This window comes from Pedobacter yonginensis (genome assembly GCF_003173595.1).
In the GTDB taxonomy this organism is placed as follows: domain Bacteria; phylum Bacteroidota; class Bacteroidia; order Sphingobacteriales; family Sphingobacteriaceae; genus Pedobacter; species Pedobacter yonginense.
This window is the reverse complement of the sequence record NZ_QGNZ01000001.1, coordinates 57,672-115,342: the sequence shown is the minus strand read 5'-3', so window position 1 is coordinate 115,342 and position 57,671 is coordinate 57,672. Positions and strand designations below refer to the sequence as shown.

The following is a 57,671-nucleotide window of genomic DNA, read 5'->3' as shown; positions in this document are numbered from 1 at the left end:
ATTTATTGTTCCAAATCTTTTATGGTTTAAAAAAATTTATAATTTTGAGTTTACAAAACGCTCAAATGAACTATAATCCGGGGTTACACATTTTATCAGAGTTCACTTCTGATTGTAACGAACAACTTTCTTCTTTTAATGATTGCAAGACACTCTTCAACAATTTAATCATTGATAATGGTTTGGAAAAAGTTGGTGAGGTTTATCATAATTTTGCTGGTGGTGGCTTTACAGCCGTAATTTGTTTAACTGAATCACATTTATCAATCCATACCTGGCCCGAATTTAAATTAGCCACATTTGACGTTTTCTTATCAAACTACCAAAAAGACAATAGTGAAAAAGTAAAACAGATATATGAGGCTGTTTTACATTTTTTTGAGGGTAAGGAAATTAAGAAAACTGAGATTGTTCGTTAATGGAAGAACCAATCAAATCATTTTCATCACAATCAGAGACTATTGATTGTGCTGTATGCAAACAAACCATAACACTTCTTGATCCATCAAAAAGCGAATATGTGGTATGTGGTTCGTGCTTTTCTTATCTCCACATTATTGCAAACAACTATTCTCGTTTAAACAGGCAGCTTGTTAAACCAGAACAAAAGCCTGTATTAAAGATTGGTAGTACCGCTACTTTTCATAATGTTAACTTTAAATTAATTGCTTATCTTGAAAAAAAGGAGGCGGGATCAGATTATTGTTGGCGGGAATACATTTTAACGAGTAAAGATAGAGGCTACATTACTTTATCAGAATTTGACGGCCATTGGAACTTGATTGGCGGCAAAGACTTCCTAATAGACTATGAAGAGCCCACAGTGCAAGCACCATCTGTTTATTATAAGAACATAGAATACAGGCTCTTTAACAAATATACCCCAATTGTTACGGCTATGGTGGGGGAAGTTGACTGGGATGTTGTGAATGAAAAAATTAAAGCACAAGAATACATAGCACCTCCATTTATGGTTGTTGCCGAAACATCTGCAAATTACAGAAATAAAGATTACTATATAGGCGAATATCTTGAGCCAAAGGCCATTGCAGATGCATTTGGGATTGATGAGATTATTTTAACAGAAAGGATTGGAATTGGTGCTAATCAGCCATCTATTGCATACGACAGATTCAAATCAGCTTTGCAAATAACCGCGATTGCAATCGTTCTTGTTTTAATCATCCACCTTTTAATCGGGCTAGTAAAACCTGAGAAGGAACTTTTAAATAACGATTTCCTAATCAGCCACGATGAAAGACAGGATGTTAATGATTACAAGTCATTTATTACGCCTTCCTTTACTATAGACGACGAATCGTCTAATGTGGCTTTTGAAATCGCGACGACAGTAGATAATAATTGGCTGGAAACAACCATCGTTTTAGTTAACGAAAAGGATAACAGAACTTGGGAAGTGAGCAAAAGCATCGAATATTATCATGGCTATGAAGGTGGTGAGGGTTGGAGCGAAGGATCAACAAGAGAATCACTTCTTTTATCAGATATTCCCAAAGGAACATACCATTTAAATGTTTACCCATCCTCTGGCGATATCAATAGCAATAATCTATACATAAAAGCCACAGCCAACGTAACAATGTGGCGTAATACATTGATTACCATCTTACTACTATGCCTTTACCCAGCAGTTTGTTGGTACATGATGAGAAATTTCGAAAAGCGAAGATGGGATAACAGTGACTACTCACCATTTGTAAATGAAGATTAAATGAATATAAAACTGATTAAATATTACGCATTAGCCATTTGTATACTTATTGCCTTTTATAGTTATAGCGGTTTAAAAGGCCTGGCATTTTATAAAGATGATGTAGAAAAAAACACGGAGTTTACAGGAAACAAAAGTAACTCTGGCCACATAAATAGATTTTATCACAAATAAAAAAAGCATATGAGTTTAAATGAACTAATTAACATTAAGTACATCATTGCATCCTTGGTATATTCCACCTTAGGAATTGCGGTACTGTTTCTGGCTTTCTGGATTATAGAAAAAATTACCCCCGAAAACCTTTGGAAACAAATTTTAGAAAAGCAAAACATGGCCCTAGCTGTGGTTTTTGCTGCATTTATTATCGCTATAGCTATTATTATTAGCTCTGCCATACACAGTTAGCATGAATAGAAAGCTTCCAGCACTTTTATTAATTTCTGTATTTGTTGTTGCAACTTGTGGTTTAATTTACGAGCTAATTGCGGGCACACTGGCCAGTTATTTATTGGGTGATTCGGTTACCCAATTTTCAACCATAATTGGCGTGTACCTTTTTTCGATGGGTATAGGCTCTTGGATTTCCAAATATTTTGAAAAAAATATACTTTCATGGTTCATACAGATTGAAATATTAGTGGGTTTGGTGGGAGGCTTCAGCGCAACGATTTTGTTTTTGGTTTTTGAAAGCATTGCCTCCTTTCGGATGGTACTTTACGGATTTGTAAGTCTTACGGGAATTTTGGTCGGCTTAGAAATCCCTCTATTAATGCGAATCCTGAAAGACCGGTATGAATTTAAAGATTTGGTTTCAAAGGTTTTTACTTTCGATTACATCGGTGCATTGCTCGCCTCACTAATCTTCCCCCTATTGTTGATTCCACGTTTAGGCTTAGTTAAAACAGCATTTATGTTTGGCATGCTCAATGTTGTTGTAGCCTTAATTGTTTGTCTCAGTTTCAAAAAAGAGATTAAAGCTTCTAAATACTTACAAAGCGCTTCAATTTTGAGCTTAATGGCCTTGTTAATTGGCTTTGTTAATGCCGATTTAATAACAAGTCTTTCAGAGCGTCAAACCTATAGTGATACCATTATTTACTCAAAAAGCACGCCCTATCAGCGCATAATTTTAACAAAGAGAAACAGGGTTTTAAGACTTTTTTTAAATGGTAACTTGCAATTTAGTTCCGACGATGAATATCGATATCACGAGGCATTAATACATCCAGGACTCCAGGCTTTACCGTTTGCAAAGCATGTTTTAGTAATGGGTGGCGGCGATGGTTTAGCTGTAAGAGAAATTCTTAAATACCCTAATGTAAACGCTGTAACCTTGGTAGATTTAGATAAGGGAATGACAAGCCTTTTTAAATCTAACAAGATGCTTTTAGATATTAACAAAAACTCACTTTTATCGCCAAAAGTAAAAGTTATAAATGCTGATGCCTTTAGTTGGATTAAGGCACAGCATACAAAGTTCGATTTTATTGTAATTGATTTCCCAGACCCATCAAATTACGCAGTGGGAAAATTATACACAAATTCATTCTACAAATTGGTTAAAAACATTCTTGCACCGAAGGGATTGATGGTGGTTCAATCAACCTCACCTTATGTTGCACCGAAATCTTTTTGGACAGTTAATAAAACATTAGAAAGTGTTGGATTAAAAACGATTCCCTATCATAATTACGTGCCATCTTTCGGAGAGTGGGGTTATATCTTAGCTACTGAGCCCGATAACCCATATAAAAAACCTCAACAGTACCTGCCAGGGTTAAAATTTGTATCAAGGGAGAGCGTAAACTTAATGCTTTTCTTTCCGAAGGATATGAGTAAAGTAGAAACACAGATTAACAAATTAAACAATCAAATTTTGGTTAAATACTTTGAGGATGAGTGGGCAAACGTTTTATAAAGGCAGTTTAACCACCTATCTAAAAAGACGTTCTTTTTTATTAAGAGTCGGGTTAATTACAGGGGGAATTATCATAAATGGCTGTTTAAGGAAAATTAAATCCAAGTATGACATTACAGGAAACTTATCAGGCCCTAACTCAAAAGTTGGCCATCTTTTAAGGGATAAAAGCAACTTGCCAGATCCAACTGTTGTTAGGCAAGTGAAAACCTTAATTATTGGAAGTGGCATTTCAGGGCTATCAGCAGCAAGGTGGCTTCAAAAAAGTGGAGAAGAAGATTTCGAAATAATTGAATTGGAAAAACACCCAGGTGGAAATTCACATTTCGGGACGAACCAAGTTTCTTCCTATCCATTAGGCGCTCATTATATTACAGTTGCTAACAACGAGGATGAATTGTTAATCGATTTTCTGAAAGAAACTAATGTAATTACGCATTTCGAAAATGAAATACCCTATTACAACGACTATTTTTTAACTTTTGATCCAGAAGAGAGATTACTTATAAATGGGGAGTGGCAAGATGGCTTAATACCAGATTTTGGCCTGCCGGATAAAGACAAGCAACAAATTAAAGATTTTTTAGCATTGGCAACCAAGCTAAAAAACACAAAAGGCAGCGATGGAAAGTTTGTATTTAATATCCCAATCAGTTCATCTTCTACTGACCAACATTACAGGGATTTAGACAAAATAACATTTAAAAAGTATCTACAAGAACAGGGATATACTTCAAAATACTTGCTTTGGTATTTAAACTATGCGTGTAAGGATGATTATGGCCAACAATTGGATAAAATATCTGCATGGGCCGGATTGCATTATTTTTCATCTAGGAGAGGAACAGCTGTTAATGCAGAGCAGAATGCTGTTTTAACTTGGCCCGAAGGAAACGGTTGGCTAATGAAGCAACTCGCCCAAAAGCTTAGCAAACACATTAAAACATCTACGGTTTGTTGCGAAATAAATTACGCTACAAATGGAAACATCGTAGCAACAGTTTTTAACGCTTTATCTAACATTACTGAAAAAATTGAAGCCAAAAGCATAATTCTAGCATCGCCTCAATTCGTAAATAATCGCTTAATAAAAAATTTGCATAGACCAATAGATTATTCTCCATTCAATTACTCGCCATGGTTAATTGCAAATATTACCCTTAATCGATTACCACAATCAAAAGGGAGGGGCCTTTGCTGGGATAACGTAGCCTATGATACTCCATCGGTTGGCTATGTAAATTCAGCGCAACAACATCTGGAAATGTCTGATGATAAAAAGGTACTTACTTACTATCTACCGTTGTGCGATTTTGAACCAGCAGTAGCAAGGCTAGCCGCATATTCTAGAAATTATGAGCAATGGCTTGACATTGTAATTCCCGAATTGGAAATTATACATCCTGGCATCACCCAATCAATCGAAAAAATAGATTTTTGGGTATGGGGTCATGGTATGATTGCGCCAGGAAAAGACTTCATTTGGAGTGAAAATCTAGAAAAGGCAAGAACTTCACTTGAAGACAAAGTTTTTTTCGCACACAGCGATTTAAGCGGCATTTCTATTTTCGAGGAGGCTTTCCATCAAGGTATAAACGCAGCGAAACAGGTTCTAAATGCAAATGGTTAAAGAAAGACAGCCTTGGTTAAATTCTGCGTTAAGTGATGTTATTTTCATCCTATTGCCTCCGTTTTTGTCCCTCTTCATCGTATTTGTTTTCCCTGATAAATTTCAAAACTCAAAGGATTTTCCACTAGCCTATTGGGTAATTTTGATTGTTTTTATAGATGTTGTCCATGTTTATAGTACCTTATACAGAACGTATTTCAATAGTGAGAATCTAAAAAAGCAAAAGTCATTGCTGATCTTCACTCCAATAATATGCTACACAGTTGGGGTAATCATTTATCAATTTAATGGGTTGTGGTTTTGGCGTGTATTGGCATATTTAGCAGTTTACCACTTCATAAGGCAGCAATATGGATTTATGCGCCTGTATTCCCGAGCAGAACGACAGTCCTGGCTATTCGCCACGATAGATAAAATAGCTATTTATACGGCAACGGTTTATCCTTTGATTTACTGGCATCTTAGTGGCATCAGAAATTTTAATTGGTTTATCGATGGTGATTTCGTAAGCTATGAAAATGAAAGCCTGCTTAAAGTGTCAGTTTATGTATATGTTTCAATAATCCTTATCTACGTATTAAAGGAATTGAAGTTAATAATGATGGAGAAAAGATTTAATATCCCTAGAAACCTGGTTATCGTGGGGACATTTCTGTCTTGGTATTTTGGCATCGTTTACTTCAATGGAGATATGGCCTTTACAACATTAAACGTAGTCTCTCACGGGATTCCATATATGGCCCTAATTTGGTTTTTCGAAAAAAAGAAGCTTAAAAACAATACACTAAAATCCAAATTCGCCAAAATATGCTTTGGCAATCTAGGCCTGTTTTATTTCATTATTATTCTCATCGCTTTTGCCTATTTAGAAGAAGGGCTTTGGGACGGTTTTATCTGGAAAGAGCATCCAACAGTTTTTAAGCCATTTTCAGCATTACCAAGATTAACGGCAGAAGAATTATTATCCATAGTTGTTCCACTCCTAGCATTGCCTCAAGCTACCCATTACGTTCTTGATGGTTTGATCTGGAAAGCAAAAAACCAATTTTAAAAACTATTTATTTAATCGCATCGTAAATTATATCAAACCCAATTGATGTTATGAAAACGATTTGCGCCATTCTGTTTGTGTTATTAAGCTACTTGCCTGTGGAAAAAAATGCGCCCATATCCCATTTAGATTTAAAAAAGTACGCCGGAACATGGTATTCGTTATATTCCATTCCAACTATTTTTGACAAAGGAAGCAGAGAAACCACAACAAAATATACTTTAAACAAAGATGGCTTTTATGATGTACTCACCACCTATAAAAAGCCGGGCGACGAGAAAGTTTATTCTAGAAGCTCGAAAATGTTCCCGTCAGAAGAAGGAAACAACGGAGAATTACAAGCTCAATTCATTTGGCCGATAAAGATTGATTATTGGATCATTGAACTTGCCGATGACTATTCGTACGTGGTAGTGGGCCATCCAGACCATAAATTCCTTTTCATCATGAGTCGTAGCCATAGCCTTCCGAAGAAAACGCACGATGAAATTGTGGCGAGATGCAAAGCCAAAGGTTACGAAGTAAGCAAACTTACTTCGCAATTTAAAGGCTAGCTTATGATGTAATTTTCTGTCCGCGTTTTGTGCTGAAAAGCATAAATAAAACACCAACTAGGAGCACAATCCAACCCCATTGAAAGTGAACAACTTTACCGATTAGTTTATTTGCAAAACCATATTTCGTATAATTATGGGCTGTAAAGTAAACGGCAACCACGGCTAAAACATACCAAATAGCCATCACAAAACTCATAAACCTAAACGCACCAACTTTTCTGATAAATAGAAAAAGCACGCCTATGGCGATGAGTGCATAGGTAATCAAAAACAAGCGAGCATCAGATTGATACAAATTCCAGTTGCCTTTTATCGGAACTTTAAGCATGGGGCAAAACCCTGCTATTACGCACAAAAGAACACCCAACCAGGCATAAAATTTATTTAGAACTAACATTTGATTTTACGGATTTAGATTTTACAAAACAGGATTAGAAAGGCAAATGAAACCTATTGCCCTTCAATAATCCCCATTTTATCAGCAAAGTGGGCACAATAATCGCGAAGATCTTCTACAATTAATTTCTCGTTGGTTGCCTTCAAAAAAGTATCGCCCATGGTTTGTAGCGTTTCGTAGAAGAAACGTTTCATTTCATCAACTGGCATATCCTTCGTCCAAAGATCCAAACGCATAGAGTTTTTGTAGTTATGATCCCATAAGGCCAAAATCATGGCTTTAACAGGTACTTTGTCTGTGTTACCTGCATCTGTACTTTCCCAAAGTAAGTTTTCTGGGTTATTTTGATCGTCAAGCTCAACGGTGATTGTAATTTTTTCTTTTCTCATTGTAAAATAGATTTCGCAGATATGGGTGGTTATCTACCCCTTTTAAGGTTGCAAAGATGCTTAATTTTAAAATTAAATCAACTTTGAGTTAGGCAACTTTTTGTAATATTAGCATCAAGATTGCAGCAATTAAAATAAATACAAGCTCAACAACCCATATTCGCTTTAAATTTTTAAAACTGAAGCGGAAAATTAAATCGGTTATAAAGGTTACCACAATCAGGCAAACTAGGATAAGTTTGTAAAATGCCCCCATATCAAAGGGTTTACCAGCAGGTTTTGTTTGGAAGATACTTACCGCTAAAAATGCAAAGGCAATCGAGGTGATGATATTTAAGGGGGTAATCCTGAATTTCATTATTTTTTCTTATCGAATTTCTTACCTTTCTTAAATCGCTTTATTTCTTTTCCGGCTTTAGCCTTCGCTTTTTCCCGCTCCTTTTTCTCTATCGAGGCCGCATGTTTTTTCTCGTGGAAAGCCCCTTTAAAATCGGGATCTTCTTTACGTTTCTGCAAATCAATCTCTTTGGCAATATATTGGCGTTCTTCGTAAGGCGTTTCATCAATAAAAACACCTTCTGGTATTTCCACAACGGGAATATACTGTCGAATTAACTTTTCAATTTTACGGATGTAGTATTTTTCGGCATCGGTAGCGAAGGTAATTGCATCACCTTTAGAAAAAGCCCGGCCTGTTCTACCAATCCTGTGCACATAATCTTCAATGATAATCGGTACATCGAAATTAATGACGTGGCTAACATCACTAACATCTATGCCCCTACTAGCCACATCTGTAGCAACCAGAACTCTAATACTACCCTCTTTAAAACTATTAATAGAGTTTATTCGAGTGTTTTGACCTTTATTTGCGTGTATAACCCTAACGTTTTCAGCACCATATCTTCTTTCAATAAAACTATAGATATTATCCGAAACGGTTTTGGTTTTACAAAAGATAATTAAACGATTAAAGGTTTCATCGTTCTTCAGTAAATGTTGAAGCAGATTGATTTTCGTTTTAAAATTTGGCACATAATACAATGCCTGTGTAACATTTGCTGCTGGGGTAGCCTGCGCAGAGGCTTCAATTACCAATGGATTATTTAGAAAATCTCCAGCTATCTTTTGCACCAAATCGCTCATGGTAGCAGAAAAAAGCAGATTTTGACGTTTACGAGGCACCACTTCCAAAATTCTATGGATGGAACCAATAAAGCCCATATCCATCATTTTATCGGCCTCATCTAAAACCAAAAATTTAAGGCTTTGTGTATTAATATCCCCTGCCAAATATAAATCAAGGAATCTGCCAGGTGTTGCAATCAAAATATCAATGCCTTTGGAAATCTGCTCTTTTTGGGTTTTAGGACCAATTCCGCCAAAAATTACCAGTGATCGTAAATCGGTATAGGTAGAGAATAGTTTAACCTGTTCTGCAATTTGCATGGCCAGTTCTCGCGTTGGAGATAGAATTAATGCTCTTGGGTTATCGCCCTGTGCGTATTTTAATTGCATTAAAATTGGCAATACAAAGGCGGCAGTTTTACCTGTTCCGGTTTCTGCGATTCCAAAAATATCCTGCCCAGAAAGTACAGGCGCAATTGCCTTTTCCTGAATTGGAGTGGCTACAGTATAACCTGCATCGGCAACTGCATTTAATATTTGCCTATTTAACTTAAATTCTTCAAACGATTTTGCCATAGCGCACAAAGATAGTGATTAAGGTTGAAGGTTTGCAGATGTAGGTAGAGGCTTAACTGCAATTGTACAATCCATCACACCCAACAATTATATTAAACCCACGCAAACAAAATTCCCTTAAAACTCAACTCTTGGCAATCAATATACATTCTCATTACCTATTACTCAATATTTAATACTCGCTACTTCATACTTGATACTTAATACTTCATACTTAATACCTAATACTTGATACCTAATACTTGATACTTCATACCTGATACTTAATACCTAATACTTAACACCTGATACCTAATACTCAATACTCCATACCTGCTACTCCATACCTCCAACTTTCTACTCAATACTTCCATCCCAATACCTCCTACTCCACACTAATTTACTACCTTTGAAACCATGAACACATATCTGATAAAAGGGGCTACAATCGTTAATGAAGGGCAAAAAACGGTTGCTGATGTTTTAATTAAAGATGGTTTGATTTTTAAAATTGGCCAAAATCTATCTGCTCCCGAAGCTCAAGAAATTAATGGTGATGGACAATACCTTTTACCTGGAATGATTGATGATCAAGTTCATTTTCGCGAACCTGGATTAACCGATAAAGGTGATATTTTTACCGAAAGTATGGCTGCTGTGGTAGGCGGTATTACCTCTTTTATGGAAATGCCCAATACCGTTCCAAATACCTTAACGCAGAAACTATTGGCAGATAAATATGCCATTGCTGCAGAAACATCTTTAGCCAATTATTCTTTTTACATGGGTGCCAGCAACGATAATTTGGAGGAAGTGTTGAAAACAGACTCCAGAAATGTTTGCGGAATAAAGGTTTTTATGGGATCATCCACTGGTAACATGTTGGTTGACAATGAAAAAACACTGGAAAATATTTTTAGCAAGGCACCAATATTGGTCGCCACGCATTGCGAAGATGAACAAACCATCAGGGAGAACTTAGCGAAATTTAAAGCAAACTATGGCGACGATTTGACGATAGATATGCACCCCTTAATTAGAAGTGCTGAAGCCTGTTACAAATCATCATCTTTAGCTGTTGAATTAGCCAAACAATATCAAACTCGCCTGCACATTTTACACATCTCAACAGCCAGAGAAATTGCCTTATTCGACAATACCCTTCCATTAAAAGATAAAAAAATTACGGCTGAAGCCTGTGTGCATCATTTGTGGTTTAACGATCAAGATTATGCAACGAAAGGAAATTTCATTAAGTGGAATCCAGCGGTAAAAACCGAAGAAGATCAAAATGGGATATTGCAAGCCGTATTGGATAATCACATTGATGTAATAGCTACCGATCATGCACCGCACACTTTAGCAGAAAAGCAACAGTCTTATAGCAAAGCTCCATCTGGTGGCCCCTTAGTACAGCATGCCTTACCTGCCTTGTTAGAAATGCATTTGCAGGGAAAGATATCCTTAGAAAAAATCGTCGAGAAAACTGCCCATAACGTGGCAACTTGTTTTAACGTTGAAAAAAGAGGATTTATTCGTGAAGGATATTGGGCAGACTTGGTTTTAGTGAATTTAAACGATCCCTTTAAAGTAACCAAGCTTAATGTTTTTTATAAATGTGGTTGGTCGCCCTTTGAAGGTGATACTTTTCAATCGAGCATTACGCACACATTTGTTTCAGGGAATCTAGCTTATCAAAATGGCAAATTCACAACAGATCAGATTGGCAAGCGACTTACTTTTGCAAGATAGATTTGTTATATTTGTTATTTAAGTATTAGCAGTATGGAAACTTTAATCGCTCATCCAAAAAACAAAGAACAAGCCACCGCTTTAAAAGCTGTGATGAAGGTCTTAGAAATTGATTTCGAAACGGAAGAAAGCCAGTATAATCCGGATTTTGTAGACGCTGTTTTGCAATCAAAAGAAGATATCAAAAATGGCAAGGGCGTAAAAATTGCTGTTGATGATTTATGGAAATAATATTTTCACCAAAAGCAGTTGAGCATTTAAGTTATTGGAAAAAATCAGGCAACAAACCCATTCAGAAAAAAATCGAACAATTGATTAAAGCAATTCAAGAAAATCCATTTGAAGGGATTGGGAAACCAGAACAGCTAAAGCATGAACTTACTGGGTATTGGTCAAGAAGAATAAATGAAGAACATAGAATTATTTACGATGTGGTAGATGATGTTTTAAATATTTATTCTCTAAGAGGTCACTATAACTAATTGATGATAACCCGTACACCTTTAAGTAAATCTATTATTTTAGCTGGTGTATCCATTCTAATTTTTCTATTTGGCTTATCTCCAAGCCTCGTTCAAAAATACTATTCATCTAGCGTGTATCCGCTTGTTTCTGCCAGCTTGAGGTGGGTTTCATCTATCTTTCCTTTTGCAATCGGCGATGTAATTTATGTGCTACTCGTCTCCTTCGTACTTTATAATATTTTCAGATTTTTTCAAAAACTTAAACGAAAACAACTACAAAAATCAGATAGAATTACCCTTCCGCTTCAAATTTTAAATTTCTTTTTAATTCTGAACATCATTTTCAAATTGTTTTGGGGTTTAAATTATCGCCGGCCGAGCGTAAGTGAAGAACTTGGAATTGGAAATAAAAAATATAATACTAAAGAATTGGCGATGTTGGCTAATTACTTTGTAAAAAAGACAAATGATCTTAAAGCACAAGTGATTAGGGCAGGTAAAACACCAATTTATACCATTCAGGAGCTGGAATCTTTGTCAGCATCAGCATACCAGATTAAAGAAAATCAAAATCTAGTATTCAAGTATGCAAACCCTTGCGTTAAACCTGTATTAAACAGTTGGTTAATAAGTAAAGTAGGTATTGAGGGCTACTATGCACCATTAAGTGGTGAGGCCAATATCAACATGAACTTACCCGACTTTGTTCGTCCGTATGTTACCTGCCACGAAATTGCCCACCAACTGGGAATAGCTTATGAAGATGAAGCAAATCTTTTAGGCTACTTAACCGCAAGCAACAGTCTCAATATTTATTATCGTTATTCTGCCAATTACGAAATGCTGAGGTATATTTTATTCGAAATCAGAATGAAATCGCCCGATGATTACAAACCCCTTCACGATAAATTATTACCAGAAGTTTTGGCCGATTTCAAAATCGAGAAAGAATTTTGGCGTAAATACAACGGGGATATGTTTGGATATATGGATGCTGCTTTCGATCGCTTTTTAAAATTGAACAACCAGAAAAAAGGAACAGACAGCTACCAGGATATTGTAATTTGGCTTTGGAATATTCACGAAAACGAAATAATTTCTAAAAGTTGAAGAAATAAAAATCGGAACATTGAAAGAATTTAGCCATGGATGGCTTCTTTATTGCCATAACGCTGTATCAGTTCGCTTTCAAAATCTAACCACTCTTTCCAACGTTTCTCTACATCAACATCAACGGTATATTTTCTGGCAAAGTTTAAAAAAGTGGTATAATGACCAGCTTCAGAAACCATTAATTCGTGGTAAAACTTGGCCAACTCTTTATCTTGAATATTTTGTGATAATACCCTAAAACGCTCGCAGCTTCGGGCTTCAATCATAGCTGCAAATAAAAGTCGGTCAATAAAAGATTGATTTCTACTTCCGTCTTTCTTACTAAACTTAACCAATTGCCCAACATAATCATCCTTACGCTCTCTAGTTAAGGTATATCCCCTTTGTTTAATAATGTTTATAACCATTTGAAAATGTTGCATTTCTTCAATGGCGATTGCAGTTAATTCTTCCACCAAATCTTGGTGTTCAGAATTTTGAGTAATCAAAGTTATGGCGTTTGTTGCGGCCTTTTGTTCGCACCAAGCATGATCAGACAAAATCTCTTCTAAATTAGATTCGGCAATATTTGCCCAGCGCGGGTCTGTCAACAATTTTAATCCTAGCATTGGTTTGGTAATTAAATCGCAAAATTAAGAATTTCTTGCAGATAGAGATAGATTAAAAATCAATAGCCTTCTACAATTAAAAAAGGGATTTATTTTATTGTTCAAGCAGATTAAAGCGTTGCCAACAATCAAAATCACTTTTATAAGCCCAAAAACAAAAAAAGCGCTTATTTTGCAGAGAAGTGAAAAAGGATTCAAAAAAATTATTGGTTATTGGATTGGTTTGGCCAGAACCGACCTCCTCCGCTGCAGGCACCAGAATGATTCAACTAATTGATTTATTTTTGGACAGAGGATATGAAATTACTTTTGCCACAGCCGCATCAAAAAGCGATTTTAGCTACGATTTTTCCAACACAGTCGTAACAGAGCAAGAAATTAAACTCAATGATGAAAGCTTTGATTCATTTTTAAGCACGCTCCATCCATCCATCGTATTGTTCGATCGATTTATGATTGAAGAACAATATGGTTGGCGAGTGAAAAATGAATGCCCGGAAGCGCTTTTAATTTTAGATACGGAAGACTTACATTTTCTACGCCAAGCAAGACAGAAAAGCAAGAAGCAACAAAAATCTATAGAACTATTCTCAGACACGGCAAAAAGAGAGCTTGCATCTATTCTTCGTTGTGATTTATCGCTTATCATTTCGGAAGAAGAAATGAAAATTTTGACCGAACAATTTAAAATAGATGCTTCCTTGATTTATTATTTGCCTTTTTTAGAATCGGCAATTACCACAGAAACTACTCAAAATTGGGTTTCTTTTGAAGATCGAGCAGGCTTAGCATTTATTGGAAACTTTATCCACGAACCAAATTGGGACACCGTTCAATTGCTTAAATCGACAGTTTGGCCTGCCTTGCGTACAAAACTTCCCAACGTAAGCTTAAACATTTATGGTGCCTATGTATCGCCAAAAGTATTGCAGCTAGCCAATGAAAGGGAAAACTTCAACATAAAAGGCCGTGCTAAAGATGCTAGAGAAACGCTCTCAAAACACAAAATTTTGATTGCCCCAATACAATTCGGAGCGGGACTTAAAGGAAAGTTTATTGATGCCATACACGTTGGAACCCCTTCTGCAACAACATCCATGGGCGCTGAAGCCATGAGAGGCGACTTAAACTGGAATGGGATTATTGAAGATGATTTAGATCGATTTGTTGATGGTACGGTAAAATTATATCAGGATAAAGCATTATGGCAAAAAGCGCAACAAAACGGCATCAAAATCCTGAATGAGCGCTATTCCAAAGAAAAATTTGCGCAACCATTTATCAACCATGTTGAAAGTATAGATTTATCTGTGCACAGACAAAACAATTTTTTCGGTCAAATTTTAAATCACCACACTACACAAAGCACCAAATACTTCTCTTTATGGATTCAAGAAAAAAATAAAAAATAATTTCATTATAGCGCTCATTCTTAGCTCAAAGCATAAAAAAAGGGAGACGCTGAAAAAATCAAGTCTCCCTTTTGGTTGTGCTTATTTCATCTAAAAGCTGAAAGCCAACTTTGTAAAAAGTTTACGCCCGTTAAAGCCCATTTGTACAGCATCCCATGCCCCACCGGTTTCACCGTCGTAAGCGGAAAGCTTAGCTCCCGGAACATATCCATAATCTGGATGGATGTTGAAAACATTATCTGCACCAAAGAATACAGTTAATCTTTTTGAAATTTTATAAGAACCGTAAATATCGGTAACCATTTTACCAGAGTAATTAAATTGTTCCAAAACGGTTGTTGTGGAGTTATCTAATTCAACCAATGGCGGGTAGGTATTTGCGTAGCCGTAACCCAAAATCGAAATCTTACCATAATACAAGAAATGCGTTCCAACCATCCAATTTCCAAAACCATAATCTAAGTTTAAGCCCAATTTAACAGGGGGTGCGGAAGCTTTGATGTACGCTTGTTCTCTATCGCTGAAGAATGATTGCTGATTTTCATAAGAACCATCTAAAGCACTTGGAATATTAATTTTATTAATATTTAAATGATTAAAATTTCCTGTAAACAATACCTTGATGCTTTTATTATCAAATCTTTTCGTGTAATCTACAACCAAGTCTAAACCATAGTTTGTGGTGGTTACCGCGTTTGCAAAAAATTGTGCCTGAGATACATTTAACTGATTCAGAATCGGATTTAGTGCTGGAATATTGTCATCAAATTGACCAGAAAGCACTACCCGATCTTTAATTTTTATGCGGTAACCATCTAAGGTTATGGTAACTTCTGGCGCTGGTTTCCAAGACAAACCTAAACTTGCATTAAGAGATCTCTCCTGTTTTAATTCTGGAATTCCGGCTGCCTTTGTAATCGGACTATAATTTGGCGCAATTTTAACTTCGAATACATTCCCCCCTTGTACATTGGTGAATGTGTTGCTAAAATTAATTTGCTGCAAAGATGGGGCACGGAAACCTGTGCTAATCGATCCACGTACATTAAAATTACTCGTTAACTTATATCGTGTAGCAAATTTGTAATTGCTTGTAAATCCAAAATCATTATAATTTTCTGCTCTAATCGCTACGCCTAATAACCACCTATCGGTAGCATCAAGTTCGGCATCTGCATAAGCCGCAACGTTTGATCTGCTCGCATTAACCTCATCACTAGGCTGATAGCCTGGAAAACCTTGTGCACCAGTCGCTTTATTTAAATCGTAATTGGCGTAAGAATCTTTTTCACCGGCATAAATTTTATAATTTTCGTATCGGTGCTCTAAACCAAAAGCCAAGTTTAATCCCGATGCAACATCAGGAATCGCCTTGCTTAAATTGAAGTTAACTGTGTTTTGTAGAAAAGAAAAACCACCATCATCAAAATGTGTTTTGCCCGCACCAAGCGAAGCATTAAAAGTTTGATCGCCATAAAAATGAAAATTGTTACGACCGAGTGTATTGCTTAAATCCCAATTCCAATCCTTGCCCCAAACACCCCTTACACCTGCTGCAAAAGATAAATCCTGAATTTTGGTTTGAATAATTGGATCATAATAAGTTTCTCCATCAATGGTAGATTGTAGTATCGGGTTACCTGCAACTCCATTAGGGAAACGCTCTGGTCTTTCTGACAGGTTTCGTGTGTAGGCATAAGCATCAGAAGCCTTAATGTTTCCGCCACCAAATGAGTAAATCACCGTTTTTGTGTTGGCAATTGGAAGTTCCATATTATACATTAAACCACCAGAAGTTACAGATCCATCACCTGTAGATCTTCTTACCGTATTAATCGGCAAACCATCTTTTGTACTTAAATCTGTGTTTAGGTTTTGTCTGAACGTTTTCCCATTGGCAAAGAAGTTGCCCGAAAAGTTAATGAAACCATTATTTTTCCCTAAAGCAAGGCCATAATTTGTGCCCAAAGAAAATGCGTTCCCATCAATCGCTCCACCATGGCGATACTGCCCAAGTTCTTTTGCATAATAAGTGTTATTTCTTGGGTCATAATAACCTGAATAGCCAGTATTTACGCTTAAAACACCCACATCTTTTTTTAGGATTAGGTTGATAACGCCTGCAATTGCGTCCGAACCATATTGAGCCGATGCACCATCGCGCAAAATCTCAACCCGATCTATGGATGATTCTGGGATTGCATTTAAATCGGTTCCCGAATTGCCTCGGCCTCTTGTTCCAAAAACCGCAACAAAAGCCGTTTGATGCCTACGTTTTCCATTTACCAATACCAATGTTTGATCAGGTCCTAAACCTCTCAGCGTGGCTAAATCAATCTGATCTGCACCATCCGACCCACTTTGCTTATTAAAATTAAAAGAAGGAGAAGCTGAATTTAAAATAGAAGTTAAATCCATCTTCGCGGTAGGTAAGTTAACCGAATTGATTTTAATTACATCAACTGGAACTGGTGTTAAAATAGACGAACGACCTTTACCACGCGTTCCAACCACCACAAAGTCTCCTAAATTTTGCGTGTTTTCAGCTAAGGTTATCGTCATCGGACTTGTTGTTACCGCCACTTCCGTTTTTTCGTAACCAATTGCACTAACGATTAAAATTGCTTTTTCCGCTACAGAGATTTTAAAATCTCCATTTTGATCTGAAAGTGTGGCTTTATTGCTATTTTTTTCTTTAATTGATGCAGCAATAATTGCCTCTCCATTGGAATTAGCAACTTTACCTTTTATGCTAATTTGAGCAAAAAGGGCTACTGGGCTAAGGAAAATACCCAATAAAATGTAGAGTAATCTTTTATTCATATATAATTTTGTAAGTTTAATAAGCAATATAAGTAAAATTTAGAGCTTAAAGTTGTACAAAAGGAAATTCCAGAGGTTTTCGAACCAGAAAAAAAGAGAAAAACGTTAAAAAAACTGTTTTCATTGATAAATTAAAAATTCAACTAAAAAATAAGTTAAAATTTTAATGTATTTTGAAAAAAGCCCATCATTTTTTAATTCTTTAACAAAAATTCAATTGTTATCCTTTTTAGCCTAAAAAAACATTTGTCTATCGATATTTTCTTGCTAACAAACGAATGACATAACCTTTACTAAAAAAGCATATTTTTGCTCCTATGGCAAAAATATCGATCAATCTGGCCACAGGTTCATTACAAAAAGAAGAAATTATTGTTGGGATAGATTTAGGGACTACTAATAGTCTGGTCGCTTTCATCAACCCAGAGAAAAACCCTCAAGTTATTAATGATGCCGGAAAAGGCATTTTGGTGCCTTCTGTGGTTTATTTTAATCAACAGAGTGATGCAATTGTTGGAAATGAGGCCAAAGAATTCTTGACCACAGATCCTGCAAATACCATTTTTTCCGTAAAACGATTATTAGGTCGATCGTACAAAGACGTTGCCGAGCATAAAGAAATTTTTTCATACAAAATAATTGATGACGATACTGACTCACTGGTGAAAATCCAAGCCGGGAATCGCTTTTACACACCAATCGAACTTTCTGCCGAAATTTTAAAAGAACTAAAAGCAAGAGCAGAACATGCGTTGAAAACACCTGTTAACCGGGCGGTGATTACGGTACCTGCTTATTTTAACGATAGTCAACGACAGGCAACACGAGATGCCGGAAAACTTGCGGGCTTAGATGTAATGCGCATTGTAAACGAGCCAACCGCAGCCAGTTTGGCCTATGGCATCGGCTTAGACCCTACGCAACAAAAAACCATTGCCGTTTACGATTTAGGAGGTGGAACTTTCGATGTATCGATACTTCAAATTCAAAATGGAATTTTCGAAGTTTTAGCTACAAATGGCAATACCTATTTGGGTGGAGATGATTTCGACCGTGCAATTCTTAATTATTGGATAGAAAAGAACAGCTTAAGCTTTACAATGGTGGCTGAAGATAATATTTTGATGCAAACCTTACGCCTGAAGGCAGAATCGGCAAAAAAAGCTTTATCGACGCAAAACTTGTTTAATGAACAAGTTGGAGAAATTTGGTGCACCATTGATAAACAAACCTTCGAACAACTCATTTCAGAAAAAGTACAGGAAACCATAACAGCCTGTAAAAATGCTTTAGTGGATGCTGGTTTAACCGTAAAAGATATTGATGAAGTGATACTTGTTGGCGGATCTACCCGCACGCCTTTTGTAAAACAAGCTGTAGAAAATTTCTTTGGTAAAATGCCTCAGGATAATATCAATCCCGATGAAGTGGTAGCGCTCGGTGCAGCCATCCAAGCCGATGTTTTGGCTGGAAATCGTTCTGATATTTTGCTGTTGGATGTTACCCCACTTTCTCTTGGCATTGAAACTATGGGCGGACTTATGGATGTGATTATTGCCAGAAATAGTAAAGTACCTACCAAAGCTGGCCGACAATATACCACCTCTCTTGATGGTCAGATTAACATGAAAATTTCTGTTTATCAAGGCGAACGTGATTTAGTGAAAGAGAACCGTAAACTTGCTGAATTTGATTTAAAAGGAATTCCGGCGATGCCAGCGGGCTTGCCAAAGGTAGATATTAACTTCCTACTAAATGCCGATGGCATTTTAACGGTTCAAGCCATAGAACTTCGTTCTGGCGTGAAACAAGAAATCGAAATCACCCCAAGCTATGGCTTGAGTGACGATACCGTTGAAAAAATGCTCATTGATAGCATCACTCATGCTAAAAGCGATGTAGAACAACGCATGCTAATCGAAGCACGCAGTGAAGGTGAACAATTACTGTACACCGCCGAACGTTTCATCGAAAAACATGCTGAACACCTAACCGAAGTAGAAATTTCGGAAACTAAGGTTCATATTGAAGGCTTAAAAACGGCACTAGCCGCTCAAGAAAAAGATACAATTTTGAAGAAAGCTGACGATCTGAATGAATTTACACGACCATTTGCTGAGCGTGTTATGGATGCAGCTATTTCTACCGCCATGAAAGGTAAGAAGATAGATTGATGCTATGTAGAGGACATGTAACTATGGCCAAATATGAAGGGTATTAGGGTGTGACCTTACAAAATATTGCTAAAGATTTCTCTTATTAATGGCTAACATAATCAACATTCATCAGTCGGATTTGCTCCGCCTTTTCTTACCATACATCAAAATTTCCTCAGCACTAAGCGATTAACTTTATCAAAAAAATTTAACACTATGGAATTAGGGATCGGCATGTTTGGAGATTTGCAAATCAGTGCAAATGGTGAAGTTCAACCTGCTCAACAAAGACTTCAAGAAATTATTGAAGAAATTAAGCTGATGGATGAAGTTGGCTTAGATTTTTATGGGATTGGCGAACATCATCGACCAGACTATGCAGTTTCTGCCCCAGAAATCATTCTAGCAGCCGCCTCAACTGTAACCAAAAACATCAAGTTAAGCAGCGCCGTTTCTGTATTAAGTTCGTCTGACCCGGTAAAATTATATCAAAGCTTTGCTACAATAGATTTGTTATCAAATGGACGAGCAGAACTGATTGCTGGGCGTGGAAGCTTTATTGAATCGTTCCCGCTTTTTGGCTTTAACCTCCAAGATTATGACGAGCTCTACGAAGAAAAGTTAGCCTTACTTTTGAAAATAAATAATAGCCCCAAAATTAGTTGGAAAGGTAAATTCAGACCAGAGCTTGTCAATCAAGAAATCCTGCCACGTGCAGTTAATAATCATTTAAAAATTTGGGTTGCAATTGGTGGAACACCAGAATCTGTAGAACGTGCTGGGCGACTTGGGCTCCCGGTAATGTTTGCCATCATCGGGGGGCAACCCCTGCAGTTTAAGCCACTCTTTGATTATTACAAGGATGTGTACCAAGCTTATGGGCATGATATGAATAAGTTTGAGGTGGGCGTGCATATGCATTCATTATTTGGCGAAAACAGCCAAGAAATTGCAGATTATTACTATCCATTGTATTCTGCACAAATGAACAGAGTTGGTCGCTCAAGAGGCTGGCCACCCTATCAGCTTAACCAATTTGAAGCTGGAAGAGGTAAAAATGGCGCCTTAATAATTGGTGATTCTAATGAATCCATCGACAAAATTCTAGCAATGGAGGATATGTTTGGGCTAACCCGTTTTTCTGCTCACATGGACGTTGGTGGCCCATCACATTCAGCCATGATGAAATCAATAGAAATATTTGGAACTCAAATTGCACCAAAAGTTAGAGCGGCTTTAAGCAGATAAATTATCATAAATGTCTCTGCGTCTTACAAAACATTGTCCAGCACCTAGCTATTATTTTTTTTAAGGATCTGTAAAATAGAATACACGTAACAGCCTAAACAAATCGCAAATACACTTTCCAGCAAGGCGAAAATGGTCAGCATCGAGGTGAGAATTAAGGAAACCGTATTCAGACTTAACATAAAGGTGGCTACAATGAGCAGACAAAAAACAAAGCCCATAGTTGCAGCAAACTTTTTGGGTGCTAAATCTGTCATTTTCGGCTTTAAATTTAAGGCCTTAGATACCTGTATTGCAACAAACTTCAATGGACTAAATTTCCCAGTGGTAAAAGCTCTAAGAGCGAAATCAAATGTGAGCAACACGATTGGAAAATAACTATCAAAAAAGATAGAAAAAATTGCAGTCAAGGCAACCATAAAAGCAATGATTCTTACAACATGCTCATTTACACGTTCGGCCGATACTGGGCAAGATATTTCCATAAAAATTAATTTAGCGTGAATTTAGAAAAACTCAAATAGTTATTGTCTAACAATTTTATAATTTTACATCCAAAAATCAATCAAACAAACTAAATCAAACTCAAGATGAAGAGAATTTTCCAACCTTCAGTAACCAACGAGGTTATTGAAAGAATTAACAAACTAAGCTCCACCACCCCTCCGCTTTGGGGAAAAATGAGTGTAGCTCAAATGCTGGCACATTGCAACGTTACCTACGAAATGGTTTATGATGATATTCATCCGAAGCCAAATGCATTGTTGAAGTTTATTCTAAAAAGCTTTGTTAAAAGCAAAGTTGTGGGCGAACAACCTTTTCCAAAAAATAGCAAAACTGCTCCGCAATTTATTATTACCGATGAAAAAGAATTTGAGAAAGAAAAAACGCGCTTAATTAATCACCTAACCCAAACACAACAATTGGGCGAAAGTTATTTTGATGGAAAAGAATCACATTCTTTTGGAAAACTGACTGCAAACGAATGGAACAATATGTTTTATAAGCATTTAGACCACCATTTAACCCAATTTGGCGTATAAAACGTATAGCACACGCTTTGGAACTGGGCATTGCTAGCCCTCATAAAATACTCAATACCAGCCCTCAATGAAACGATTAACGATATTAATGGCGTTAATCATCCCTTTATTTCTCTGCACTTCTTGGGGCTTCTTTGCCCATCAACACATCAATAAACTGGCAATTTTTACTTTGCCGAATGGCATGATTGGCTTTTATAAAAAGAACATCAAGTACATTACCGAACATGCCGTTGACCCAGATAAACGAAGATATGCAGATACACTTGAGGCACCACGGCACTACCTTGATGTAGAAAATTACGAAAAGGATATAGACAGTATCCCGGAGCGGTGGAATGATGCCCTGAATAAGTATTCGCAAAAGAAATTGAATGAGAATGGTATTGTGCCTTGGCAAATTCAAAGAACTTACTTCAATTTGGTAAAAGCTTTTAAAACAAGGGATTCCATCAAGATATTGAAGTATTCGGCAGATTTGGGACACTATATTGGCGATGCTCATGTTCCTTTGCACACCACAGCTAATCATAATGGGCAATTAACCAATCAGGTTGGCATCCATGCTTTTTGGGAAAGTCGCTTGCCAGAATTATTTCATACCAATTATAGTTTTTTGGTAGGCAAAGCGATTTATATCGAAAATCCGCTGAAAGAGGCTTGGAAAATACTCAAACACACCCATTCCTTAGTAGATACCGTACTAACTTTTGAGGCAAAGTTAAGTGGCTCATTCCCTTCAGATGAAAAGTATAGTTTTTCTGAACGGAACAATACTGTGCTTAAGCAATATTCCTTAGCATACTCCAAGGCCTACCATGATGCGCTTAATAAGATGGTTGAAAGGCAAATGCGTTCGGCAATTTTAGAAATTGGTTCTTACTGGTATTCTGCATGGGTTGATGCCGGACAGCCCACACTTAAAAACTTAATTAAAACTGATCTTCAACCAGATGAACAGGATGACGAAAGTGATTTAAATCAAAAACTAGAAAAAGGAAGGCTTATTGGCAGGGAAATTTAGGTTTATTTTGAATCCTCACCCTCTATCATCTCTTCAATCTTTTTGGGCTTCATTCTGCTTTTTATAGCTGCCCAAACCGCTGGCACAAAGGTAACAACGGCAATGAAGATGATTACCAATTCAAAATTGTTTTTGATAACTGGAATCTGACCCAACAAAAAGCCGCCCATCAACAAGGCAAAAATCCAAGTCACACCACCAATGATGTTGTAATAAGTAAAACGTCCGAATGGCATTTTAGCTATACCCGCCACAAATGGAGCGATAGTTCTGAAAATTGGAAGAAAACGACTTAGCATAATCGCTTTTCCACCGTGTTTCTCAAAAAATTCGTGCGATTGATGGTAGTATTTTAACTTCAAAATTTTATTATTCTCTTTAAAAACACCAGCGCCTAACACACTGCCCAGTTTGTAATTAACCGTATTACCTAAAATTGCAGCAACCATCAAGATAATTAGCATAAACCAAATATTTAAACCGGTTTCATGCTCACCAGCAATTAATGCACCCATCGCAAACAATAAAGAATCGCCGGGAAGAAATGGAGTAACCACAAAACCAGTCTCTGCAAAAATAATTAAGAATAAAATGAGGTAAGTCCAGGTTTGATATTCATTAACAATTTCTGCTAAATGAACGTCTATATGAAGAATAAAATCTAAAAGCTGTTGTAGTAATTCCAATGTGTATGATTTTGGGCAAAAATAGGAATATGAAAATGATTAATAGACTAATTGAAGATATTAATGTTAATTTTAATTATTAGCGATAAGTCGTTCCAGCAACTTGCCATCTCTATTACCATCAAGTACGATGGTAACCACCTTATTAACCGAAAAACTATTGGCTCTTAGAGTGTCAACCACATTAGCCGAATCGACTAAATTAACATAAATCTTATTTTTGCCACCAAACCTTACAGGGATATAATCTGTCATTTCACCATAATCTAAGGTTTTGTTGAAAGTATTTAAACTATCTCTAATCACCACTTTTGATCCCAAGGTGTACCCCAGGTTGATGATAAACAATCGTGTTCTGTTTGGATCTAGGCTTAAATCATCTTCGTGGATAAGTAACAGAGAATCAGCCGGATTACTTTTGTTCTTCGTATAAAAAACAGTGTAATTCTTGCCAATTTTCACCAGTTGACTTAAGGCTCCGTTTAATGTTGAGTTGGTATTAAAATCTTTGACAGCAAATTTATACGTCTGCCCATCGGGCAAAAAGGTGTTTACCGGAACCACTACGTAAGCCGAACTCGATCCATAAGACACACCTGCGCCATATTTTATACTATCTAAATAGAAATCTTTAGATAAGCCTGTACTCACATAATTAGCGAAAATAATTTTAGCATCCCCAGCAATGTTGCTGTTATTTTTGATACAGGAACTCAATAGTAACGATCCAAAGAAAACAAATAAGATTATGGGTAATAAAAATTTTGAATGCTTCATATAGAAATTGCTATACCATTAAAACGTAAAGATAGCAGAAGGATTTTAGTTTAGAATAATTAATTATCTACCACGATGTGATTTTCTAAAGTCGCGGCAGTAACTCCACTGAACCAAATGGTATAAATTTTACCCGCTTCCAAGAGGGTTCCATCAATGGTTTTAATACTTCCAGAACCTACAACGTTAAATCTCAAATTCATTCCAGCATCTACATTAAAATAATTCGACGCCTCTTTGTATTGTAAACCGTTAACAAACTGTGTTCCGCCTTGAACGGTTACATTAATACCCGTTGCAAAATTAGGCGTTAAATTAATGAGTTTAATTTTTGCTTTTCCTGTTTCTGTGTTGCTTAAATTATCCTCATAACTTACCACCTCCCGATTTCCGTTTCTATCGCTAACCAAAAATGTGGTGTATGTGATGGATGGGGTAAAGTTTATCAGCGCTTGCGTGGAAACGTTATTTGTTCCCTTAAATGAAACGTTTCTAGATCCAGAGCTGACTTTTAAATAATCGCTACTTTCTCCAAAAGACAGAGCCGCTGCTGTTACTTTCACACCATCAAAATAAACTTCCTGATTGAATTCAGTTTGAACAGCATTGATCATTTTAACTTTCGATGCTCCATTTACAACGACATCAGGATCATGCTTTTTGCACGAAACCAAAGTGAAAGAGCAGATGATCAATAAAAACAGCGTGTTGAAAGCGATTGAGAGATTAGTAAAGATTTTCATAGGAAGTTGTATTTGGCAGTTTACAAAAAAAGCTTGGTCAAAAACCAAGCCATTTCCTATGTTTTTAATGAAAATATACAGATTAATAACTGTTATTTAACATCACTGGCATTACCAACATTAACACATCTTCGTTTTCATCATTGGTTTGAGGGATTAAAAGCCCTGCTCTATTTGGAGTAGATAATTCTAGGGTCACTTCATCGCCACTCAAATTAGTCAGCATTTCTATCAAAAATCTTGCATTAAAGCCAATTTCAAGGTCTTCACCATCGTACTGACAGCTTAAACGCTCATGAGCTTCATTTGCAAAATCTAAATCTTCTGATGAAATATTCAATTCACTTCCGTTTATCTTTAATCGTACCTGATGGGTGGTTTTATTTGCGAAAATGACAACACGACGTAAGGTATTTAAAAACAATCCTCTATCGATAACCAACTTATTTGGATTGTTGGTTGGAATTACTGCCTCATAATCTGGATAGCGTTCGTCTATTAAACGGCACACCAAGTTGATGTTCTCAAATTTGAAGAAAGCGCTTGTTGCATTGTAATCTACTGAAACATTGATATCTGTTGATGGCAAAGCTGCTTTTAAAAGTGTTAATGCTTTTTTAGGCAGGATGAAAGATGTTGCCTTATCTGCTTTGCTATCCATACGGCGGTAACGCACCAATTTGTGTGCATCTGTTGCTACAAAAGTGATGTGCTGAGGGGATAACTGGCAGTAAACGCCTGTCATAGCAGGGCGTAGCTCATCGTTGCTTACTGCAAATATTGTTTTTGTAATGGCTTCGGTTAATACTGAAGCAGGTAGATTTACCGATGAGGCATTTTCTACCACTGGAATTTTAGGAAAATCGTCTCCATTTTCTCCACTCAATTTATATTTACCATCACCAGCACTAATTTCTATTGCAAATGTAGCATCATCAATATTAAAGGCAATTGGTTGATCTGGTAAAGTTTTTAAAGTATCTAATAAGATTTTGGATGGAACAGCTACTTTACCCTCTTCTTTTGATTCTACAGCCAAGGAGGTGGTCATGCTGGTTTGTAAATCGGTAGCAGAAATAGTTAAGTTACCTTCTTTAATCTCGAATAAAAAGTTTTCAAGTATAGGCAAAACTGTGCTGCTGCTAGATGCACCATTAACAGTTTGTAGGTGTTTTAATAAAGTTGATGTGGATACAATAAATCTCATGATATCAATTAGTCTTCTTCAAAAATAGAAAAATTATTTAGCGTACTTGTACTTGCGGTAATAATGTTGAAAAATTGCGAAGAATATTAACAATAGCATAGGCGCTACAATATTTACGAATTGCCATTTTGTTTTCTCGATCTTCAACTTTGCCTTATCCAGCAATCTTATTTTAACTTCCTTATTGCGCAGGTCGATGAGGTTATCTTCATCGGTAAAGTAATCTACAATGTTCAATAATAGCGCTTTATTTCCATAAGTGCGTTGTGTAAAACGGTCGAACCCTAAAGGAAAGGGCGAACCATCTTTTTCGGCAATTTGGTTTTTAAATAAATCTCCATCGCCAATAACAATCATTTTTGTGGGTTTGCTGCTTGAAGCCAGTGTAAAAGGCTCCTTTATTCCAGCAGGCAACGGTCGCCCTTGAAATACAGATGGGAAACTTCCCTCTAGCATCAATCCAACATTTTGTGGCGGATTTTGAAAGGTTTTTGGATCGGGTTCTTCAGCAACCATTTGTAAGGTAAACAGTTTTGGTACATTAAATACTTTATTGAAGGCTGAAGTGGTTAAGATGTAAGATTTTTTTACATTTTTAACTCCAATGGTATCAACCGTGCTTGGGAATTCTGATTTTATGTCATCCAGTTTTTTTACCACGCTGTGTACAGTATCTGGCAATAAAATTGGATAATAAAGCCATGGCACCAATTGCATCTGGCTTTGGCCAGCCACACGGCCTGTTGAGACTGGAATATCAACACAATTTCGATCGGCGATTACATTGTAATTTATACGGGCGCCATACATAAAGAGCATGTCATCCAAATTTAAATTATTGTTGGATACCATTTGCCCATTTCTACCCTTTAGGCTATCCAACTCTGCATGCACTTGATCGATCGTCCATACCACTCGCCCACCATTCATAACAAAGTAGTTAATTTTATACTTTTCGGTTTCAGTGAAAGGTTTTTTGGGTTTGGCTATAATGAGCAGTTTAATCTTATCTAAACCATCCTTCTCTATGGTATTCAAATCCACGCGACCAACTTCGTAACTGCTAGAAAGGATAAATCGAGCATCATAAAGCTGTAAATCAGATAATTCCCCATTCGATTCTGTAAAACCAATCCTCGGATTTTCGCCACTGATAATTTTTTTCAAGCTGGAGGTAAATGTATATTCGAGGTTTTCGATAGACCGATTAAAATTGTCTTCGTAACCTGCTCCAGCCTCTAAATTTTGAAATAACTTTATAGGAAGTTGTTTGCCACCACTTTCCATCATGGCCATTGGAAACACCAATTTTTGCGTTAAGCCTGATTCGGTTTTCACGCTGATGTTTGTGGCTTCAATACCTTGCTGATACAGATTATTAATGACGGTGTCTTGATCGGCCTGATTTAAGCCTGCAATTGGATCAACGAAAACCACTTTGATTTCAGCTTTTGAATAGGCCCTATAATCAGCCAGCAAATCTTTAACCGCAGCTTGTAAACGTTTAAATGCAGGTGGTAATTGTCCGTCTAAAAATACCGTTATGATAATTGGTTTGTCGTTCCTTTGCAGGATGGTTTTCGTTTTATCGCTTAAAGAAAAACGCTTATCTGCTGTAAAATCAAAACGGTGGTAAAAAAATTGTCCGGCTAAATTCAAAGCGATTAACACGGCCAAAACCAATGTCAAATTAATCCATTTGGGCTGCTTTTTCATCATTTCTTCCCCCCCATGATTAACCTGGTACACCATAAAAAAACAGCAGAGAAGGTGATGAAATACAAGAGGTCTCTGGTATCTAACACGCCTCTGCTTATCGAAATGTAATGTTCGTTAATTCCGAAGGCAACAACTAAAGTTTCTATTTTTTGAAGCGCAATTAACTGACTTGTAAAATCGAAGCCTAAAAATGCAAAGGCACATAAGCCTGCTGAAACGACGAAGGCAATTACCTGATTTTTGGTGAGTGCAGACGCAAATATTCCTATAGATGTAAAGGCCGAACCTAAAAGAAATAGCCCTAAGTATGAGCCAATTACCGCTCCAGAATCGACATTCCCCTCTGGAAAACCCAATTTAGAAATGGAGTACCAATAAACCAGTGTTGGCATAAGCGCAAATAACACTAAAACCAAACTTGCTAAATACTTAGCTGCGATGATTTGCCAAAGCGTTATGGGCTTGGTTACCAATAATTCGTAGGTACCCTCTCTCCTTTCTTCAGCAAATGAACGCATGGTAATGGCCGGAATCAGAAACATAAAAAGATAAGGCACTAAGCTAAAAAAACCACTCAATTCTGCGTAGCCATACTCAAGCAGTGAGGTATCTGGAAAAAACCAAAGCAATAGGCTCGAAACCAATAAAAATATCCCAATGGTGATGTAAGCAACCATCGAACTTAAGAAACTAAATAATTCGCGTTTAAAAACTGCGTACATATGCTATTAAAACTCCGAAGTTAAATAAATATTCCATCAAACATCGTCAAAATCTAAGTTCGGTTTCTATTCATTTATAAACCGAAAAGATAGGCAAATCGAATACCTACAAAACCTTTACTGCTTGTGCGGTTTAAAATAATTTGGTTATCATTCTTCCCCATCCAAGATTCATACCTAATTCCCAAATCCAATTTATTTTTTCCTCCTATACGAAATATATTTCCAATTCCAGGCGACCAAATAAAAAGCGCCTTTTGCCCCTCGTTTAAGGGTAAGCCTGCCCCAATTTGTCCTTCTGCATAAAAACCTTCCCCTAATTGATATTTCAAACCTGCCTTCGCTGGTAAATAAGTAAGGTCTTTAATATTTATAATTTGATTACGCTTGCCAAAGAAATTCATAATGCCACCATTTAAGGTTATGGCAAAGCTTTGCGAAATGGGTAAATTGGCTTTTAATGAGGCGCCTAAGCCGATACCACTTAACGAAGTAAAATTTCCAGAAGGCAAACCTATTTCAGCCCCGACACCAATCGAGCTATTATTTTGAGCTTGGACTTTTATGGAAACTGAAAAAATAAACAGCACTAAAACAAACTTGATCTGATTCATATTTCTAAGCGGTGAGTTTTCTGAAAATATCTTCTAACGAACTGTTTTGGTGTGTATTTTTTATTCCTTCCAAAGTATCATTCGCCACAATTTTTCCTTTGCTAATAATGATGATGTCATCGCAAATGGCTTCAACCTCTTGCATAATGTGCGTCGAAATTACCACTGTTTTATTTTTTCCAAGTTCTTTAATCAACGCTCGAATATCAACCAATTGATTGGGATCTAAGCCCGATGTAGGCTCATCCAAAATTAAAACATCAGGATTGTGAATAATAGCCTGTGCCAAACCTACCCGTTGGCGATAGCCTTTAGAAAGCATTCCGATTTTTTTATGCTGCTCTGGCGTTAGGCCCACCTGTTTAATTACCTCTTCTACTCTGGCCGATAGATTGGATAATTGATACGCATCACCAACAAAATTCAAAAACTCCTTCACATACATATCTAAATAAAGCGGTGTATTTTCTGGTAGGTAGCCAATATGCTTTTTAGCCTCAATAGCCTGGGTTGAGATAATTCTTCCACAAATCTCCGCTTCGCCCAAAGTAGGATCTAGGTAGCCTGTTAACATGCGCATTGTGGTGGATTTCCCCGCACCATTCGGACCTAAAAAACCTAATATACGACCAGGTTTGGCTTCAAAACTGATTGCATCTACCGCCTTTTGTTTGTCGTAATGTTTAGAAAGATTTTTAACTGAAATACTCATGTTTTGGATTTATTGATGAACTGGCTGGAGCAAAACTATTTAATTAACGAATTCAGAACTCAGCTTCTTATTATATCGAAATTTATTCAATTGCTCGGAAGCTTGTGGTAAATTATCGCTCGATAAAATATCTGCCCCGTTATTGACCAAATGATAATAAACCAACTTGGCTGGCTTCGTTAAAGCACTTTTATCGATGTTGCCCATTGTACCTAAAATGGTTGTAATCCCTTTATTATGAAGATATTGATAAAATTCCTTCTCCGATGCACTAACGCCTACAAAAGCCACAATTCTATTGTTCGGAATGCCAAGGGCATTTAATCTTTTCAAATCTGATTTTTGTTGAACGGAGGCCGAAATCATCAACTCGGGCGCCAATTGGTGGACTTCTCTAGCTTGATTTGCATTATAAGTGATGATGATGGAATTACTTTCTACTTTGTATTGCCTAACTTTTTGAATCACTTTGGCATAAGAAACCCCTCTTTTAAGATCGATAGTCAGAAGGACTTTGCCCTTACTCCAGCTTAAAACGCTGTCTAACGTAGGGATTTTATAATCCGTTACCTTACCATCATTATCTTTTAAATTAAAAGTCGTTAATTCTTCATAAGTGTAATTGCCTATCGCACCCTTACCTGTAGAAGTTCTATCGAGTTTATCATCATGCATAATAACCAGTACAGAATCTTTGCTATAAGCAATATCAAATTCGATAATTAGGGGATTATAGGTGGTGGCATTATTAAAAGTTTCAATACAATTTTCGGGAAAACCTGGCATTGGGCCACCACGATGGGCACTAATTAATGGAAAACGATTTTCGGCAGACCATTTTAAGAATTGGTATAAATCGGCAGTTTTGTTAAACTTAATATAGTGATGAACTTTTTCTTCGGGCTTGCATGATGCAAAAATGGCCAACAAACCCAGAAAAAGAAATTGATAAAATTTCATGATTCAAAAATAGAAAAAAATAGAACACATCAGCTTCAAAATGCAATTCGAAGCCATAGGCACTAAACCTTCATCGACGCCATTTTAAACAATTATCGCATATGATACTTTAAATTCCACATTCCTGAACATCACAGCCTAAACCTTTTACCTTATTTATTATCTTTGCCAGCATTATGGCTCAAAAGAATAACGACGAACAATTTAAAAATGTAATCTCACACGCTAAAGAATATGGTTTTGTATTCCAAAGCAGCGAAATATATGATGGCTTAAGTGCCGTTTACGATTATGGCCAACTGGGTGCCGAATTGAAGAATAACATTAAAACCTACTGGTGGAAAGCCATGGTGCAGATGCATGAAAATATTGTGGGCATTGATTCTGCAATTTTTATGCACCCGAAAGTTTGGAAAGCCAGCGGACACGTGGATGGTTTTAATGACCCGATGATTGACAATAAGGATTCGAAGAAACGTTATCGCGCTGATCAATTACTGGAAAATAAAATTGATGAATTATATTCTGAGTTGGCAAACTTTAGTGCAGAGAATAAAGCCAAATTTGAAGAATTTCAACAAGAAATATTGGGGCTTAGTGATGAAGGGCAAGCAAGCTGGATTCCAAGTTTTAAAGATGAAACGGGAATTTTGGATAGCGAAAAATATCCATTTGTTGATGAAGCAAGTTGGAGATTTGTTAAAAAAGGCTTAACCCTTGAGGTGGAAATGAACCTTGCACTCAAATCAGAAAACTTAGCACAGTTAAAAGATTTAATTGTTGACTATAAAGTTATTTGCCCGATTTCTAAAACCTCAAACTGGACGGACGTACGTCAGTTTAACTTGATGTTTAGTACGCAATTCGGTGCAATGGCAGAGGGTAGCGATGAAGTTTATCTGCGCCCTGAAACGGCACAAGGTATTTTCGTAAACTTTTTGAACGTACAAAAATCGGGAAGAATGAAAATTCCTTTCGGTATTGCGCAAATTGGTAAAGCCTTTAGAAATGAGGTAATTGCCCGCCAATTCATTATGCGGATGCGCGAGTTCGAACAAATGGAAATGCAATTTTTTGTTCGCCCAGGTGAAGACAAGAAATGGTTTGAATATTGGAAAGAAGCACGTTTAAAATGGCATAAGGCTTTGGGCACTTCGCCAGAAAAATACCGCTATCATGACCATGTGAAATTGGCGCACTATGCCAATGCAGCAACCGATATTGAATTTGAATTCCCTTTCGGCTTCAAAGAGGTAGAAGGCATTCACAGCAGAACAGATTTCGATTTAACGCAACATCAAGAATTTTCTGGCAAGAAAATGCAATATTTTGATAACGATTTAAACGAAGAAGGTAAACCTTACGGAAACTATGTGCCTTACGTTATTGAAACATCAATTGGTTTAGACCGTATGTTTTTGTTAACGATGATTAACGCCTTTGAAGAGCAAGATTTAAGTACCGAAGATAAACAAGACAGTCGTACTTTGCTACGTTTGCACCCTGCTTTGGCTCCATACAAAGTGGCTATTTTCCCATTGACCAAAAAAGATGGTTTACCAGAAAAAGCACGCGAAATTATGGACACCCTAAAATTCGATTTCAACTGTATTTACGAAGAAAAAGATGCAATTGGAAAACGTTATCGCCGTCAAGATGCGGTAGGTACGCCTTTCTGTATCACCATCGACCACCAAAGTTTAGAAGACAACACGGTTACCATTCGCCACCGCGACAGCATGGAACAAGAACGTGTAGCCATTGCTGATTTAGCCGATATTGTGGGTAAGGCTGTAAGCTGGAAAACACTTTTGGCTTAAAGCTTGGTAATCCATCTGGTTTTTGTAAAATTAAGCCACGAGTAAGATACTCGTGGTTTTTTTTATGGAATAGACTGTTACATTTCATCTAAATTAATATGAAGAACTTAGCAAAACTAACTATCCTTTTCCTTTCCCTTAATTTAATAACCGCAAATGCTCAAGTTCTCGAAAAAACGGTGCACCGACTTGAATTTCAAGACAGCTATGCTAAACCATACGAGTATTTGAAAAATAAATACGATTTTACCATTGCCTTTTATGTTGAGGGAGGATGGAATATTGGAAATGTTACAACCATTGAAGTGCTGGCTTTAAAAAATAAAACTTGGAAAAAAATAATACTGCAAGTTCCAGATGATCGTAGTAATCCATCTACCAAGCCAAAAATCAAAATTGCATCTTTCGAAAGCAAAAAGGCGCTAAAGTTGATGGATGATTTAACCGCCATCGATTTTTGGTCAATTCAAAACGATTCATTAAACATAAGAGAAATCAAACCAAAAATTCAATCGGAGGATTTTTTAAATAAGGATTCAGTTGTAATCGTTGCCCATCGAATTCGCAGGTTTCAAGTTGTAGATGCAAGCACCTATTATTTTGCAATAACCCGGAATGATGGACTAAAGATCTATACATGCCAAGCGCCAGACCTGTACTTAAAAACGTTCCCTGAAATTAAAACCACTGCTACATTTATCAAAGCAAAGGAACTTTTTGAGCGTGCTGTTGAGTAAGTTTTAGTCAATAACGATAAAAAATGAAATAATTTAATAGTCAAAATAACTCAATTGGATTAAGCAAATTTGAGAATAGATGCTTTGAGTTTTATATTTGTTCAAACCTCAAAATCATCAAGATGAACATTCCTCAGAAATTCTTTGCCCGCAGGCACGAAATAGCAGCAGATTATTTAAAAGAGCTGGATAAGCATTTAGATGATGTAATTTCTGGTCGTGCCACGGAAATGTTCGAGGTTAGAGATTTTGCAGATTTAATTCATGTTCACCCAACCCATTTAAGCAATACCATTAAGGCGGCAACTGGCCATTCGCCATGTTTCTTTTTTGAAGAACGGTTGATGGAAATTTCAAAATCGATGTTGAAAAAAGGGAATATGCCCATCTCCGAAATTGCACGAACATTAACTTACGATCCATCTAATTTCACCAAATTCTTTAAACACTTTGCGGGTCAAACCCCTAAGCAATACCGAGAGGCTTATTTTGAGGCCTTGGCACAACAAACGGAACCAATCACCACATAAAACTTAACTACTCACCATTTTTACTTAAGCCATCACCATTTTTCAACCCATTTTCGCAGTACTTTTGTTTAATCAATTAAAAGAAAATGGAAACACAAAATAAAATTGCCCTAATTACTGGCGGAAGCCGAGGACTAGGAAAAAATGCGGCACTAAAAATTGCCTCAAAAGGGATTGATGTCATCATTACTTATCAATCGAAAAAAGAAGATGCAGCGCAAACGGTTCAGGAAATTACAAAAATGGGTGTAAAAGCTGCTGCACTTCAACTCAATGTTGCCGACACCAAAAGTTTCGACCATTTTTTTAGCGAAGTTAAAGCAACTTTGGAGTCAGTTTTTAATGCAGAGAAATTTGATTTTTTAATCAATAACGCTGGAATTGGGGTTCACGCTTCATTTGCAGAAACAACTGAAGAACAATTCGACACTTTAGTAAATACCCATTTAAAAGGAGCTTTTTTCCTGACTCAAAAAGCATTGGCCTTGCTTAACGATGGCGGTGGCATTATTAACGTTTCTTCTGGACTCGCTCGCTTTGCTTTGCCAGGTTACGCAGCTTATGCATCCATGAAAGGCGCTATGGAAACTTTAACCAAATATCAGGCTAAAGAATTGGGATCAAGAGGAATCAAATCGAACATTGTTGCCCCGGGCGCCATTGAAACCGATTTCGGTGGTGGAGCCGTTAGAGATAATGCTCAGCTAAATGCCGTGATTGCTTCTCAAACTGCATTAGGACGCGTGGGTTTGCCAGATGACATTGGTGGCGTTGTTGCCTTTTTATGTACGGAAGATGCAAGATGGATTAATGCTCAGCGCATTGAAGCATCTGGCGGAATGTTCATCTAAAATTTCAATTCATATTGAGCTTGTCGGGATGCAATTGAGTTCTCGACAAGCTCAAATATTCATGTCAATTTACATACCACTTGTGTTGATCAACTCTCGAAATTTCTGCTTGGCCAATTTGGTTTAAATATCGCTTTGCGCTTACTAAGGTTTTGCTTTCACGTTCATCAAAATTAATTGCATCTGGTTTTAAGCTATTAATTCTCACCATCCCTGCTGCCTGTATAAATGTGCCATCGCCCATATAAATGGCGGTATGTGTTACCCTTCCACCCTTTACACCACGGAGTTTAGCTGCTGCAAAAAATAATAAATCGCCCGGCTTCAAGTTTTTTAAACATTTCGAGATGCTGATGGAATCATTTTCCAACACCTCTACATCTTCCCCAACTAAAGCTTGTTGAGAAGCGTCTCTCGGGATTACAATTCCATTTAAAAAATAACTGGTTTTGGTAAAGCCACTGCAATCTACCCCTTTAACAGATGTTCCACCCCATAAATAGGGTACTCCAATTAAGGTTTTTGCCGTTTTCAAAACCAATTCAGCATCTGGATTCGGAGTTTTCAGCCAATCTGCAAATCGTTTAGCTTCGTTTTTTTTAACAAATCCTACGCGTTTATCTGGAAAAACAACTTTATAAAAACGCCGATCAGCACCAATTACCTCCAAAATATTTCCTTTCACCAAATCAGAAACCCGCTCCGAATTTACGTGAGTTGTGCTAAGCGCATGGCCAAAATCTTCGGTAAAAATAATTCTATTTGCCTCTTTCCAATCTTCCCAAGCTTTTCTACTCATTAGGCTTACAGCGGTTGCATCCGTCCAAGATAGATAGTTGTCAGGCGTCCGAACCAAATAAAAGCCACCCTGTTTCTTTAACACCTGCACGGGCGTACCCAAAAGCATTTGCGTCATCATTTCTGCCGAATTTTGAGGCATAGACCTGTTGTTGCAAACCGATAAATTAGCCAAACCATACTCCATTCCATTCAAGGATTTATCTGGTAAAGAAGCACTTACCTTTAGTCCCCTCACATTTTTCGCTTTTTCATTCCACTGGCTCAAAACCAATTCGGATGTGCTTTCGGCTAAAACAGTATCGCCTTTAAATTGAATATTAAAATATATAGCCCGTTTATCTGGCGCATATATGGTTTGTATCTGTTTTGAGATTTGCTTAAATGCGGTGGTGTCAATCTGCGCCTGTAGAGCAAAAGAAATTAGTAAAATATTAAATAAAACGCCTAGCTTTTTCATTACTTAAAATTAGGCTGAAATTAGCACATATACCCTTTAATCGGGTTTTAATGATGTAACTAATTGCTTACTATACATTTTCACAATAAAGGTGAGTGGTGAAAGACCAAAGCAGAAGCACCAAAACTTCTGTTTCTTTTGTTTCTTTATGGTTCCTTTCGAATCTTTAGTCTTTCACCTTTCTCCTTTGGTCTTTACCCCATTTAGTCTTGTTCCTTAAGATTTTTGAAATATTTCGTTAAAGGATAAGTTTAAACTAGCCTACTAAAAATAAATACTTTCAATTGGCGTTATCCAAGAAACACACGTATGTATCGCTTTATTTTAACAGGCATCTTTATTTTATTTTTTGCCTCAATTTCTAAATCGCAGCAATGGACGGATGCCGAAATTAGAAAGGCAAACACCGCTGGCGCCGTGAGTTATTTAAGCGAGGAAGAAAAAGGGGTAATTCTTTACATGAATTTAATCCGTTTAGACGGGCAAAAATTTTATTACACCTTTTTAGAAGATTACATCAACCAATACAACGCCAACGTAAAGCAATACCGAAATTACGACGAACTCAAAATTACCCGCACAAATTCATATTACACCTCACTACTTAAACACTTACAGGGCGTTAAAAATTTACCCTTATTTTTTCCTGACGACAAACTAACTGCCTTAAGTAAAGGCCACGCTGTTGATTTGAATAGAAATAATTTAGCAAGTCATGAAAGTAGCAACGGAGATCAATTTTCCAAAAGATTATCTAAATACTTCCCCAACAAATCGATGAGCGAAAATATTGATTTTGGTTACTCCAAAAGCCTTGATATTGTTTGCCACTTGTTGTTAGATTGCGGCGTACCATCACTTGGCCATCGGTTTAACATTATCGATCAAAAAAATAAACTCAACACGGTGGGCGTCAGCATTCAACCCCACCCCTCTTATAATTACTGCACAGTAATCGATTTCGTTTCGCAACCCATATTTCATACAAATAATCGGTAACAAAAAGCAAGTTTGGCGTTGAGCCAAAAAATCAAGTCTCAATTTTATTCTAAAAACCTACCTTTGTGCCAAACAACATCATTTAACATATGCGCCAAGCGATTTTAGCATTTATAGATTTCTTTTATCCACCTTTCAAAAAGTTTATTTCGCAACACAATTTCAGATACTTAGCCACGGGGGGAAGCGCTGCCGCCTTGGGCATTATTGTTTATACTTTGGCTTATAAATACATCTTTCTACAAAGCGAAACCGAAATTTTGGGCATGACGATTAAAAGAAATACGGCTGCTTTAATTGCTGACTTTGCAATTGCCATTCCATACAGTTTTTTGCTCAACAGATATGTAATTTTTACGCATAGTCAGGTAAAAGGTAGGGTTCAGCTTCTTCGTTTTTTAAATTTAAACTTTATCAATATATTACTAACAACCATTTTACTTAAGTTCTTCTCCGAAATTCTAAATATTTATCCTACTGTATCACGCGTAATTGTAACCGTTTTAATTGCAGGTTTCAGTTATTTATACCAACATTATTTCACCTTCAGCGTAAAAAAATTGGGTGATAAAAAGAAAGATAAAAAGCATTAATCTTCACCTCCCAAAATCTCAGCCCGTCAGCCACACATTCATAATTCGCTAATTCCCTCATTCACTAATTCTGCCATTCACTAATTCTCTAATTCTCCCATTCACTAATTCGCTCATTCTCTAATTATCTCATTCTCTAATTTTTCCAGGAAATGACCGTTCAGTAGTTCTGCCATACCTGCTGTCCCGCTGTGCGCTAAAGCCTCGCTGAAAAAGCTCGGGCTATCGCTCCCATCGGGTTTATGTACACAGGTAGCTGCATGAAACGCTTACGTGATATTTAATTTATTTACAAACCTCATTTCATTAGCCGTGGGTCAATCATTCACTAATTCCCTCATTCCCTCATTCCCTCATTCTCTCATTCCCTCATTCACTAATTCCCTCACTCTCTCATTCGCTAATTATCTCATTCTCTAATTTGCTAATTAGCTAATTCCCTAATTTATCCACGTGGTTTCTTGCTTAGGTAAAAGCAACCAACTAACTTAGCCCTTAACTAACTTTCTATAATACCTATGAGCGATTTTAACCATTTTAATAATGCGCAGGTAGCAAAATTGCCCAAACATTTGAAGCAATTTATTGTAGCTCAGAATTACGAAAAATATACACCTATTGATCAGGCCGTATGGCGATACGTGATGCGCCAAAACTATAGTTACCTTAAAAACGTAGCCTACTATCCCTATATAAAAGGCTTGCAGAGAGCAGGATTGAGCATTGAGTACATTCCAGATTTGCAAACCATGAACGATAATTTAGGCAAAATTGGTTGGGGTGCAGTAACGGTTGATGGATTTATTCCGCCCGCAGCTTTTATGGAATACCAAGCCTATCGGGTTTTGGTTATTGCTGCCGATATTAGGCAAATTAACCATATAGAATATACCCCTGCCCCAGATATTATCCACGAAAGTGCAGGGCATGCACCAATCATTGCTGATACTGATTACAATAATTACCTCAGCTATTTTGGTTCTATTGGGGCCAAAGCTATGTTTTCGGCCAAAGATTTTGAATTATACGAAGCCATAAGAAAACTTTCCATACTAAAAGAAGCAGCTGATGCCGATGTTAGAGAAATTGCAAAAGCCGAAAAGGAATTAAGATATATTAATGCCAATATGGGCGAACCATCAGAAATGGCACTATTGGGTCGGTTACATTGGTGGACGGTTGAGTATGGCCTAATTGGAAGCTTAGAAGAACCAAAAATTTATGGCGCAGGCTTGCTGTCATCCATTGGAGAAAGTGCTACCTGCATGCAAAGCACGGTTAAAAAACTGTGGTACAACATAGATACGGTAAACTACTCTTACGACATTACAAAGCCACAGCCGCAGCTTTTTGTCACCGAAACTTTTCAAAATCTGATTGATGTGCTGGAAGCATTTGCCGATACAATGGCCTTCAGAAAAGGGGGAACGGAAAGTGTTATGAAAGCTATTGCCTGTAAAAATGTGGCAACGGCCGTTTATAGCTCCGGCTTACAGGTTAGTGGCGTTTTTACCGACATTGGTATTGATGCGCAAGATGAGGTTACATTTATTAAAACCACTGGTCCTTCTGCCCTAGCCTTCGGCGGAAAAGAACTTCTGGGACATGGAAAAAATTATCATGCTGATGGGTTTTCATCGCCTGTGGGCAAATTAAAAAATGCCACAAAAGCCTTGGAGGATTTTACCAATGAGGATTTAAAATCTGCTGGATGTGAGGTGGGTAAGCGAACAGAATTACTCTTTGAAAGTGGAATTAAAGTTGTTGGAACAATAATGAGTGTTTTAAACAATAGCAGTAAACTGATTATGATTTCTTTCTCTGACTGTAGCGTAACAGAGGCCAACGGCAATATTTTATTCAAGCCCGAATGGGGAACTTATGATATGGCTGTTGGCGAAAAGATTGTTTCTGTTTTTAATGGTGCTGCCGATAAAGATGCCTATGAGGAGATTACCTTAATCAGCAACGAGAAAACACATCACATTGCTTATGACGAAAAAACCTTAAGACTTCACAACCTATATAAATTAGTTAGATCCATTCGCGAAAAGGGAGAAGGAATGGATAAACTCCCAGAAATTTTTGCAGCACTTAAAACCAGCTATCGGAACGACTGGCTTTGCGCTTTGGAAATTTTAGAACTTGTATTTCATAAAAAGCAGTACCATCAGCTGGAGAAAGAAATTTTAATTTACCTTGAAATCAAAGCAGGGAAAGAACCAGATCATACCAAGTTGATTAACGATGGCTTGTATGTAATTAAAAATCCGGTTAGCCAGCTAATTACGGAAGATTAAAGTAATTACTAACTTTGGCTTATAATTAAGGTCAACTCAAAAGCCAATACATAATTTTTTTAAAGAAGCTAATCTGAAATTTGGGGTATAAATGGATAAACGTACACCATACCTCTTCCATAAAAATAAAATAGATGAATATTGTAATTACCGGTGCAAGCAGTGGAATTGGTTTCGAAACTGCGTTAGAATTTAGTTTACAAAACGCCAATAAAATAGTGGCAATTGCCCGTTCTGCTGATAAACTTCGTAAACTTTTAGAAATTGCTAAAGGAATCAATCCAGATTGTACGCTCCTACCGGTAGAATTCGATATTGTAAATGATGATTACGCTGCCTTAATCCCTTTTTTACAAGAGCGCTTGGGTACAATAGACATCTTAATCAATAATGCAGGCGCATTAATTAATAAGCCTTTTTTAGAAACTACCGAACAGGATTTGGCTGAAATGTTGCAAAGCAATGTGATCGCGCATTTCCGAATGATTAAAAATACATTGCCCTTAATGAAAGCAGGTACACACATTGTTAACATCGGCAGCATGGGTGGTTTTCAAGGTAGTGTTAAATTCCCGGGTTTAGCGGCTTATTCATCAAGTAAGGCTGCTTTGCATACCTTAACCGAATGTTTGGCTTTCGAATTGGCAGATCAAGGCATTAAAGTAAATTGTTTGGCTTTAGGCTCAGCCCAAACTGAAATGTTAGAAACTGCCTTTCCAGGTTATCAAAGTCCGATTATGGCTTTTGAGATGGGCAAATACGTTGCCGATTTTGCAAAAACAGGCAGTAAATTCTTTAACGGCAAAATCTTGCCCGTTGCAGTAACTACGCCATAATTCTTTAAAAATCATAAAACACTGATTGTCTTAGGTGGTTCAAAATTACGACACTCGAAAAGTATTTTGAATTGTTTCGTGAAGACACGAATCAAGGCATCAGCTTTTATGCCCTTATATGTCTTAGGTGGTTCAAAATTACGAGATTGGAAAAGCATTTTCTATTGTTTCGTGAAGACACGAACCAAGGAATAATAGAGTGGGTCAAAATTACGACAATGAAAAAGTATTTTCTATTGTTTCGTGAAGACACGAACCAAGGAATAATAGAGTGGTTCAAAATTACGACAATGAAAAAGTATTTTATATTGTTTTGGGAAACCCCGTACCAAGGCATAATTTGGGGGTAAAAACCAAATTCTGTTCGTTAAAATGACTTTCATAAACCATACAGCTTCACTTCAGACTAAGCTGCGACCCAACATTTAAAACAGTTTAATTTTTTTTTCTATCTTTGGCGCTCCAGTATGAAGAAAGCATTAATCCTATTTTCGTTTTTGATTTTGTTCGCAAGCACCGGAAAAGCACAAACTGTTCTTCCTGCACAATACCAAGAACTGGTAAAAAAACTGACGGCCAACTTGCCTAAATCAGCAAATTTAAATCAAAAAGAGTCATCTACAAATTCTACAAGCCTGATTGATTTTGCTAAAAGCATGTTGGGTATTCCCTATCGCTATGCAACAAGCAATCCAAAAATTGGTTTCGATTGTTCTGGTTTTGTAAGTTACGTATTTAGTAATTTTGGATTTAAAGTTCCGCGTTCTTCGGTAGAGTTTAGCGCTACGGGTAAAGTAACCAGTTTAGAAAACGCAAAGGTTGGTGATGTTTTGATTTTTACGGGAAGCAACCCTCGGGTGAGGCGAATTGGCCATGTGGGCATTGTATATTCTATTGACAGTGAAGGCATTAAGTTTATCCATTCTACCTCAGGCAAGGCGCATGGCGTAACCATAACCGAATTTAATGAGTATTACAAAAGTCGGTTTATGAAAATTGTAACGATACTTTAATCGTTATTTTTTATATTTCCACATTCTGGTTTTACCTTCTGCAAGCCAATCTATCGAGGTTTCCAATCGTTTTAATCTGGTTGCTTCTGTTTTAGCTTCCTCTAGCCAAAAAACATATTCCTTTTTATTAGAAAGGCTAAAATTTTGAAAGGTAGCCATCGCTTCAGGATCTTCCATTAAGGCTTTTAAAAAATATTCTGGAACAACAAATTCTTTCGCTTCCTTAATTTTATTTTTAGGGGGTAGCTTAATTCCCTTTTCATTTAATTCAATAGCTTGCTGAATGTAGGCGATTAATATTTCATCTTCAGGAAGATCTTTGAAAGATTTGATCTTCCCTAACCAACCCATTCCATCCCGGCGTTCCTTAAAAATTTTAAATTCGTCTTCCATCAGCGAAGCTTTCCAAAAACCAAAAGCACAATGATTTTTGAATGCCGCCATGTGGCAAACCGTTCCTTCAAAATCGAAAAAGGGCATACTCCATTTAATTTTCTCTTCAATTCTGGCATCAGCCAAATGAACTAAACGCCGCAAATGTTCTAAAATTGGGATTGCAAATTCCGCTGAATTGGCAATGTATTGATCTACTCCAACATTGGTGTGCATAAAACAGATTTAAATACAACTAATTTAAAGCAAAACAATCTTTAAAGCAAGTTCAATATTTCCTTCTTTAAGCAGTTGTTTGGCCAATTCGTGTAGTTCTCTTTCTCTATTTGTGGCATCGCCAATGGTTGCATCTAAAATTTCTTTAACTTCTGGGAGGCGGCTAACCAAGTCGATATCTTCTTCATTGGGTAAAAACTCAACATTGCCCAGCATACCTAAATCGTTGCCAGTTAACACTTTCGAAAGGCGAACGCTTTTTGGTAGTGCATCTACACCGATACCCAATTTGGCCAAAGGCTTGGCCACTTTAAAGAGATTGCTTTCTGTTACCCTACAATACCAATCGCCGCCTAAACGGGCAACCAAATCTAGCTTTTTCTGATCTATTTTGCCATCTTGATCCAGTACATCTTCATTAATGTGAATCAGTTTGATTTCTGCCAAAATGAGGTTTCCTGCACCATGATTTTCTCCCAAAGCAATCACATCATTAACCACACATTCAAACTGAACTGGTGCTTCAGCTACTCTGGGTGGGCCCACCATATCAGATTTTACCATGGTAAACCCTGCCTTTTCAAATTCATTTATGCCTTTCGGATATTCAGTGCTGGCTAAACTCATCTGTTGCACCATATCGTAGTTCACAATATTGATCACACATTCTTTAACCTGCAAAACGTTCTCTAAGGTATGTTTTGTTGTATTATCTCGCACCCGCCTTGCCGGAGAAAAAATGCAAATTGGCGGTTTTGTGCTGAACATATTAAAAAAACTGAAAGGGCTTAAATTGATATTTCCATCAGCATCAATTGTAGAAGCGAAGCAGATTGGTCTTGGTGCAATGGCATATTGCAAATAATCTTGTAGTTGGATGGGAGATAAATCCTCAGTTTTTAGTGTCATCTAGATGGGCGGTTAAAAGTTGAAAGGGTTTAAAAGTTGGAATGTTTAGATGTTTAAAAGCTGGAATGTTTTGGGTGATCAATTCACGTATGTAACGAATTATTGTTTCATGTTACTCATGATCAAACGCCTTTCTTTAGAGCCCTCTTTTTCTTTTCAAATTCTTTTAAGTAATCTATAAAGCGCTTTGTTTTGGAAGAAAATTCAATACATTTCGAATAGAGGAAATTATAATCATCAACAGAAAGTTTTCGAGCTTCATGCAAAATGATTATTTTGTTTCTAAACTCTCCAGATGAGCCCTTTGCATAAGTCAAAAATCTTATAAAATCAGGGTTGTTATTGTATTCAAAACCTTCTGCTACATTATCGGACATTGACATGGCGGCTCTACGGAACTGATCTTTCAAACCAAAATCAGATTTCATTGGCTCTAAATCCGAAATTCTATAAGCCGCTAAACCCAGCTGTTTCGCAAGTTGCCATATCTCTAAATCTTCAAATTTCTCGATTTTTGCCATTGGTTATTGAGCGAGTTCGATTTAACCTTCCAACTTTTAAACTTTACAACCTATTAATCACTTCTTCAAGGCAAGAATAGAAAAATCTGTGTCTGCTTTTCTGATTGTATTGCTTAATGCGCCCAAGCCAGTAATTTCCATCTCTACAACATCGCCAGGCTGTAGCCACTGCACCTTATAATCTGGATTATTTAGTAATCCTGTACCATTTAACTCCAAGAAACAGCCCGTACCAACTGTACCCGAGCCGATTACATCACCAGGCAAGATATCTACACCATAGGCACATCGCTCAATAATTTCGGCAAAAGTCCAATCCATGTCTGCAACATTACCTTTAGAAACTTCTATTCCATTAACCCGACAAGTCATTTTTAAATCGTAGGCGTTCCCTGTATGGCCTTCCTTAGCAGGAACTTTATATTGTTCCAATTCATCTGGTGTAACCAACCATGGCCCAATAACCGTTGAGAAATCTTTACCTTTTGCTGGACCTAAATTCAATAACATTTCTTCCATTTGCAGGGTGCGGGCGCTCATGTCATTCATAATCGTAAAACCAGCAATGTAGGCATCGGCTTCTGAAGCTTTGATGTTGCGCCCTTTCTTCCCGATTACCACCGCTATCTCCAATTCAAAGTCGAGTTTTTCGAAATGATCTGGCATACATTCAATCTCTCCTGGGCCTTGAATGGCGTTGTGGTTGGTAAAATAAAAAATCGGATATTGGTCAAATTCAGGGATCATATCTACCTTCCTGTTTCGACGGGCAGCAGCAACGTGTTGTCTAAATGCATAACCATCTCTACAGCTTGTTGGATGTGGAACAGGTGCTAAAATCTCATAGAAAATCTCTTCTTTAGCCTCTAAAGCTCCGCTTTTTATTTGATCATCGATCCTTGTGGCGCGGTCAATCAAAACTTCTGCATCCTCTAAAAATTCCTTCATGTTATCTGGAATCAATTTATCACAACTATTGAGGTTATAGATATGGCCATTAACAAATACACCTAAGTGCTCTCTATCTTCGGTTTTATAGGATACTAGTTTCATACATAATTTGGTTAAAATACGCGGTAAAGCTAATAATTTACCGTTATGATTTGGGTAGCCAAACGATTTATTTTATCTGTGTATAACGTTGTAAATTAGATTTTATCAAGGGAAAATCCTTCGCCTCTAGCTTCTTATAATACTTTTTGTTGGAAATGAGTTGACCAATAAGAAATCCTCCCGACATACCCACGGGAATGCCTACAACCAATGCAACTACCGATTCTAACGCATTATTACTTGTGGCAGAAAGGGCTACAAAAGCGATACCTCCAACGAGCATCATCGGACCAATTAACCCTTTTCTAGAAATGTAAATTGCGGTAATGTCTTCGGCCTTCAGCTTAAGTGTATCGTGGCTGGTTTTAATGATAGTTAAGCCATCATCTGCAGCAGCATAAAAATTTCCACGACTCACGTTGCCGTTTTTTTCTACAATCTTGATTTTGTATTTCGCCTTATTTTGTGCCAATGAAGTAAAAAAAAGGCCGAGAGTGAGTACGAGCGTTAAAAAGATTTTCATAGATGATCTTAATTATAGTCAAATATAACTAAGATAATTTTAAATTATTATTTAGGCTATCCAAATTATAAACATTCTAATTGGAACTAAATGTTTTACGGTCGGATAAGTTAGATGTTTCCAATTTAGCTACATCTCAATTCGATTGAAATGAATTTATATCGAATGCGTTATATGTGATACCTACAATTTTAGTTCAATTTTAGATTTTTTGTTTTTTTTTGTTTAAATGATGATCAGAATTATTAGTTTTACGCACGATTAGCAATAACTGCTACATCGAGAATTTTTAAAAAATCCCGCTTTAGAGTTTGAATATCATTATGAAATGATTCATATCTAGTAAAACTATTTATTGATATAGAAGCGTTAGCTTTTATTCTTGCTCTTAAAATCCGCAAAATTATACAAGCAACAAGAATAAAGTTTAAATGCCTCATGCTATAGCGTGTGGACTGAACTTTTTTGTTGCATGGGCTTTTTGCGGGGCCTTAAGAGCGAATAAGACTACAGTTCCACGCTTCTTTACTTAAAAAGCCTTTTTTGGAACTGGGAGGGCAACATTTTAATGAAGAATAAATTTTATTTATGGGCAACTCTTCTTGCCATACCCGTAATTATTTTTATCGTTATTTTGATAAAAGATCGTAAAAAATCATCTGCAACATCAAATGATGAGGAAGTGTATCAACCAGTTACCCCAAGAACATTACATGGCGTAGATACGATAAGGGCTGCTGATAGCTTATATATCATAAACTTTACGGTTAAAAAAGTAATTCCAGATACAATTGATTGTGAAAGTCAGAATAAATACGATCGAAATGACTTAACTACTAATTTCAGCCATTAAATAAATAAAGGAATTAGCCTGTTATTGATTTGGCCAATTCCTTTGTGTCAATTAGTTATTCATGAGTTGTTAAAAATATTTGGCTAGTTCATGCAAATAGCAATCTGCCCCTGCCTGCTTTTCAAAAAAAATAAGAGCCTCACGGTGGTTGAAACAGTATGGTCTAGATTTAATTTTGGCTTCCTTTGTATGCAAGTCTTTGTCGTACAATCAGCACCTCAATCTCATCAAATGAAATTGGTTGACTATTCTTGATAATTAATATTTCATCTTCTCGATAAAATACTTAATTTAGTGCCGTTATAACCATGATTCTAAAAGCATTACATATCAATTTAGTAAACGACGCAATTGCCGCTCGTCGCTATAAAATGCTGTCCAAGCTCATCATGGCTCAATATTCTCTATAAACTACTTTTCCTTTTTAATTGAAACGCACTGACGTTTTGATTGTTTATTCTTCAGAATTTTCTAACCGTAATTAAAATATGTTATGCCTATTTACCATAAATTAGGGCAAATACCTGCAAAACGTCATACAGTTTTCCGCAAACCAGATGGTAAACTTTATGCAGAAGAATTGGTATCTACCGAAGGCTTTTCAAGCTTGTATTCATTGGTTTATCATTGCCACCCACCAACAATTGTTAAGCATTTGGGCGAACCCTACAGTGTTGAGCCCAAAATTGCTAGAGAGAAACATTTGAAACACACCAGTTTAATTGGCTTTAAGATTAAACCTGAAGATGATTTCCTAAAAAGCCGAAAACCAGTACTGGTGAATAGCGATTTACATATCGTTTTAGCAGCACCTAAACAATCGATGACCGATTATTTTTATAAAAATAGTCAGGCAGATGAAATGATTTTTATTCATGAAGGATCAGGAAAACTCAAAACGGGTTTCGGGGAGATTAAATTTTCTTATGGCGATTATCTGATTATCCCGAGGGGAACAATTTACCAGATGGAATTTGATACCGAAAACAACAGACTTTTTATTGTTGAAAGCTTTAGTCCGCTGAGGCCACCAAAAAGATATTTGAACCAATTTGGCCAATTAATGGAGCACGCCCCCTATTGTGAACGTGATTTGCGATTACCCGAAAACCTGCAAACACACGATGAATATGGCGATTTCAAAGTCTTAATCAAGAAACAAGGACTAATTTATCCTTATACATACGGCACCCACCCTTTTGATTATGTTGGATGGGATGGTTACCATTATCCCTACGCCTTCTCCATCCATGATTTTGAACCCATAACTGGTCGCTTGCACCAACCCCCTCCCGTACATCAAACCTTTGAAGGTCATAATTTTGTAGTTTGTTCTTTTGTTCCACGTAAGTACGATTATCACCCTGATTCTATTCCTGCGCCATATAACCACAGCAATGTGGATAGCGATGAAGTTTTATATTATGTTGATGGTGATTTTATGAGTCGCAAAAGTGTAGTTAAAGGACAAATTACGCTTCATCCTGGAGGAATCCCACATGGGCCACACCCTGGTACGGTAGAAAAATCAATCGGAAAAGAAAAAACTGATGAATTGGCTGTAATGATTGACCCTTTTAAGCCCTTAATGCTTACACAAGATGCGTTGGATATTGAAGATGAGAACTACCATAAAAGTTGGCAAATTAATATTGAATAACACATTATTATTGAATCTATTAAAATCATCAACTGATGGAATCCCGATCAGTAAACCTAAAATATAGAAAAATGGAAACACTAACATTTGCAGAAAAAATCTCAAAAGCTCAAGATTTTCTGCCAATTAATGGAACAGACTACATAGAATTTTACGTGGGTAATGCGAAACAGGCTGCACATTATTATAAAACGGCTTTTGGTTTTCAAAGTTTGGCTTATGCTGGTCCAGAAACTGGCGTTAGAGATCGTGCGTCGTATGTTTTACAACAGGGGAAAATTCGTTTAATTTTAACAACTGCTTTAAAATCAGACCATCCCATTTCAGAACACGTTAAAAAACATGGTGATGGGGTTAAAGTTTTAGCCCTTTGGGTAGATGATGCTTACAGCGCTTATGAAGAAACAACCAAACGTGGCGCGAAATCTTACATGGAACCCCAAACCTTAACAGATGAACATGGTGAGGTGAAAATGAGTGGCATTTACACCTACGGCGAAACCATCCATATGTTTATCGAGCGCAAAAATTACACAGGTCCTTTTATGCCTGGTTATAGAGCATTAGTAAGTGATTACAATCCAACAGATGCGGGTTTGTTGTACATCGATCATTGTGTGGGCAATGTAGGTTGGAATCGGATGAATGATGCTGTGAAATGGTATGAAGATGTAATGGGTTTTGTAAATATCCTTTCATTTGATGATAAGCAGATCAACACAGAGTATTCTGCCTTGATGAGCAAAGTAATGAGCAATGGAAATGGCTTTTCTAAATTCCCGATTAACGAACCCGCAGAAGGTAAGAAGAAATCGCAGATCGAAGAATATTTAGAATATTATGAAGGCGAAGGTGTTCAGCACATTGCCGTTGCTACAAAAGATATTGTTAAAACGGTTAAAGAATTGAAATCTCGCGGGGTAGAATTTTTAAGTGCGCCACCTGAAGCCTATTATGACATGGTGCCTCAGCGCGTTGGAAAAATTGATGAAGAAATTTCGTTGCTGGAAAGTTTGGGTATTTTAGTTGATTGTGACGAAGAAGGCTATTTGCTTCAAATATTTACTAAGCCCGTTGAAGATAGACCAACTTTATTTTTTGAAATTATTCAGCGTAAAGGGGCACAAAGTTTTGGGGCAGGAAATTTTAAGGCCCTATTTGAATCTTTAGAGCGTGAACAGGAACTAAGGGGCAACTTATAATTATAGTTTCTTATTCAATCGCGATGCCGCTGTAATGGTTAAATGGTAAAACTTACGTGGATTACAAATCTACAGTTCAATGGTCGAGAAAACATTTCTCGACCAACGTAAGATTGAAGACATTCAATGGATAAAAAATCCCCGCCTTGGTTCGTGTCCCCACGAAACAAGTAATATATCCTGGCATCACATTTTTTAAAAAGGATGGATTACAAATCTATAATTCAACGGTTGCGAAAACATTTCTCGACCAACGTAAGATTGAAGACATTCAATGGATAAAAAATCCCCGCCTTGGTTCGTGTCTCCACGAAACAAGTAATATATCCTGGAATCACATTTTTTAAAAAAGATGGATTAAAAATCCACAGTTCAACGGTCGAGAAAACATTTCTCGACCAGCTTGACATTCAACATAGCGATTGAAGAAATCCGGTGGGTAAAAATCCCCGCCTTGGTTCGTGTCTCCACGAAACAAGTAATATATCTTTCTATCGCTTCTGTTAAAATATGTGGATTAAAAATCCACGGTTCAACGGTCGAGAAAACATTTCTCGACCAACTTGACATTTAGCATAGCGATTGAAGAAATCCGGTGGGTAAAAATCCCCGCCTTGGTTCGTGTCTCCACGAAACAAGTAATATATCCTGGCATCGCATTTTTTAAAAATAGATGGATTACAAATCCACAGTTCAACAGTCAAGAAAACATTTCTCGACCAACTTAATCACTATCAGTGCTTTGCAGCACAATCCTTTGCCATTAATAGTTTTGGCTTATAGCACCTCACCCAAATGTTTGTAGTTTGATTTGATGGTATCAAAAACTTCTGTCATTTTTCCGCCTAACATTAATTTTGTCATAGATTCTGCCATTCCCTTAACTTGAGCCCATTCAATTTTTGGAGGCATTGCTAACGCATTTGGGTTAGTCATAATGTTCAATAGCACTGGTCCATTTTCAGCGAAAGCCTGAGCAATTGCAGTTTCTACATCCTCGGGTTTAGAGACCGTTAAACCCTTAAATCCCATTGCTTGTGCAACCAACGCAAAATCAGGATTTACCATATCGGTTTCGTTATCTGGCAAACCGTCAACTTCCATCTCTAACTTTACCATTCCTAAGGCTCGGTTGTTAAAAAGAATAAGCTTGATGGGCAGATTGTATTGTTTTATGGTGGCTAAATCACCCAATAACATGGATAAACCTCCATCACCACACAGGGCAATCACTTGTCTTTGCGGATGCGCCAAAGATGCGCCTATGGCCATCGGCATTGCATTTGCCATAGAACCATGATTAAATGAGCCCAACATTTTGCGTTCGCCGGTACCGTCTATAAAACGAGCACCCCACACGCAACACATGCCCGTATCAACGGTAAATATTGCATCTTGTTTAGCCAATCTGTTAATGGTTTCGGCTACAAATTCGGGTTGAATGTTATACTCCGTCCCCTGATCCTTTACGTAAACCTGCTGGTTTTCTTTTACTTTTTTATAAAATTCTAACTGCGATTTTAGAAATCGATCATCTGTTTTTTGATCCAACAAAGGCAAAAGCACTTTAATGGAATCGGCAACATCGCCACATAAGCCCATAGCCAATTTTGCTCTGCGACCTAAACGCTCTGGATTTTCATCAATCTGGACAATTTTATTTTTATCGGGCATGAAGTTGACATAGGGAAAGTCGGTACCCAGCAGCACGATCAGATCCGCCTCATGCATAGCGTGATAACCAGAGGGTTGCCCCAAAAGCCCTGTCATGCCCACTTCGAATGGATTATTGTATTGAATGCTCATTTTCCCTCTAAAAGAAAATCCAATTGGTGCATTTAGTTTTGCCGCAAGTTCTACAACTTCATCATGGGCATGAGCGGCGCCAATGCCACAATAAAGCATAATTTTCTTTTCGGTATTCAATAAAGCAGATAGTTCGTTTAATTCTGCGTCTGATGGACGGATGACTGGCTTATTCCTGAAGAGTTGCATTGAAGTTACGCTTTCAACAGCATCTAATTGAGCCACATCGCCTGGTAAACCAAAAACAGCAACTCCCTTTTTATGTACGGCATGTTGAACCGCAGTTTGAAACATTCTTGGAACTTGTTCTGCCGTTGTAGCCACCTGATTGTAGTAACTGCAATCGTCGAAAAGTTTAATGGTATTGGTTTCTTGAAAAAAATCTGTACCAAACTCGCCAGTTGGAATGGTTGAAGCAATGGCTATAACCGGTACATGAGATCGGTGGGCATCGTACAAACCATTAATTAGGTGCACGTGTCCTGGCCCACAACTACCAGCACAACAGGCAATTCCATCCAATTCTGCTTCGGCGGCAGCGGCAAAAGCGCCAGCTTCTTCATTCCGAACATGAATCCATTTTATTTTGCCATTGCGCCTAACCGCATCGTTAAAATAATTCAGGCTATCGCCCGTAACCGCATAGATTCTTTTTACACCAACTTCAATTAGCATTTCTACCAATTGCTCTGCAACATTTTTACTCATCAAAGTATTATTAAATTTCAACTTCCTTTCCAGAAGATATAATATAAATACTAGGAGGGGCAGAATTGTTTCGATGAATATCAAAGTGGGAATAGCAAAATAGAAAATGAGGTTTTCTTCACTAAAACTTCATAAATGAAACGCACCTTTGAGATAACAAAACACCAGAAGCGATTTCCGTTTTGTTAAATTCTAAAAACTCATAATTAGTTTTTTAGTTTTCCGGTTACCCTTATCTGATACCTCATGTATTTCATAGTACATGAGGTTTTTTCGCATTTTTTGGTGTCTTTAGACTGTGAATCAGCTAGAATTTTGACTTTAACTTGAAAAATAGGTCTAGGAGCAATTTATCTCAAATTCTAGTTTGAGAGAATGAATGTGTGTTTAAGGTAAATTATTCGGCACTCTCTTTAAGCATTTGATATAAATCTGTTGCGCCACCATCAAACTTTGTTCCGTTTACGTAAAACGAGGGAGTGCCATTTACACCACTGCGAACGCCGCTTTCAAAATCGTTTTCCACTTTGTCTCTTGCTTCATCAGAATTAACATCAGCGGTAAATTTTTCTAAATCTAAGCCAAGAGTTTCTGCAAGTTCATCAAATAAGTCATTTGCCAAGCGGTACTGATTTTCGTAGAGGGCATCGTGCATTTCCCAAAATTTGCCTTGCATGCCTGCCGCTTCAGCGGCTAAAGCGGCTTTGAATGCAAATTCGTGGGCTTCTTGCAAAGGAAAATGTCTAAACACAAATTGGATTTGATCTCCAAATGCTTCCTCAATTTCTTTAACGATTGGGTAAGCATCCCCACAGTACGGACATTGGTAATCTCCAAATTCTACAATTTCTATTGATGCAGACTTGTTGCCCTGAATGTGATCGATTTCGGAAACTATGGGTTTTAACGTACTCATAACAAACGGTTTATTTATTGTTTAGTTCTTCTAAGGCATCTAAAATACCATCTGCGCCTGGGTTAACGGCTGTTGGCGATAGGTAGCTCCAAGCAATTTTCCCCTCTCTATCAATTACAAAAAGTGCTCTTTTACATTCACCAACTTCATCATCATACACGCCATAGGCTTTTGATACTTCGCCTTTTGGTTCAAAATCTGCCAACAATGGGAAATGAAGTTTCCGATCTTGCGTAAACGCTAAGTGACACCAAACACTATCTACTGAAATTCCAAAAATCTGGGCTTCGTATTTACCAAAATATTTCAGCATTTCATTGTAAAGTGCCATTTGGTCGCTACATACCGGGCTCCAGTCTGCTGGATAAAAAGCTAGAATTATATTCTTCCCTTTAAAATCTGAAAGTTTTATCTTCTGATCCGGTGTTGCGTTCAATTCAAAATCTGGTGCGCTGGCGCCTTTCTCTAGCATAAGTGAAGTTTTAATTTTAATTCTTTTCTAATTAACAGCTTGTTGGGTAAGTTGTTTGTATTGGCAAAGTAAAAGCCTTTTGTTTAACCTAATTTTTGCCTTTTGATTAAATAAGCTTGCAGGATTGGGTAAAAACCTTGGTTGATATCAGCATCAATCAAGTCAATTTTATATTGGGCACACTTTAGTGCAATTTGCTGGCGGTATTGAGAAACCGCATATACATAATTTTCTTTTACCTGATTGGCATGCACTTTTAACGTCTGCCCGGTTTCCATATCAATAAACTGATACGGTCGGTTTTCATAGTTAAAATCTATCTCCTTCGATTGATCCACCACGTTAAAAACTACAACCTCATGCTTATTGAATTTCAGATGTTGCAAAGCATCGAAAAGTTCATCCGTTTTTTCTGAATTGGTTTGGGTGTTAAACAAATCGCTAAAAATAATAACCAACGACCTTTTATGAATTAACTCTGCAACCTGGTGGATGGCCTCACTTAAATTGGTTTTGGCATTTACATTTGGTTTTTGAAGCAATTCATCCAAGCGGGTAAACAGATATTTTTGATGAGCCGTAGTTGACTTGGCTGGCGAATTCAGTAAGATCTCATCAGTAAACAAACTTAATCCGAAGGCATCACGTTGTTTTTTAAGAAGATACATTAAAGATGCCGTGGCCTGTATGGAAAAGGAAAGTTTATTGTTTTTAGGTTCAGGGAAATACATAGATGAGGAAACATCAATTACAAATTGACAGCGCAAATTGGTTTCTTCTTCGAAACGTTTGCTGTAAAGTTTATCGGTTTTGGCAAATAATTTCCAATCGATATTTTTTACATTATCGCCATTGTTGTACTGTCGATGTTCTGCAAATTCGACCGAAAAGCCATGAAATGGGCTTTTATGTAAACCTGTGATAAAGCCTTCTACAACTTGTTTTGCCAGTAATTCTAAGTTACCATAGCTTGTTTCGTTTTCGTAATTCAGCACCTGCATATCGTAAAGCTAATAAAAAGATTTTATTAAATAAGAGCCAAGCAGGAAGCATTTATAACAAACTTAGAGGCAGATTTTAGCCATCCTAGGTGGGTAATTTGTGCTGATAATTTACACACAAATATTTATCAGAGCGCAGTTAATCAGTCATTTATAATTATGCTATCGATCTAAAAAAGAAAAAATAGCAAAAAAAAGAGGCTATATCATAAATCATTTTGCGCTTGTCTTTTATGCTAAAAGTATTCGCGATTGATGATAGAGCCTCTTTAAATGTTATAATTCAATTTACTTTTTAGCAATTTTGAAAAGCTTGCCGTTATCTGTAACGGAATACAATGCGCCATCTTTTTCTACCATATCGCGGAAGCGTTCTCCTTTGCCCTCAAGTAATCGTTCTTCGCCAACAACTTTGTTATTTTTGATGACCAAACGAATGATGTGGGAACCACCTAAGCCACCTACAAATAGATTTCCTTTCCACTCTGGAATACTGTTGCCGTTATAAAACGCAATGCAACCAGGGGAAATACTTGGATTCCAGAAATAAACAGGTTGTTCCATTCCATCTTTTTGCTGTATGCCATCCCCAACTTTTTTGCCGCTATATTCGGTTCCGTAGGTGATAATTGGCCAGCCATAGTTTTTACCCGGCTTAATGAGGTTAACTTCATCGCCACCTTTTGGTCCAAATTCTGCTTCCCATAAGTCACCAGTTATTGGGTTAATTGCCAAACCGTCTGGATTTCTTAAACCCAAGGCATAAATTTCTGGCTTAGCATCTGCATTTTTAGCAAATGGTCCATCGGCAACTGCTTTTCCATCAGTGGTAAGGTGCAATATTTTTCCTAATGAGGAATTTAAATATTGTGCTTGAATGCGTATATCTCCACCGGAACGTTCGCCGGTGCTTACAAACAGATTGCCATTTTTATCGAAAACGATTCTCGAACCGTATTGTAATTTACCTCCATAAGCAGGTGTGGCACGGTAAATTACAGTTTGATTTTCAATTTTGGTTTCATCGGCAGAGAGTTTACCTTTTGCAATGGCCAAAAGCGATCCTTTATCTTGTGGCTCTGAATAGGCCCAATACACCATTCTATTTTTTGCGAAATTTGGATCAATCGTTACATCCAACAATCCTCCTTGACCAGAATCATCAACTTTTGGCAAGCCCGTTACGGTTTTGCTTAGTTTTCCATCAGCAGTTAAAACCACCATTGTGCCGCCCTTTTGGGTTATTAAAAAGCCGCCCGCTGGAAGTACAGAAATGGCCCAAGGGCGATCCAACTTTTCGTTTAAAACTGAAACATCAAGCGGAACACTTGTTTTTACACCGGCGATTCGGGTTTGACCTTCAAATGCTGGTTTGTAATCGGCAGAAGGCTGATTGGTTTCTACAGGATTTTGAGCTGAAACATTCGAGATATTTAGAACGCTTAGCGAAAAGCCTGCTATTAATATACCTAATGTTCTGTGATTAAATAGGTTCATAGACATGATTTATAGTTTTTTAATAAAGAAACAAAAATATATTTGCAATAAAAAACCCGAGTCCTCTTATTGAACTCGGGTTTTAAATATGTTACAAGTAACTTTAGAGGCTTGGGGATGTTGGCTAATAAAACCTAAAAACATGTTGTTAATCGGCTTATGAATTGGCCTAAGCCATTCACCTTTTTATCCTTTGGCTTTTACCTTACTAAGCTAATTGCTTGTTTAATTTTTCAGCTAATACTGACTTTGGAACTGCACCAACTTGTTTATCAACAACTTGACCGTCTTTGAAATATAACAATGCTGGAATGTTACGAATACCAAACTGCATCGAAATTTGAGGGTTGTTATCAACGTTTACTTTTCCAACGATGGCTTTGCCATCATATTCTTTAGCAATTTCTTCTACTACTGGACCAACCATGCGACAAGGGCCACACCATTCTGCCCAAAAATCCACTAATACGGGTTTATCTGATTTTAATACAAGCTCCTCGAAGTTTGCATCTGTGATTTCTAATGCCATAATTATTTTTTTATGTTCAAATATATGTATTCAATTGTAATGCCAACTAAACTGTAATGTCAATTTGACATTATTTTGAGGCAAAGGGCTCGGAGATGGTATTTTAAAGTTTTACCTTATTTCTACATCAGCAATCCTGCCCTTTAGTTGAGCTTGTAGTTTACAACATTCAATCCTAGCAATTGTTCTAAGAACTTATTGTTTGGGTTTATTTTTAAATTTTTTGATGGTAAATCGAGCATAATCTCCTTTTCGCGATCAAAAACGGCGAAATTAAGTTGGCAGTTTTGCTGTTCTGAGTTCGCCTTATTGTCTGCTAAAATGGCTTCAATTTCTCGCATCAGCTCGTCATTTACCCTTTCAATAGGCACCTGTATGGTTAAGCTTTTTGCCAATTTATCTCTTAATTCAGACATTAAATTAATGGCGGTAATTTTGAATTCCCAATCGCCGGCTTTACCAAAGCGCTCTCCCACCCTGCCTCTAATTTGTAAGAAATAGCCTTCGGTTAAAAACGATTTGAACTTGAGGAAATCTTCTCCAAACAGGGCCATTTCTGATGCATCTTCATAATCTTCGAACACAAAAGTTCCGAATGGCTTGCCTGTTTTGGTAATTCTTTGTGATGCTGTAACCACTAAACCACCCACGCAAAGTTCTCGATTTTTGAGTTTTTCAAATTCAGCCAATACTTCTTCGTTGGTATCGCCCATGCGCACTTTGTTAATGATGCTCAACTGCCGTACACCGTGGGTACAAAATCGATCGAGTTCTAATTTATAATTATCTAGTGGATGACCTGATAGAAATATACCAATGGCATCTTTTTCATATTTCAAGCGATCTATAAGTGCCCATTCTGGCGCAATGGGTAATGATGGTTCTAAAATCATATCGGCCTTTGAACCTCCAAACAACGAACCTTGAGAGGTGCTTTCGTTATTTTGAAAATCGTTGGCATATTTAATAATCTTCTCGATGCCATTCATTTTATCGTTAGGCCCGATGTAAAAAAACTGTGCTCTATGACCTCCAAATGCATCAAAGGCACCACTATATACAAAACTTTCGTACGCTTTTTTATTTACAATTCGAGTGTTTGAGCGTTTTGCGAAATCATAAATAGAGGTGTAAGGACCATTTTTCAAGCGTTCTTCGATGATGCTTTCTACGGCCTTCTCGCCTACGCCTTTTACGGCCGACATACCAAAACGAACTTCGCCCTTGGCATTTACCGAGAATTTTAAATCAGATTCGTTAACATCTGGTCCTAAAACCACTACGCCCATTTGCCTACATTCTTCCATGAAAAAGGCGACCTGCTTAATATCG

The 57,671-nt window shown here is 37.1% G+C and carries 57 protein-coding genes (1 of these 57 only partly in view); 28 read left to right on the top strand and 29 right to left on the bottom strand.

Going from position 1 to position 57,671, the window contains the following annotated elements:
• Positions 1 to 65: 65 nt before the first annotated feature.
• The 7 genes from DHW03_RS00550 (at position 66) to DHW03_RS00520 (ending at position 6,888) form a co-directional block, all read left to right on the top strand.
• Positions 66 to 419 (top strand): S-adenosylmethionine decarboxylase family protein, encoded by a 354-nt coding sequence (locus tag DHW03_RS00550; RefSeq protein WP_109924953.1) that lies wholly within the window; start codon positions 66 to 68, stop codon positions 417 to 419.
• Positions 419 to 1,732, top strand: coding sequence for a DUF4178 domain-containing protein (locus DHW03_RS00545; RefSeq protein ID WP_109923828.1), 1,314 nt, complete (start codon positions 419 to 421; stop codon positions 1,730 to 1,732). The genes DHW03_RS00550 and DHW03_RS00545 overlap by 1 nt, the downstream gene beginning before the upstream one ends.
• Positions 1,733 to 1,915: 183 nt before the next feature.
• Complete coding sequence (locus DHW03_RS00540; protein WP_109923827.1) at positions 1,916 to 2,140, top strand: DUF350 domain-containing protein; 225 nt, start codon at positions 1,916 to 1,918, stop codon at positions 2,138 to 2,140.
• Between the two features lies 1 nt (position 2,141).
• A complete protein-coding gene (locus tag DHW03_RS00535) occupies positions 2,142 to 3,653 on the top strand; it encodes a polyamine aminopropyltransferase (protein WP_109923826.1) in 1,512 nt (503 codons plus the stop codon).
• Positions 3,631 to 5,283, top strand: a complete 1,653-nt coding sequence (locus DHW03_RS00530; protein WP_109923825.1) for an FAD-dependent oxidoreductase — start codon at positions 3,631 to 3,633, stop codon at positions 5,281 to 5,283. Before DHW03_RS00535 ends, DHW03_RS00530 begins: the two co-directional genes overlap by 23 nt.
• Positions 5,276 to 6,334 carry a hypothetical protein gene (locus tag DHW03_RS00525; protein ID WP_240618436.1) on the top strand — a complete coding sequence of 353 codons (1,059 nt, stop codon included), beginning with the start codon at positions 5,276 to 5,278 and terminating at the stop codon, positions 6,332 to 6,334. The genes DHW03_RS00530 and DHW03_RS00525 overlap by 8 nt, the downstream gene beginning before the upstream one ends.
• 50 nt (positions 6,335 to 6,384) lie before the next feature.
• Positions 6,385 to 6,888 (top strand): lipocalin family protein, encoded by a 504-nt coding sequence (locus tag DHW03_RS00520; RefSeq protein WP_109923823.1) that lies wholly within the window; start codon positions 6,385 to 6,387, stop codon positions 6,886 to 6,888.
• Between the two features lies 1 nt (position 6,889).
• Here the strand turns inward: DHW03_RS00520 and DHW03_RS00515 are convergent, their stop codons facing one another.
• From DHW03_RS00515 to DHW03_RS00500, 4 genes are all read right to left on the bottom strand, one after another.
• Positions 6,890 to 7,288 carry a hypothetical protein gene (locus DHW03_RS00515; RefSeq protein WP_109923822.1) on the bottom strand — a complete coding sequence of 133 codons (399 nt, stop codon included), beginning with the start codon at positions 7,286 to 7,288 and terminating at the stop codon, positions 6,890 to 6,892.
• A 53-nt stretch (positions 7,289 to 7,341) separates the two neighbouring features.
• Positions 7,342 to 7,677 carry a gliding motility protein GldC gene (gene gldC, locus DHW03_RS00510; RefSeq protein ID WP_109923821.1) on the bottom strand — a complete coding sequence of 112 codons (336 nt, stop codon included), beginning with the start codon at positions 7,675 to 7,677 and terminating at the stop codon, positions 7,342 to 7,344.
• An 88-nt stretch (positions 7,678 to 7,765) separates the two neighbouring features.
• A complete protein-coding gene (locus DHW03_RS00505; RefSeq protein ID WP_109923820.1) occupies positions 7,766 to 8,035 on the bottom strand; it encodes a hypothetical protein in 270 nt (89 codons plus the stop codon).
• Complete coding sequence (locus DHW03_RS00500; RefSeq protein WP_109923819.1) at positions 8,035 to 9,381, bottom strand: DEAD/DEAH box helicase; 1,347 nt, start codon at positions 9,379 to 9,381, stop codon at positions 8,035 to 8,037. Before DHW03_RS00500 ends, DHW03_RS00505 begins: the two co-directional genes overlap by 1 nt.
• Before the next feature lie 396 nt (positions 9,382 to 9,777).
• Between DHW03_RS00500 and DHW03_RS00495 the strand changes: the two genes are divergently transcribed.
• From DHW03_RS00495 to DHW03_RS00480, 4 genes are read left to right on the top strand one after another with little or no spacing between them, the layout of a single operon-like run.
• Entirely contained in the window at positions 9,778 to 11,112 is a 1,335-nt protein-coding gene (locus DHW03_RS00495) for a dihydroorotase (RefSeq protein ID WP_109923818.1), read from the top strand.
• Positions 11,113 to 11,145: 33 nt separating this feature from the next.
• The gene (locus tag DHW03_RS00490) at positions 11,146 to 11,343 is read left to right on the top strand and encodes a DUF2683 family protein (RefSeq protein WP_109923817.1); all 198 of its coding nucleotides are present in this window, start codon (positions 11,146 to 11,148) and stop codon (positions 11,341 to 11,343) included.
• Positions 11,334 to 11,594 carry a Txe/YoeB family addiction module toxin gene (locus tag DHW03_RS00485; protein ID WP_109923816.1) on the top strand — a complete coding sequence of 87 codons (261 nt, stop codon included), beginning with the start codon at positions 11,334 to 11,336 and terminating at the stop codon, positions 11,592 to 11,594. Before DHW03_RS00490 ends, DHW03_RS00485 begins: the two co-directional genes overlap by 10 nt.
• 3 nt (positions 11,595 to 11,597) lie before the next feature.
• Entirely contained in the window at positions 11,598 to 12,686 is a 1,089-nt protein-coding gene (locus DHW03_RS00480; RefSeq protein ID WP_109923815.1) for a DUF3810 domain-containing protein, read from the top strand.
• 29 nt (positions 12,687 to 12,715) lie between these two features.
• Here the strand turns inward: DHW03_RS00480 and miaE are convergent, their stop codons facing one another.
• Complete coding sequence (miaE, locus tag DHW03_RS00475) at positions 12,716 to 13,297, bottom strand: tRNA-(ms[2]io[6]A)-hydroxylase (RefSeq protein WP_109923814.1); 582 nt, start codon at positions 13,295 to 13,297, stop codon at positions 12,716 to 12,718.
• Positions 13,298 to 13,479: 182 nt separating this feature from the next.
• Between miaE and DHW03_RS00470 the strand changes: the two genes are divergently transcribed.
• A complete protein-coding gene (locus DHW03_RS00470) occupies positions 13,480 to 14,709 on the top strand; it encodes a glycosyltransferase (RefSeq protein WP_240618435.1) in 1,230 nt (409 codons plus the stop codon).
• A gap of 90 nt (positions 14,710 to 14,799) precedes the next feature.
• On the opposite strand, the gene DHW03_RS00465 is transcribed toward DHW03_RS00470, so the two are convergent.
• The gene (locus tag DHW03_RS00465) at positions 14,800 to 17,532 is read right to left on the bottom strand and encodes a TonB-dependent receptor (protein WP_109923813.1); all 2,733 of its coding nucleotides are present in this window, start codon (positions 17,530 to 17,532) and stop codon (positions 14,800 to 14,802) included.
• Positions 17,533 to 17,849: 317 nt separating this feature from the next.
• Here DHW03_RS00465 and hscA point away from each other — a divergent pair, with 317 nt between their 5' ends.
• Positions 17,850 to 19,706, top strand: a complete 1,857-nt coding sequence (hscA, locus tag DHW03_RS00460; RefSeq protein ID WP_109923812.1) for a Fe-S protein assembly chaperone HscA — start codon at positions 17,850 to 17,852, stop codon at positions 19,704 to 19,706.
• Positions 19,707 to 19,904: 198 nt separating this feature from the next.
• Positions 19,905 to 20,936 (top strand): Atu2307/SP_0267 family LLM class monooxygenase, encoded by a 1,032-nt coding sequence (locus DHW03_RS00455; RefSeq protein ID WP_109923811.1) that lies wholly within the window; start codon positions 19,905 to 19,907, stop codon positions 20,934 to 20,936.
• 44 nt (positions 20,937 to 20,980) lie between these two features.
• On the opposite strand, the gene DHW03_RS00450 is transcribed toward DHW03_RS00455, so the two are convergent.
• Positions 20,981 to 21,421, bottom strand: coding sequence for a DUF4395 domain-containing protein (locus tag DHW03_RS00450; RefSeq protein WP_109923810.1), 441 nt, complete (start codon positions 21,419 to 21,421; stop codon positions 20,981 to 20,983).
• Between the two features lie 105 nt (positions 21,422 to 21,526).
• Between DHW03_RS00450 and DHW03_RS00445 the strand changes: the two genes are divergently transcribed.
• Entirely contained in the window at positions 21,527 to 21,979 is a 453-nt protein-coding gene (locus tag DHW03_RS00445; RefSeq protein ID WP_109923809.1) for a DUF1569 domain-containing protein, read from the top strand.
• A gap of 67 nt (positions 21,980 to 22,046) precedes the next feature.
• The gene (locus DHW03_RS00440) at positions 22,047 to 23,003 is read left to right on the top strand and encodes a zinc dependent phospholipase C family protein (protein WP_109923808.1); all 957 of its coding nucleotides are present in this window, start codon (positions 22,047 to 22,049) and stop codon (positions 23,001 to 23,003) included.
• A 2-nt stretch (positions 23,004 to 23,005) separates the two neighbouring features.
• Here DHW03_RS00440 and DHW03_RS00435 read toward each other — a convergent pair whose 3' ends face one another.
• The 9 genes from DHW03_RS00435 to DHW03_RS00395 form a co-directional block, all read right to left on the bottom strand.
• Complete coding sequence (locus tag DHW03_RS00435) at positions 23,006 to 23,689, bottom strand: DedA family protein (protein ID WP_109923807.1); 684 nt, start codon at positions 23,687 to 23,689, stop codon at positions 23,006 to 23,008.
• 72 nt (positions 23,690 to 23,761) lie between these two features.
• Complete coding sequence (locus DHW03_RS00430) at positions 23,762 to 24,466, bottom strand: DUF4397 domain-containing protein (RefSeq protein WP_109923806.1); 705 nt, start codon at positions 24,464 to 24,466, stop codon at positions 23,762 to 23,764.
• Positions 24,467 to 24,525: 59 nt separating this feature from the next.
• Positions 24,526 to 25,209, bottom strand: coding sequence for a DUF4397 domain-containing protein (locus DHW03_RS00425; protein ID WP_109923805.1), 684 nt, complete (start codon positions 25,207 to 25,209; stop codon positions 24,526 to 24,528).
• 82 nt (positions 25,210 to 25,291) lie between these two features.
• Entirely contained in the window at positions 25,292 to 26,416 is a 1,125-nt protein-coding gene (gene dnaN, locus DHW03_RS00420; RefSeq protein ID WP_109923804.1) for a DNA polymerase III subunit beta, read from the bottom strand.
• Between the two features lie 33 nt (positions 26,417 to 26,449).
• Positions 26,450 to 28,135 carry a gliding motility-associated ABC transporter substrate-binding protein GldG gene (gene gldG, locus DHW03_RS00415; protein WP_317046783.1) on the bottom strand — a complete coding sequence of 562 codons (1,686 nt, stop codon included), beginning with the start codon at positions 28,133 to 28,135 and terminating at the stop codon, positions 26,450 to 26,452.
• Positions 28,132 to 28,857, bottom strand: coding sequence for a gliding motility-associated ABC transporter permease subunit GldF (gene gldF / locus DHW03_RS00410; RefSeq protein WP_109923803.1), 726 nt, complete (start codon positions 28,855 to 28,857; stop codon positions 28,132 to 28,134). Before gldF ends, gldG begins: the two co-directional genes overlap by 4 nt.
• A 74-nt stretch (positions 28,858 to 28,931) precedes the next feature.
• Positions 28,932 to 29,471 carry a hypothetical protein gene (locus DHW03_RS00405; RefSeq protein ID WP_109923802.1) on the bottom strand — a complete coding sequence of 180 codons (540 nt, stop codon included), beginning with the start codon at positions 29,469 to 29,471 and terminating at the stop codon, positions 28,932 to 28,934.
• 4 nt (positions 29,472 to 29,475) lie between these two features.
• Positions 29,476 to 30,183, bottom strand: coding sequence for an ATP-binding cassette domain-containing protein (locus DHW03_RS00400; protein ID WP_109923801.1), 708 nt, complete (start codon positions 30,181 to 30,183; stop codon positions 29,476 to 29,478).
• 39 nt (positions 30,184 to 30,222) lie between these two features.
• Positions 30,223 to 31,143: a glycerophosphodiester phosphodiesterase family protein gene (locus DHW03_RS00395; RefSeq protein ID WP_109923800.1), complete on the bottom strand. Its 921-nt coding sequence runs from the start codon at positions 31,141 to 31,143 to the stop codon at positions 30,223 to 30,225.
• Positions 31,144 to 31,319: 176 nt separating this feature from the next.
• On the opposite strand from DHW03_RS00395, the gene DHW03_RS00390 reads away from it, so the two are divergent.
• The 4 genes from DHW03_RS00390 to DHW03_RS00375 all read left to right on the top strand — a co-directional run bounded on the left by DHW03_RS00390 (position 31,320) and on the right by DHW03_RS00375 (position 35,081).
• Entirely contained in the window at positions 31,320 to 32,963 is a 1,644-nt protein-coding gene (locus DHW03_RS00390) for a glycine--tRNA ligase (protein ID WP_109923799.1), read from the top strand.
• Between the two features lie 98 nt (positions 32,964 to 33,061).
• Positions 33,062 to 33,700 carry a hypothetical protein gene (locus DHW03_RS00385; protein WP_109923798.1) on the top strand — a complete coding sequence of 213 codons (639 nt, stop codon included), beginning with the start codon at positions 33,062 to 33,064 and terminating at the stop codon, positions 33,698 to 33,700.
• Positions 33,701 to 33,822: 122 nt separating this feature from the next.
• Entirely contained in the window at positions 33,823 to 34,230 is a 408-nt protein-coding gene (locus DHW03_RS00380) for a helix-turn-helix domain-containing protein (RefSeq protein ID WP_109923797.1), read from the top strand.
• Between the two features lie 86 nt (positions 34,231 to 34,316).
• Positions 34,317 to 35,081, top strand: coding sequence for an SDR family NAD(P)-dependent oxidoreductase (locus DHW03_RS00375; RefSeq protein ID WP_109923796.1), 765 nt, complete (start codon positions 34,317 to 34,319; stop codon positions 35,079 to 35,081).
• A 64-nt stretch (positions 35,082 to 35,145) separates the two neighbouring features.
• Here DHW03_RS00375 and DHW03_RS00370 read toward each other — a convergent pair whose 3' ends face one another.
• Positions 35,146 to 36,339 (bottom strand): C40 family peptidase, encoded by a 1,194-nt coding sequence (locus DHW03_RS00370; protein ID WP_109923795.1) that lies wholly within the window; start codon positions 36,337 to 36,339, stop codon positions 35,146 to 35,148.
• 309 nt (positions 36,340 to 36,648) lie between these two features.
• On the opposite strand from DHW03_RS00370, the gene DHW03_RS00365 reads away from it, so the two are divergent.
• The 5 genes from DHW03_RS00365 to DHW03_RS00340 all read left to right on the top strand — a co-directional run bounded on the left by DHW03_RS00365 (position 36,649) and on the right by DHW03_RS00340 (position 42,080).
• On the top strand, positions 36,649 to 37,338 hold the full coding sequence (locus DHW03_RS00365; protein ID WP_109923794.1) for a CAP domain-containing protein: 690 nt from the start codon (positions 36,649 to 36,651) through the stop codon (positions 37,336 to 37,338).
• 89 nt (positions 37,339 to 37,427) lie between these two features.
• On the top strand, positions 37,428 to 37,931 hold the full coding sequence (locus tag DHW03_RS00360; RefSeq protein WP_109923793.1) for a GtrA family protein: 504 nt from the start codon (positions 37,428 to 37,430) through the stop codon (positions 37,929 to 37,931).
• A 518-nt stretch (positions 37,932 to 38,449) separates the two neighbouring features.
• Positions 38,450 to 40,231, top strand: a complete 1,782-nt coding sequence (locus DHW03_RS00355; protein ID WP_109923792.1) for an aromatic amino acid hydroxylase — start codon at positions 38,450 to 38,452, stop codon at positions 40,229 to 40,231.
• Positions 40,232 to 40,365: 134 nt separating this feature from the next.
• Entirely contained in the window at positions 40,366 to 41,067 is a 702-nt protein-coding gene (locus DHW03_RS00350) for an SDR family oxidoreductase (protein WP_109923791.1), read from the top strand.
• Between the two features lie 467 nt (positions 41,068 to 41,534).
• A complete protein-coding gene (locus DHW03_RS00340; protein WP_109923789.1) occupies positions 41,535 to 42,080 on the top strand; it encodes a C40 family peptidase in 546 nt (181 codons plus the stop codon).
• Positions 42,081 to 42,083: 3 nt separating this feature from the next.
• Here DHW03_RS00340 and DHW03_RS00335 read toward each other — a convergent pair whose 3' ends face one another.
• The 5 genes from DHW03_RS00335 to DHW03_RS00315 form a co-directional block, all read right to left on the bottom strand.
• Positions 42,084 to 42,689, bottom strand: a complete 606-nt coding sequence (locus DHW03_RS00335; RefSeq protein ID WP_109923788.1) for a YdeI/OmpD-associated family protein — start codon at positions 42,687 to 42,689, stop codon at positions 42,084 to 42,086.
• Between the two features lie 24 nt (positions 42,690 to 42,713).
• A complete protein-coding gene (locus DHW03_RS00330) occupies positions 42,714 to 43,598 on the bottom strand; it encodes a flavin reductase family protein (RefSeq protein WP_109923787.1) in 885 nt (294 codons plus the stop codon).
• 122 nt (positions 43,599 to 43,720) lie between these two features.
• On the bottom strand, positions 43,721 to 44,119 hold the full coding sequence (locus DHW03_RS00325) for a four helix bundle protein (protein WP_109923786.1): 399 nt from the start codon (positions 44,117 to 44,119) through the stop codon (positions 43,721 to 43,723).
• Positions 44,120 to 44,176: 57 nt separating this feature from the next.
• A complete protein-coding gene (locus DHW03_RS00320; protein WP_109923785.1) occupies positions 44,177 to 45,172 on the bottom strand; it encodes a fumarylacetoacetate hydrolase family protein in 996 nt (331 codons plus the stop codon).
• A 67-nt stretch (positions 45,173 to 45,239) separates the two neighbouring features.
• Entirely contained in the window at positions 45,240 to 45,695 is a 456-nt protein-coding gene (locus DHW03_RS00315; RefSeq protein ID WP_109923784.1) for a hypothetical protein, read from the bottom strand.
• Between the two features lie 568 nt (positions 45,696 to 46,263).
• Between DHW03_RS00315 and DHW03_RS00310 the strand changes: the two genes are divergently transcribed.
• The 3 genes from DHW03_RS00310 (at position 46,264) to hppD (ending at position 49,410) form a co-directional block, all read left to right on the top strand.
• A complete protein-coding gene (locus tag DHW03_RS00310; RefSeq protein WP_109923783.1) occupies positions 46,264 to 46,548 on the top strand; it encodes a hypothetical protein in 285 nt (94 codons plus the stop codon).
• Positions 46,549 to 47,041: 493 nt separating this feature from the next.
• Positions 47,042 to 48,208 carry a homogentisate 1,2-dioxygenase gene (locus tag DHW03_RS00305; protein WP_109923782.1) on the top strand — a complete coding sequence of 389 codons (1,167 nt, stop codon included), beginning with the start codon at positions 47,042 to 47,044 and terminating at the stop codon, positions 48,206 to 48,208.
• Between the two features lie 71 nt (positions 48,209 to 48,279).
• Entirely contained in the window at positions 48,280 to 49,410 is a 1,131-nt protein-coding gene (gene hppD, locus DHW03_RS00300) for a 4-hydroxyphenylpyruvate dioxygenase (RefSeq protein WP_109924950.1), read from the top strand.
• 777 nt (positions 49,411 to 50,187) lie between these two features.
• Here the strand turns inward: hppD and DHW03_RS00295 are convergent.
• The 7 genes from DHW03_RS00295 to dnaE form a co-directional block, all read right to left on the bottom strand.
• Positions 50,188 to 51,924 (bottom strand): thiamine pyrophosphate-dependent enzyme, encoded by a 1,737-nt coding sequence (locus tag DHW03_RS00295; protein WP_109923781.1) that lies wholly within the window; start codon positions 51,922 to 51,924, stop codon positions 50,188 to 50,190.
• Between the two features lie 397 nt (positions 51,925 to 52,321).
• A complete protein-coding gene (locus tag DHW03_RS00290; RefSeq protein ID WP_109923780.1) occupies positions 52,322 to 52,840 on the bottom strand; it encodes a DsbA family protein in 519 nt (172 codons plus the stop codon).
• 10 nt (positions 52,841 to 52,850) lie between these two features.
• Positions 52,851 to 53,312, bottom strand: coding sequence for a redoxin domain-containing protein (locus tag DHW03_RS00285; RefSeq protein WP_109923779.1), 462 nt, complete (start codon positions 53,310 to 53,312; stop codon positions 52,851 to 52,853).
• Positions 53,313 to 53,395: 83 nt separating this feature from the next.
• Entirely contained in the window at positions 53,396 to 54,313 is a 918-nt protein-coding gene (locus tag DHW03_RS00280; RefSeq protein ID WP_109923778.1) for a DUF58 domain-containing protein, read from the bottom strand.
• Between the two features lie 288 nt (positions 54,314 to 54,601).
• Positions 54,602 to 55,810: a PQQ-dependent sugar dehydrogenase gene (locus DHW03_RS00275; protein ID WP_109923777.1), complete on the bottom strand. Its 1,209-nt coding sequence runs from the start codon at positions 55,808 to 55,810 to the stop codon at positions 54,602 to 54,604.
• A gap of 208 nt (positions 55,811 to 56,018) precedes the next feature.
• A complete protein-coding gene (trxA, locus tag DHW03_RS00270; protein ID WP_109923776.1) occupies positions 56,019 to 56,339 on the bottom strand; it encodes a thioredoxin in 321 nt (106 codons plus the stop codon).
• Between the two features lie 143 nt (positions 56,340 to 56,482).
• Positions 56,483 to 57,671, bottom strand: partial view of a DNA polymerase III subunit alpha gene (gene dnaE, locus DHW03_RS00265; protein WP_109923775.1) — the 3' portion only. Its footprint extends 3,245 nt past the window's final position; only the last 1,189 of its 4,434 coding nucleotides appear in the window; its start codon lies beyond the right edge, outside the window; it ends in the stop codon at positions 56,483 to 56,485.

Excerpts from the sequence above, each read along its gene's own strand:
- DHW03_RS00550 (WP_109924953.1), top strand. The coding sequence starts at position 66 with ATGAACTATAATCCGGGGTTACACATTTTATCAGAGTTCACTTCTGAT.
- DHW03_RS00545 (WP_109923828.1), top strand. The coding sequence starts at position 419 with ATGGAAGAACCAATCAAATCATTTTCATCACAATCAGAGACTATTGAT.
- DHW03_RS00540 (WP_109923827.1), top strand. The coding sequence starts at position 1,916 with ATGAGTTTAAATGAACTAATTAACATTAAGTACATCATTGCATCCTTG.
- DHW03_RS00535 (WP_109923826.1), top strand. The coding sequence starts at position 2,142 with ATGAATAGAAAGCTTCCAGCACTTTTATTAATTTCTGTATTTGTTGTT.
- DHW03_RS00530 (WP_109923825.1), top strand. The coding sequence starts at position 3,631 with ATGAGTGGGCAAACGTTTTATAAAGGCAGTTTAACCACCTATCTAAAA.
- DHW03_RS00525 (WP_240618436.1), top strand. The coding sequence starts at position 5,276 with ATGGTTAAAGAAAGACAGCCTTGGTTAAATTCTGCGTTAAGTGATGTT.
- DHW03_RS00520 (WP_109923823.1), top strand. The coding sequence starts at position 6,385 with ATGAAAACGATTTGCGCCATTCTGTTTGTGTTATTAAGCTACTTGCCT.
- DHW03_RS00515 (WP_109923822.1), bottom strand. The coding sequence starts at position 7,288 with ATGTTAGTTCTAAATAAATTTTATGCCTGGTTGGGTGTTCTTTTGTGC.
- gldC (WP_109923821.1), bottom strand. The coding sequence starts at position 7,677 with ATGAGAAAAGAAAAAATTACAATCACCGTTGAGCTTGACGATCAAAAT.
- DHW03_RS00505 (WP_109923820.1), bottom strand. The coding sequence starts at position 8,035 with ATGAAATTCAGGATTACCCCCTTAAATATCATCACCTCGATTGCCTTT.
- DHW03_RS00500 (WP_109923819.1), bottom strand. The coding sequence starts at position 9,381 with ATGGCAAAATCGTTTGAAGAATTTAAGTTAAATAGGCAAATATTAAAT.
- DHW03_RS00495 (WP_109923818.1), top strand. The coding sequence starts at position 9,778 with ATGAACACATATCTGATAAAAGGGGCTACAATCGTTAATGAAGGGCAA.
- DHW03_RS00490 (WP_109923817.1), top strand. The coding sequence starts at position 11,146 with ATGGAAACTTTAATCGCTCATCCAAAAAACAAAGAACAAGCCACCGCT.
- DHW03_RS00485 (WP_109923816.1), top strand. The coding sequence starts at position 11,334 with ATGGAAATAATATTTTCACCAAAAGCAGTTGAGCATTTAAGTTATTGG.
- DHW03_RS00480 (WP_109923815.1), top strand. The coding sequence starts at position 11,598 with ATGATAACCCGTACACCTTTAAGTAAATCTATTATTTTAGCTGGTGTA.
- miaE (WP_109923814.1), bottom strand. The coding sequence starts at position 13,297 with ATGCTAGGATTAAAATTGTTGACAGACCCGCGCTGGGCAAATATTGCC.
- DHW03_RS00465 (WP_109923813.1), bottom strand. The coding sequence starts at position 17,532 with ATGAATAAAAGATTACTCTACATTTTATTGGGTATTTTCCTTAGCCCA.
- hscA (WP_109923812.1), top strand. The coding sequence starts at position 17,850 with ATGGCAAAAATATCGATCAATCTGGCCACAGGTTCATTACAAAAAGAA.
- DHW03_RS00455 (WP_109923811.1), top strand. The coding sequence starts at position 19,905 with ATGGAATTAGGGATCGGCATGTTTGGAGATTTGCAAATCAGTGCAAAT.
- DHW03_RS00450 (WP_109923810.1), bottom strand. The coding sequence starts at position 21,421 with ATGGAAATATCTTGCCCAGTATCGGCCGAACGTGTAAATGAGCATGTT.
- DHW03_RS00445 (WP_109923809.1), top strand. The coding sequence starts at position 21,527 with ATGAAGAGAATTTTCCAACCTTCAGTAACCAACGAGGTTATTGAAAGA.
- DHW03_RS00440 (WP_109923808.1), top strand. The coding sequence starts at position 22,047 with ATGAAACGATTAACGATATTAATGGCGTTAATCATCCCTTTATTTCTC.
- DHW03_RS00430 (WP_109923806.1), bottom strand. The coding sequence starts at position 24,466 with ATGAAGCATTCAAAATTTTTATTACCCATAATCTTATTTGTTTTCTTT.
- DHW03_RS00425 (WP_109923805.1), bottom strand. The coding sequence starts at position 25,209 with ATGAAAATCTTTACTAATCTCTCAATCGCTTTCAACACGCTGTTTTTA.
- dnaN (WP_109923804.1), bottom strand. The coding sequence starts at position 26,416 with ATGAGATTTATTGTATCCACATCAACTTTATTAAAACACCTACAAACT.
- gldG (WP_317046783.1), bottom strand. The coding sequence starts at position 28,135 with ATGATGAAAAAGCAGCCCAAATGGATTAATTTGACATTGGTTTTGGCC.
- gldF (WP_109923803.1), bottom strand. The coding sequence starts at position 28,857 with ATGTACGCAGTTTTTAAACGCGAATTATTTAGTTTCTTAAGTTCGATG.
- DHW03_RS00405 (WP_109923802.1), bottom strand. The coding sequence starts at position 29,471 with ATGAATCAGATCAAGTTTGTTTTAGTGCTGTTTATTTTTTCAGTTTCC.
- DHW03_RS00400 (WP_109923801.1), bottom strand. The coding sequence starts at position 30,183 with ATGAGTATTTCAGTTAAAAATCTTTCTAAACATTACGACAAACAAAAG.
- DHW03_RS00395 (WP_109923800.1), bottom strand. The coding sequence starts at position 31,143 with ATGAAATTTTATCAATTTCTTTTTCTGGGTTTGTTGGCCATTTTTGCA.
- DHW03_RS00390 (WP_109923799.1), top strand. The coding sequence starts at position 31,320 with ATGGCTCAAAAGAATAACGACGAACAATTTAAAAATGTAATCTCACAC.
- DHW03_RS00385 (WP_109923798.1), top strand. The coding sequence starts at position 33,062 with ATGAAGAACTTAGCAAAACTAACTATCCTTTTCCTTTCCCTTAATTTA.
- DHW03_RS00380 (WP_109923797.1), top strand. The coding sequence starts at position 33,823 with ATGAACATTCCTCAGAAATTCTTTGCCCGCAGGCACGAAATAGCAGCA.
- DHW03_RS00375 (WP_109923796.1), top strand. The coding sequence starts at position 34,317 with ATGGAAACACAAAATAAAATTGCCCTAATTACTGGCGGAAGCCGAGGA.
- DHW03_RS00370 (WP_109923795.1), bottom strand. The coding sequence starts at position 36,339 with ATGAAAAAGCTAGGCGTTTTATTTAATATTTTACTAATTTCTTTTGCT.
- DHW03_RS00365 (WP_109923794.1), top strand. The coding sequence starts at position 36,649 with ATGTATCGCTTTATTTTAACAGGCATCTTTATTTTATTTTTTGCCTCA.
- DHW03_RS00360 (WP_109923793.1), top strand. The coding sequence starts at position 37,428 with ATGCGCCAAGCGATTTTAGCATTTATAGATTTCTTTTATCCACCTTTC.
- DHW03_RS00355 (WP_109923792.1), top strand. The coding sequence starts at position 38,450 with ATGAGCGATTTTAACCATTTTAATAATGCGCAGGTAGCAAAATTGCCC.
- DHW03_RS00350 (WP_109923791.1), top strand. The coding sequence starts at position 40,366 with ATGAATATTGTAATTACCGGTGCAAGCAGTGGAATTGGTTTCGAAACT.
- DHW03_RS00340 (WP_109923789.1), top strand. The coding sequence starts at position 41,535 with ATGAAGAAAGCATTAATCCTATTTTCGTTTTTGATTTTGTTCGCAAGC.
- DHW03_RS00335 (WP_109923788.1), bottom strand. The coding sequence starts at position 42,689 with ATGCACACCAATGTTGGAGTAGATCAATACATTGCCAATTCAGCGGAA.
- DHW03_RS00330 (WP_109923787.1), bottom strand. The coding sequence starts at position 43,598 with ATGACACTAAAAACTGAGGATTTATCTCCCATCCAACTACAAGATTAT.
- DHW03_RS00325 (WP_109923786.1), bottom strand. The coding sequence starts at position 44,119 with ATGGCAAAAATCGAGAAATTTGAAGATTTAGAGATATGGCAACTTGCG.
- DHW03_RS00320 (WP_109923785.1), bottom strand. The coding sequence starts at position 45,172 with ATGAAACTAGTATCCTATAAAACCGAAGATAGAGAGCACTTAGGTGTA.
- DHW03_RS00315 (WP_109923784.1), bottom strand. The coding sequence starts at position 45,695 with ATGAAAATCTTTTTAACGCTCGTACTCACTCTCGGCCTTTTTTTTACT.
- DHW03_RS00310 (WP_109923783.1), top strand. The coding sequence starts at position 46,264 with ATGAAGAATAAATTTTATTTATGGGCAACTCTTCTTGCCATACCCGTA.
- DHW03_RS00305 (WP_109923782.1), top strand. The coding sequence starts at position 47,042 with ATGCCTATTTACCATAAATTAGGGCAAATACCTGCAAAACGTCATACA.
- hppD (WP_109924950.1), top strand. The coding sequence starts at position 48,280 with ATGGAAACACTAACATTTGCAGAAAAAATCTCAAAAGCTCAAGATTTT.
- DHW03_RS00295 (WP_109923781.1), bottom strand. The coding sequence starts at position 51,924 with ATGAGTAAAAATGTTGCAGAGCAATTGGTAGAAATGCTAATTGAAGTT.
- DHW03_RS00290 (WP_109923780.1), bottom strand. The coding sequence starts at position 52,840 with ATGAGTACGTTAAAACCCATAGTTTCCGAAATCGATCACATTCAGGGC.
- DHW03_RS00285 (WP_109923779.1), bottom strand. The coding sequence starts at position 53,312 with ATGCTAGAGAAAGGCGCCAGCGCACCAGATTTTGAATTGAACGCAACA.
- DHW03_RS00280 (WP_109923778.1), bottom strand. The coding sequence starts at position 54,313 with ATGCAGGTGCTGAATTACGAAAACGAAACAAGCTATGGTAACTTAGAA.
- DHW03_RS00275 (WP_109923777.1), bottom strand. The coding sequence starts at position 55,810 with ATGAACCTATTTAATCACAGAACATTAGGTATATTAATAGCAGGCTTT.
- trxA (WP_109923776.1), bottom strand. The coding sequence starts at position 56,339 with ATGGCATTAGAAATCACAGATGCAAACTTCGAGGAGCTTGTATTAAAA.